The organism is Streptomyces sp. NPDC048392, assembly GCF_043200575.1.
In the GTDB taxonomy this organism is placed as follows: Bacteria; Actinomycetota; Actinomycetes; order Streptomycetales; family Streptomycetaceae; genus Streptomyces.
The window spans coordinates 274965-320237 of record NZ_JBICYB010000004.1; the positions used below are offsets into that span (position 1 = coordinate 274965).

Below are 45273 nucleotides of genomic sequence, written 5' to 3' on the forward strand. Positions count from 1 at the left end.
GCTCGGTGTCGTTGGTCATCAGACGTTCACCGCCACGGGGCGGTGGGGGAAGCGGGCGGTGATGTCGAGGAACTCGGCCGCCTCCTCGACGGACGAGCACGGGGCGGAGACGTGGCGGTAGCGCAGGGCACTGACCTGGTGGGCGCCGTCGGGGTCGGGCTCGGCGCCGGCCATCCACACGCGCTGGCCGGAGCTGTCGCGGTAGCCGGTGATGATCCCGTACAGGGTGGCCCGGTTGACGACCGAGCCCTGCAGGGTGACGAGGTACTCGTGCGGGTCGGCACCGGGGGCGGCGGGGCGGCCGGGCCACAGCCACACGCCGCCGCACTGGGTGGGGGCCTGGCCCCAACCCGTGTTCTGGGTGGTGGAGTAGACCTCGGTCAGGGCCTCGCCGCTGATGATGCGCACGGTGTCGCAGCCCCGGCACACCATCCGCACCTGCACCCGGCGGAACGTGTCGCCGTGCTCGCAGTTCGGGTGGCCGCACGTGTGGTGGTCGGAGCCGGTGGACTGGGGGCGGATGCCCTCGGTGCGGCGGACCTCGACGTCGTCCCAGGACGGGTCGGTGCAGTCGACGGTGTGGGTGAGGGGTTCCCACCCGAGGTAGGTGTCAGTGATCAGTTCCATGCGGTCCTCTTGCTGAGGGAGACGGTCGCGGCGGTGAGGAGGCAGACCTCGTCCGGGGCGGGCGGGCCTGCGTGCCGGGCAGTGGACGGCGGGTACGAGGGGCGCGGCGGGGCAGCCGACACCGGGACCAGTTCCGCCGGCATGCGGTCGGCGGGGCCCGGGTCGGTACGGTCGGCGGCGACCTTGACCAGGACCGCGAGCACGGCCCAGGCCCCGGCCGCCACCCCGCCGTAGCGCAGCCACTCAGCGGCGAAGGCAGCGGCGCCGTTCATGCCGGGCCCGGGCCGGTCTCGGCGAGCAGTCCCATCAGCCGGTCGGCGGGGCGGTCGGCCATGAGCGTGGGCACGCCCTCAGCGCAGACCGCGACGACTACGTCGCCGACCACTCCCGTGGCGAAGACCGAGTCGTCCTGGCGGGTGACCGTGTCGGGGTGGACACCGAGCTTGTCGAGCCACCACCGCCAGGCGTGCAGGGACTGCGGCCGTACGGTCAGCCCGAGGTATGTGGCGGAGGGGACGTCGGTGGCGACGACGTCCGGCTGCCGCCCGCGGAGCTCGGCGGCGAGTAACGCGGCCGGCGACTCGAGGTCCACCTCGGTACCGATGCGGGCGGTGCAACCGGCGTACGTCGTGGTCTGCACGCCGGCCCGTTCGTCCAGGTCGGGGCCGACGACGCCGTACTCCACCGGCACCGTCTCTGCGTGCGCCTCAGTGGCCTCGGCGATCAGTGCCGTGACTGCGGGGGTGAGCTCGACGGCCAGGCGCTCGAGGTGCTCGCCGGTCAGCGGCAGGTCCAGCATCTGGGTGGCGAGCTCGAGGTGGGAGTGCAGCTTGTGCTGCAGGCCCCGGCTCACTTGCCGGACTCCGGCGTGCCCGTCAGCGAGCCCGGGGTGGTCTTCACGGCGGTGAGCGGGCGTACAACGGTGACGGCCGGCGCGACGATGTCGGCGGGACCGGTCCCGACAGTGGGCATGGGCTGCGTCGCCTCGCCCGCGGTCTCGGCCGTGGCGTCGGCGGTCTCCTGCAGGAGCTCGTCGGCGTCCGCCGGGTTCGTCAGCGCCCAGGCGCTGAGCGGTACGCCGTCGACGACGGTGCGCAGGCCGATCCAGTAGCCGACGAGGGAGCCCTGGTCGTCGCGCTTCTCCTCGCGGGTGGGCTCGGTGTCGGTGAGGGCGGCGGTCTCGAGGACGCCGCGGCCCGCGATGAAGCCGGCGCCGAAGTGGAGACGTGCCTCGTAGCTGTCGAGGGCGAAGCTGCGGTGCGCCTCGGCGGCGGTGGGAAGGGTGGGCACCTGGTCGACGAGCCAGTCGGCGAGCGCACGGGCCCGGTGGTAGGAGGCGCGGCCGGCGATCTGCGTAGCGGTCGCGGCGGGTGCGGTGGTCGTGGTGGGCTGGGTAGCCTGTTCCACGTGAGCCTCATTTCAGAGTGAGTGATGTGAGGCGACGTCTCGAGCGGGGCCGGTCGGACCGTGCAGGGTCCGGGCGGTCCCGTTTGCGTGGGGTCAGGAGACGTTCGCGAGTGCCTTGCCGCGGCGCGGCAGGGGGCGCAGGTTGGCGAGCGGGTGAGGGGCCGCCGCCGGGCTGGGCTTGGGCGGTGCTGCCAGTGGGCCGGTCGTCGGCTCGTGGTGGTGCAGTTGGTCGATCCGCTCGAGGTCGGCGTCCGTGAAGTACACGGTCCGGCCGAGCTTCTTGTGCGGCAGCTGCTTGATGTGTCGGCGCAGCCAGGACTCCTCGATGCCGAGCTCCTCGGCGGCCTCGGGGTACTGGAGCCGGCGGGTCACGACCGGGCTCCTGCCAAGCTGCTTCGGCGGGACCGGACGCTGCGGGCCGCCTGGACCCACAGGACGCCGCAGTCGACGCCGAGGCGCTCGGCCGAGCGGAGCGCCGCCTCGTAGGGAAGCTGGGTGCTCTTCCCGGTGAGCAGGTTGCCGATCATGCTGCTCGATACGCCGGCGGCCTCAGCCAGCTGACGGACGGAGACCTTGCGGCCTTCACCGTCGCGCTCCATCAGCAGCCGGAGGAAGGTGCGGCCGTCGCAGTCCTCACGATCGACCAGTTGGTACATCGGCAGATCTTGGATCATGTCCACCTCGTGTGACAGTTCGTCTCTGTGGTGAGACATGAGGAGTGTGGCACGTCGTGGACGACTTGCCTATCTCCTGAGACAGCGTGGCGAATTCGCCAATGGCCCGATCGTGTACTAGCGGGAAACGTCCCTCGTCATGGACAATTTGTCCTGCACCTGCGACTGACTGACCCTCTGAACAGGTGCAACATCACAGACGTAACACCAGTCACGTGGACACCCCGCGCCCAGACCGCGATACGGAGTGGCAGGATGATCCCCATGGTGGAGCAGGCGGCGCGGACGGATCTCTCCGATCTGGTGCGCACACGACGAGCGGAGCTCGCGCTATCGCTGCGCGCCCTGGCCAGTCGGTGCATCAATCCCGACGACCCCGACGCGGGGCCAGTCGTCGATCACAACTGGATCGACCGCTTGGAGAAGGGGACGCTGCGCGAGATCCCCGACTACGGGCGACTGGCCGGACTGGCCGCCGGCCTTCAAGTGGCACTCGGCTCGGTAACGGAAGCGGCGGGCTCTCAGTTCTGGCGCGTCGACTCGGTCTGGAGCGATGACGGCCAGGTGCGCGCCCTGGTGCACGACTACCTGGAGATGTCCCAGGACGATCAGGAGCGAGTTCGTGCGCTCATGGATTCCTGGCGCCGACTCAAGCGCGACTGATTCCCTTCGGTCTCAACTCCCCCTTATGTGCGCCTTGTTGACGCTGCCCGACTACACACTGTGCGTCGCCTATTGGCTGAATGTGTCCGCCAGTGTCTAATGGTGATCCGCCTGGGGGTGGAGATACCGATGAGCCTCGTGCTGCCCATGTGACGGTGCGGCTCGGGGGGACAGGGGCGAACATGTCAGATCAGTGCACGTCAGCGGTGTACCACCTTGCACAGCCAGGCCTCATGCCCAGTGGCCGCCTTGTCCATGTGGAGGACCGCCCGGGCGCACTGGCCGACATCTACCTCCACACCCTGCACGTCCGCGAGCCCCTGGTGTGGGAGCTCAACTGGATAACGCGCCATCAGGTCGGTAACGGACTGTGGCAGCAGCGCTGGACGCATCCCGGTCGCATGCAGGAGCCGGCCAAAGGCCTCGGTGTCGCCGTCTCCCGTTGGGAGATCGTGCCCGGCGTGACCATGCCCCGCGGCCGCACGGTCATGCCCGTTGAGGAGGACGGCAGCTGCATCTGGCTCATCCGCGCCGGGTACTGCACCCGCTCCGTGCGCGACGAGATGAACGCGATGCTCGAGCGGATTGCAGGCGACGGTCTCTGGCTGCAGCGCTGGGACGATCGGTGCGTTCGCCCACCTGCACCCGACCCTGTGCCCGTACTCGCGCCGCCGGTTGTGCCGCTGTCCCTCTGACGGCTCAGGGGTGGCCAGGGCCTGACCAATTAGTACGACTTTCATTCACTGAGCGTTTCACCCTGGTCACACTGTGATCGGTGTGGCATCGTCGATGATCCGCCTGGGGGGCGACATTGGATCAGTTCGCCCGTGTGTTCGAACAAGTGAGCGAATGTGCGGGCCAAGCTACGGCGCAGGAGGCATCGCGCATGACGGACGACGTGCCATCCGAGGAGAATCGGACCGCCGACGACTCACGCCCAGCGAAAGACGAGTTCCCCCAGACGGAGATCGAGATGCACTACGTGGACTCACTGCCAGGAGGAAAGGTTGTGATGCCATTCGAGAGGGACGGTGCCCTCGCCTGGTTCGTGGTTCGCGGGGAGATATCCCTGCAGGCCGGACGAGAGCTGCTCGGCCACATGAACCACCTCGTCCACACCGGGCTGTGGGAGCAGAACTGGCGAGGGCCACAGCCCGGCGACTGACGGCCTACAGCGCGCGCAGACCCACGACCGGTGCGGGCCCCGACATGACGTCCTCAAGTGCAGCGATGATCTCCGTGTCGAGCTCCCGCACAAGGTGCCCGTACCGGTCCACCGTCGTCTGAATACTCTCGTGCCCCAGCCGTGCCTGAATGGCCGGCAGCGGGATCCGCTTCCCGATCAGCCACGCCACGTGCGTATGCCGCAGATCATGCAGACGCGGCCTCTTCGGCAACCCCTTCGCGACCGCAGCCGCCACCGCCGGCTTCCACTTCCGGTGAAAAAAGTTGCTGTGCCGCCAGTGCTTGCCGGTCGCAGTCCGGAACACGTACGCCTCCGGCGGCTGCCCCGTAACCAGCTCCCGCATCATCCGCACCTGGCTCGGGGTCAGCGCCACCATCCGCCGCGCCTTCTTCGTCTTCGGCGGACCCAGGTAGAAGGACTTCGGACTGCCCTTCGCCGCGCGCTTCCACGCCCGCTGGATGTTGGCCGTCGGCACCGCGGCGTTCAGCGCCAGGTCCTGCACCTGCAGGGCGCTGGCCTCACCCCACCTCATGCCCGTGCCGACGAGCCAGTCCGCGAGCTGGCGCGCGGACGGGTCCCTGAACTCGGCAGCGATCCGCGTGTACTCCTCGTGCTCGAGGAACGTCATCTCCTCCTGGATGTGGTCATCGGCGCGGGGCAGCTGCGTCTTCATGCAGCAGTTCTTCGTGCGCAGCTGGGGAGTGGCCTCGATCGCGGCCTGCACGACGCAGTACAGCAGCCCGTGCCGGTTACGGATGGACTTCGGGTCCCCCTTACGGCGGGCCCACTTCTCCGGATCGTCCGGGTCTCGCTCGCCCGCCGCCATGACCGCGACCCAGTCGTCGACGTCCTCCTGGACCAGGTTGCAGATGGTCGCCTGCTCCGCCACGCCCCGCACGTTGGTGTGCTGGATCAGGGACAGGTGCAGCCGGATGTCCCGGTGGTAGTCGTCCTTCGTCCGCTCGTCGACACCGTTGAGGCGGTTGACGTACCGCGTCGCGTAGTCGACGAGGGGGACGTCGCCGGGGATGGCCGGCGTCTCGACGAATCCCTCTCCGGGCACCCAGCCGTGCGGCCACTGATTGCCGTGCGCCTCGACCAGCTTCTTGAACTGCTCGGCCTGGGCGCGCCCCTCGTCGGAGGTCTCGGCGCCGAACTTCTCGTTCTGCCACTGGCCGTCCTGACGCCACTTCACCTGGAAGGTGATGGCGCCGCTCTTCTGCGGTCGTTCCACGATGCTCGCCATGCAGGGAAGATAGGCCGCAGGTTCCTTGATCGGTTCCCGCGATGTTCCCATAGTGATGAGAAACACCAAGGGCCGACCTGTTCTACCAGGTCAGCCCTTGATCATTCAGGGTGAGTGACGGGACTTGAACCCGCGGCCACCTGGACCACAACCAGGTGCTCTACCAACTGAGCTACACCCACCAAGGCCGGTGCTCGAACTCCCGCGTGGCGGGACTTCCCGACCGGCTGAGAAAAAGTGTACAGGGTCCGAAGGGGTGCTCGCGCCCGGCTTTCGCGGACGCCGCCCGGCGGACCGGCGCCCTTACCCGGCGGACACGACGTGCTTCGCGGCGATCGCCTTGGCCGTGTCGGAGTCGGGGCCGGGCTGCGGGACGAAGACCGCCTCCCGGTAGTAGCGCAGTTCGGCGATGGACTCGCGGATGTCGGCGAGCGCGCGGTGGTTGCCGTTCTTCTCGGGGCTGTTGAAGTACGCCCGCGGGTACCAGCGGCGGGCCAGCTCCTTGATGGAGGAGACGTCGACGATCCGGTAGTGGAGGTAGTCCTCCAGCGTGGGCATGTCCCGCAGCAGGAAGCCGCGGTCGGTGCCGACGGAGTTGCCGCACAAGGGGGCCTTGCCGGGCTCCTTCACGTGTTCCCGCACATAGGCGAGGACCTGGGCCTCGGCGTCCGCCAGGGTCGTGCCGCCGTCGAGCTCCGTGAGCAGTCCGGAGGCGGTGTGCATCTCACGCACCACCTCCGGCATCGTCTCCAGGGCGCGCTCCGGCGGGCGGACGACGATGTCGACACCCTCACCGAGGATGTTCAGCTCGGAGTCGGTGACGAGGGCGGCAACCTCGATGAGCGCGTCGTCGGACAGCGAGAGGCCGGTCATCTCGCAGTCGATCCACACCATGCGATCGTTCATGCGGACACCTTACGGCGGGCGTGCGTCCGCCGGACCCCCGGCGTGGGTGCGGGCGCCCTGCGGCGGGCGGGCGGGTGCCGCGCCCCGTGGCCGGGGCGGGCGACACGGGAGCTGCCGCACCCCGGGCCCCGCCCCGGCCTGTACGGCCTCGTCCCCCGAACGCCGGACGGGCTGGTCGCTCGTCCGGCGTCGCGAGTGTCACCTCACGTCACCTCACGGCGCGCCGCGCTGCCCCGGCACGCTTGCCGCGCCCGCCGGTATCGGTGACGCCGTGCGGCGGGTCTGGAACGGGACCGCGTTCTCCGGGGGGAGGGCGACCGGAGCGTCGGGCGGGGGCAGGGCGCGGGGGCCGCCCGCGGTGCCGGTGCCCGGGTCCGTCTGGCGGTCGCTCTGGGGGCGGCGCGCCCGGTAGGCCGCCCGGTAGGCGGCCGGGGACGAACCCAGTTGGCGGCGGAAGTGTCCGCGCAGCGCCACCGGTGAGCGGAAGCCGCAGCGGCCCGCGACCTCGTCCACCGAGTAGTCCGACGTCTCCAGCAGGCGCTGTGCCTGGAGGACCCGCTGGGTGATCAGCCACTGGAGCGGGGCGCTGCCCGTCAGCGAGCGGAACCTGCGGTCGAAGGTACGGCGGCTCATGTAGGCGCGCGCGGCCAGCGTCTCCACGTCGAACTGCTCGTGGAGGTGCTCCAGCGCCCAGGCGACGACCTCGGCGAGCGGGTCGGCGCCGATCTCCTCAGGTAAAGACCTGTCGAGGTAGCGCTCCTGGCCGCCGCTGCGGCGCGGCGGGACCACCAGGCGGCGGGCCAGCGCACCGGCCGCCTCGTTGCCGTGGTCCGTGCGCACGATGTGCAGGCACAGGTCGATCCCGGCCGCGGTGCCCGCGGACGTCAGGACGTCGCCGTCGTCCACGAACAGCTCACGCGGATCCACGTGCACCGACGGATAGCGCTTGGCCAGCGTCGGCGCGTACATCCAGTGGGTGGTCGCGGGCCGGCCGTCGAGCAGGCCCGCCGCCGCCAGGACGAAGGCGCCGGTGCACAGTCCGACGATGCGGGCACCCTCCTCGTGCGCCCGGCGCAGAGCGTCGAGCGCCTCCTCCGGTGGCGGTGAGGTGATCGACCGCCAGGCCGGCACGACGACGGTACCGGCGCGTGAGATCGCCTCCAGTCCCTGCGGTGCGGTGAGTTCCAGGCCCCCTGTGGTCCGCAGCGGGCCTTCCTCGCCGGCGCACACCAGCAGTCGGTAGCGCGGTACGCCGGCGTCCTGGCGGTCGATCCCGAACACCGACAGTGGTATGGAACTCTCGAAGATGGGGCCGCCGCTGAACAGCAGCACCGCGACGATCTCCTTGCGGCGTCGCCCGGAGAGCTTCCGGGCCGCGGCTTCCGGCGCGGCAGCGGAGTCGTGGCTCATACTGCTAAGCCCCCCTCGGTGGTCGCGGCACCCTCTACCCTTCGGGTCTGTCGCTCCAACACGTTTCCCCTCGGTCCTGCACGAGTCCCCCGCCGTAGACGGTCAAGATCGAATCTACTGTGTCCCGTCCTGCCGAAGTGGCTGGTTCGGCACTTGGGACATTGTCGACATGGCAACTTGGCGTGAAGCAGTCGATCACGAAGCGTTGCACTCCGGGGGGCCACTGGGAAGTGCGCCTTGTGTCAGTGGCCAATCCCCGTAGGGTGCGAAGGGTCCCGGAGACCCTTTCCGTGCAGGTGGAACGGGGGTTGAGGGGTGGTGAGGGGTGCTGATGCGCCATCGGCGGAAGTTGGCTGAAAAGAAGCGGAACTGTGCGCGGAAACCGGTCAGTCGACCGGTGTGTTTTCCCCGGCGTGCCGCCCGGCCCCGCGGACCGGCGGTTCGGCCCTGTGCCGGCTCCCGCCCCGCGACCGGGCCGCGACACGCTCCGAACGCCGCATCAGCAGCCGGCAGGCGCCGGTGACGGCGGCCAGGCCGAGGGCCGTACCCACGGTGCCCGCGAACGGGGCGCCGTACCAGAGGAGCGCGACCGGGACGAGGGCGCAGCCGAACGCCGCCCAGCGGACGAGGTCGGTGACGCCGTCCCGGGGCGGCGCGCCCGCTCCGGGGCGGTCGGGTGCGCCCGGACGGCCGCAGGTGCCCGGTCGGCCGGACGTGCCGGACCTAGGCTCGGCGGGGCGGTGCTGTCCGGACAAGGGGGTACTCCCTGGGGATGGCGGCGTGGAGATCAACGCCCGCGCGGCGCGTCGGTCACGACCGGTCACGGACGGTTGAATCCTGTGCGAACAGCCTGTACAGAGCAGCAACCATTGCGTTACGGGCGCCCTCTCGGGCATGCTCCGGTGAGCCCGCGGCGGACCACTCGCGGGATCTGGGTGAAGGAGGAGTGCCGCCGTACCCTTGGGGGTATGGGCTTGGGAAGACCAATCCCGGACACAGCTCCGACGCACCGTGTTGTCCCCCCTAGAGGATAAATCGCCGAGACAGCCATGGCCGGTCACGAATTCTTCGAACCCGCGGACCGCAAGCGGCCCGTCGCCGAACCTGCGGCGGCCGAGCCCCTGGCGGCCGAAGAGCCACGCCAGTCGTGCGACCCAGCCTTCAAGCACGGCGTCGTCGTCGGTTTCGACGGTTCCACCTCCAGTGAGCGCGCCCTCGCGTACGCCATCGGCATGGCCTGTCGGCTGGGCTCCGGCCTGGTCATCGTGCATGTGGCCAACCGGCTGCCCACCACGGTGTGGGCCGGCTGTGAGCCCCCGGTCTTCGTCGACGTGCCCGACCACCGCACCGAGGTGCTGGGCCTGGAGCTGGCGTGCGCGGACTACCTCGCCGAGGTGCCCTGGATCCTGGTCGAGCGCGGCGGCGACATCTGCCACGAACTCGAAGAGGTGGGGCGGGAGTACGAGGCGGACGCCATCGTCGTCGGCTCCAGCCACGGCCTGGTCGGCCGCCTCTTCGGCTCGGTCGCCGGGCGGCTCGCCAAGCGGGCGAGGCGGCCCGTGGTGGTCATCCCGTAACGGCCGTGGTGCCGGCCCGCCGCGGACCCGGCGGTCCCGCTCGTGCGCGGACCCGGCGGTCCCGCTCGTGCGGCGCAGCGTGAAGCTACCGACGCGTAGAGGTGTTCGTGTCCTTGTGAAGGGCATATACGTGTCACCGCACAACTGCACATTGCATGAAGGGAGCCCGCCGTGGACAACGACGTCTCCGCGGGAAACACCACCACGGCCGTGGGCCGACTCGCCCTCGGCATCACCCTGCTGGCCTTCGGCATCGGTCACACCGGCGTGATCGACCGGGTGACGGCGGCGGACGCCGTCACCGTCGCCCAGTACGTCGGCGGCGTCGCGCTCTTCGTCGCCGGGCTGCTGGCCCTGCGCGAGAGGGACACCGCCTCCGGCACGGCCTTCACCGTCCTCGGCGCGTTCTGGTTCACCTGGGCCGTCTCCGCCGGCCACCCCGTGTCCGCCAACGCGGCGGGACTCTTCCTGCTGCTGTTCGGCCTCGTCGCCCTCTCCCTCACGTTCGCGGGCGGCGACCCGCTCGGGCAGGGCGCCTACGGGCTGTTCTTCGTGTCCCTGCTGCTCCTCGCCCTCGGTGTCCTCGCGGACAGCGAGGGGCTGGGCAGGGCGGGCGGCTGGTTCGCCGTCGCGGCGGGGGCGGTCGCCTGGTACGCGGCGACCGCGGCCCTCGCCCACTGGCCGACGGACCTCTCGCGACGCGCTGCGGGCCGGCGGGTGACGGCCGCCGGGTAGCCGCGCGGGCCGGGGGCCGGGCAGCCCCCGGCGACACGACGGCCCCTCACGTGTGGGCGGCACACGTGAGGGGCCGTTTCCGTGGAAGTGGAAGACCTACTCCACCGTCACCGACTTCGCGAGGTTGCGCGGCTTGTCGATGTCCCGGCCCAGGGCCAGGGCCGTGTGGTAGGCGAGGAGCTGGAGCGGGATGCCCATGAGGATGGGGTCGAGCTCGTCCTCGTTCTTCGGGACGACGATCGTGTGGTCGGCCTTCTCCTGCTCCTGGTGGGCGACGGCGAGGATCTGCCCGCTGCGGGCCTTGATCTCCTCCATCGCCGCTCGGTTCTTCTCCAGCAGGTCGTCGTCCGGCACGATCGCGACCGTCGGCAGCGCGGGCTCGATCAGGGCGAGCGGGCCGTGCTTCAGCTCGGAGGCCGGGTAGGCCTCCGCGTGGATGTAGGAGACCTCCTTGAGCTTGAGGGAGGCCTCACGGGCGACCGGGTAGCCACGGACCCGGCCGACGAAGAGCATCGAGCGGGCGTCGGCGTACTGCGCGGCCAGCTTCTTGACGTCCTCCTCCTGCTCCAGCATCTCGGAGATCTGCGCGGGCAGCTTGCGCAGACCCTCGATGATCCGCTTGCCGTCGCGGACGGACAGGTCGCGGGTGCGGCCCAGGTGCAGGGCGAGCAGGGCGAAGGCGACGCAGGTGTTGGTGAAGCACTTGGTGGAGACGACGCAGACCTCGGGACCCGCGTGCACGTACATGCCGCCGTCGGCCTCGCGGGCGATCGCCGAGCCGACCACGTTGACGACGCCGAGGACGCGGGCGCCCTTGCGCTTCAGCTCCTGCACGGCGGCCAGCACGTCGTACGTCTCGCCGGACTGGGAGACGGCGATGTACAGGGTGTCCGGGTCGACGACCGCGTTGCGGTAGCGGAACTCGGAGGCCGGCTCGGCGTCGGCGGGGATACGGGCCAGCTCCTCGATCATCTGGGCGCCGATCTGGCCCGCGTGGTACGAGGTGCCGCAGCCGAGGATCTTCACGCGGCGCACGGCACGCGCGTCGCGTGCGTCCAGGTTGAGACCGCCGAGGTGCACGGTGGAGAAGCGGTCGTCGATCCGGCCGCGCAGCACGCGGTCCACGGCCTCGGCCTGCTCGTGGATCTCCTTGTGCATGTAGGTGTCGTGGCCGCCCATGTCGTAGGAGGCGGCCTCCCACTCCACGGTGGTGGGCTCCGACGTGGTGCGGGTGCCCTCGGTGGTGTAGGTGCGGAAGTCGTCGGCCTTGAGGGTGGCCATCTCGCCGTCGTCGAGGGTGACTATCTGCCGGGTGTGGGCGACCAGCGCGGCGATGTCGGAGGCGACGAACATCTCCTTCTCGCCGATGCCGAGGACGACCGGCGAACCGTTGCGCGCGACGACGATGCGCTCGGGGAAGTCGGCGTGCATCACGGCGATGCCGTAGGTGCCCTCGATCACCCGGAGGGTCTCGCGGACCTTGTCCTCCAGCTTCTGGGCCTCGGAGCGGGCGATGAGGTGGACGAGGACCTCGGTGTCGGTCTCGGAGAGGAACTCGACGCCGTCCGCCTCCAGTTTGCGGCGAAGGTCGGCGGCGTTGTCGATGATGCCGTTGTGGACGACGGCGACCTTGTCGTCGGCCGACATGTGCGGGTGGGCGTTCACGTCGGAGGGGGCGCCGTGGGTGGCCCAGCGGGTGTGGGCGATGCCGGTGGTCCCCTTGAAGCGCGCCGGGACCTTGGCCTCCAGGTCGCGGACCCGGCCCTTGGCCTTGACCATCCTGAGGCCGGCGGCCTTCGGGGAGGTGACGACGATGCCCGCCGAGTCGTAGCCGCGGTACTCCAGGCGCTGGAGGCCCTCCAGAAGCAGGGGCGCGACGTCACGCTTGCCGATGTATCCGACGATTCCGCACATGTATACGTATCCCTCGAGTCCTTCTCGGCCTGCTCAGCCGTAGACGATGCGGCGCAGCTGACGGAGCGACAGCTCCGGGGGCGCGACCGCCCGGTATTTCAGTTCCGCCTCGATCCGCTCGAAGATCGTCGCGTTCACCAGACCCTGGGCCTGGAGTTCACGGTGGCGGCGACGGACGTACTCCTCGGTCGTCTCGTCGAAGTAGGCGAGCACGTCCTGGACCACGCGCAGCGCCTCGCCCCGGTTCAGGGGAGTGGACCGCGTCAGATGATCAACGAGTTCGTCGTGCACCCGGTAGATCCTGGGGTAACGGTGAGGGATTCGCAAGAATCCTGCCCGGTTTCGGGCAGGACCCCGTGGGGGGAGTGGTGAAGCCGGGCTGCATCCGCTTCAGGACCGCCTGCTTGGCCAGGCTGAACCACTCGTCCCCCAGCACTTTGGAGCGGTGCGGTCCGCCCAGCTCCCGCAGCCGTCGCCGCAGTGCGTCGTGGTCGTCCTCGGCGGGGGATTTCCGCCAAGCGGGGGTTGTTTCACCGCTTCTGCGGACGGTGCCGGTGCGGGAGAGTGGTCTGCACCCGTCTCCGACCCTCTGACCGCACGCCTCGCGAAGGGAGCGCACGTGAGACCTCAACGACGGCACCACAGAACGACTCCCCGCATCACCCGGCTGCTGGGATCGCTGCTACTGGTGGTGGCGGTCGGCGCCATGACCACCGGTGCCGCCCCGGACCGCCGGGCGACCGCGACCCCCCTGGACCGGGTGATCCCGGCCCCCGCCTCGGTCGACCCGGGCGGCGCGCCGTACCGCGTCACCCGCGGCACCCGCATCCGCGTCGACGGTTCGCGCGAGGCCCGCGCCGTCGGCGACTACCTCGCGGACATCCTGCGGCCCGCCACCGGCTACCGACTGCCCGTCACCTCCCACGGCCGGGGCGGCATACGGCTGCGCCTGACGGGCGGCCCCTACGGCGACGAGGGCTACCGTCTCGACAGCGGCCGCTCCGGCGTCACCATCACCGCCCGCGAGGCCGCCGGCCTCTTCCACGGCGTCCAGACCCTGCGTCAGCTGCTGCCCGCCGCCGTCGAGAAGGACTCCGTGCAAAGCGGCCCCTGGCTGGTCGCGGGCGGCACCATCGAGGACACCCCCCGCTACGGCTGGCGCGGCGCCATGCTCGACGTCTCCCGGCACTTCTTCGCCGTCGACGAGGTCAAGCGCTACATCGACCGGGTCGCCCTCTACAAGTACAACAAGCTCCACCTGCACCTCAGCGACGACCAGGGCTGGCGCATCGCCGTCGACTCCTGGCCGCGCCTGGCGACGTACGGCGGCTCCACCGAGGTCGGCGGCGGTCTTGGCGGTCACTACACCAAGGACGACTACAGGGAGATCGTCCGGTACGCGGCCTCCCGCCACCTCGAGGTCGTGCCCGAGATCGACATGCCGGGCCACACCAACGCCGCCCTCGCCTCCTACGCCGAACTGAACTGCGACGGCGTGGCACCCCCGCTGTACACCGGTACCGGGGTGGGCTTCAGCTCGCTGTGCGTGGACAAGGACGTCACGTACGACTTCGTGGACGACGTCCTCGGCGAACTCGCCGCGCTCACCCCGGGCCGCTACCTGCACATCGGCGGCGACGAGGCGCACTCCACGCCGCACGCCGACTTCGCGGCGTTCATGGCGCGGGTGCAGCCGATCGTCGCCAGGTACGGCAAGACGGTCGTCGGCTGGCACCAGCTGGCCGGCGCCGGGCCGGCCGAGGGCGCGCTCGTCCAGTACTGGGGCCTGGACCGCACCAGTGACGCGGAGAAGGACCAGGTCGCCGAGGCCGCGAAGAACGGGACCGGGCTCGTCCTGTCCCCGGCCGACCGGACGTACCTGGACATGAAGTACACGAAGGACACCCCGCTCGGCCTGTCCTGGGCGGGCTACGTCGAGGTGCAGCGCTCCTACGACTGGGACCCGGCCACCTATCTGCCGGGCGTCCCGGCCTCCGCGGTCCGCGGCGTGGAGGCGCCGCTGTGGACGGAGACCCTGTCCGACCCCGGCCAACTGGACTTCATGGCCTTCCCGAGGCTGCCGGGCGTCGCCGAGCTGGGCTGGTCCCCGGCCGATACGCACGACTGGGACACCTACAAGGCGCGGCTCGCCGGGCAGGCGCCGCGCTGGGAGGCGATGGGGATCGACTACTACCGCTCGCCGCAGGTGCCCTGGAGTACGGACTGACCGGCGAGGCGCGACGGGCACCCCGGAGGACCGTCTCCGGGGTGCCCGCCCGTCCGCGGGGGGCCGTCAGCGGCCCGCGAGGGGGTTCTTCAGCTTCCCGATCAGCTGGAGCGCCCCGGACGGGTCCGCGAGGTCCACCATCTGCCGGTTGTCGCGCAGCTGGAGCCGGTTGAGGCAGGACAGCGCGAACTCGGGCGCGAACACGTCGTACCGGTCGAACTTGTCGGCCAGCTCAGGCACCGACTCCTGGTACTCCCGGGTCACGGCGGCGACCGTCCCCCAGAAGGTGTCCTCCTCCATGATCCCCTCGTCCGCGAGGTCGGCGGCGAGGAAGCGGAAGAAGCAGTCGAAGACGTCCGTGAAGACCGACAGGAGCTTCTTGTCGTCCGGTACGTCCACCGCGATGCGGGCCACCTCCGGCGGCAGCACCGCGTCCGGGTCCATCACCGCGATCTCCTCGGCGATGTCCTTGTAGACCGCGCGCCGCACCACGCCGTCCTCCAGCACGAGGATCACGTTCTCGCCGTGCGGCATGTAGACCAGGTCGTAGGCGTAGAAGCTGTGCAGCAGCGGGACGTAGTAGGCACGCAGGTAGTGCCGCAGCCACTCGGCGGGCGGGAGCCCCGAGCGCTCGACCAGCGCACCCGCGAAGGAGGAGCCCTCGTGGTCGACGTGGAGCAGGGAGGCCATGGTGGCGAGCGTCTCGCCCTCCCGCAGGGACGGCACCGGGCTCTCCCGCCACAGCGCCGCCAGCATCTTGCGGTACGGCGAGTACCGGTCGGTGGCCTGCTCGTACTCCAGGTGCCGGTAGCCGACGGCCGCCCGCTCCCGGATGATGCTCAGGCCCGTCGACTTCAGCACCGGGTCGCCCTCGATGAGCCGCGCCAGCCAGTCGTTGATGGCCGGGGTCGCCTCCATGTACGCCGCCGACAGACCGCGCATGAAGCCCATGTTGAGGACGGACAGGGCCGTCTTCACGTAGTGCTTGCCGGGGTGCGAGGCGTTGAAGAAGGTGCGGATGGACTGCTGGGCCAGGTAGTCGTCGTCGCCCTCGCCCAGGCACACCAGGTGCTGCCGGGCGACCTCGGCGGCGAAGGTGACGGTGAGCTTGTTCCACCACTGCCAGGGGTGCACCGGGATGAGGAGGTAGTCGGCCGGGTCCAGGCCGCGCTCGCGCAGCACGCCGTGGAAGCGGCCGACGGTCCGCTCACCCAGCTCGTCCCGTACGAAGGACTCGTACTCGATGCCCGCGCCCGCCGTGAACGCCGCCCGCGAGCGGTGCGCGGCCAGCCACACCAGGCGGACCGGGCTCGCGGTCTCGGGGGCGTACGACAGGTACTCGTGGACGCCGAAGCCGAGCCGCCCGTTGTTGGCGACGAAGCAGGGGTGGCCCTCGGTCATGCCGGTCTCGACGGCCTGGAAGTCGCCGCGCGCCAGTTCGGCGGCGGTGACCTGCGGCTTGGTGAGCTTGTAGCAGGTGCCGGAGAGGGTGGAGGAGATCTCCTCCAGGTAGACGGGCAGGATCTCGTCGCTCAGACCCAGCGTCTGTCTCAGCTCGACGAAGAAGTCGAGTGCGGCGAGCGGGAGTTCGCCGCCGTCCCGGTACCGGGTGATCGAGTCGGCGTCCACCTGCCAGTGGTCCAGGGCACGGACGGTGGCGGTGAAGCGGTACTCGGTCTTGCCGTCGTCGCTGCGGACGGCGTACGCCTCCGCGTCCCGCTCGGGGGTCAGCAGCCGCTCGTGCGTGAACTCGGCCAGCGCCTTGCGGACCAGGAGGCGGTTGGCCCGTTCCCAGCGCTCGGGTGTCAGATGGGCGACGGCGTCGGCGAGGCTCATGCGGACACCGCCCCCTCGAACTGCTCGCGGGTGCAGAAACTCAGCAACGCCTTCTTCTCCGGCTTCACGATCTCGCGCTCGGGCACGAACCCGACGGCCGCGTTCAGGGCGTGGACGGCGGTGTTGGACACGTCCGGTTCGACGACGACCCGCCTGGTGGCCGGGTCGGCGAACAGCTCGGTCATGACGGCGGTGATCACGGCCCGGGTGAAGCCGTGCACGGGCCGGTCGGTCGGCGCGACCAGGAAGTGCATGCCGACGTCGCCCGGCTCCGGCTCGTACAGCCCGACCAGCTCGCGGTGGGCGGGGTCGTAGCGCTCCATCAGGAAGGCGGGGACGCCGTCGTGCAGGCCGAGGTACGCGTCCTGGTGCTCGTCGGCGGCCAGCTCCGTGTAGGCCCGCTCGACGTCGACCGGTTCCGCGTCCCGCATCATCCAGAACGCGGACTTGGGGTGGGTGAGCCAGCCGTGCAGCAGCTCGGCGTCCCGCGGCGGGTCGAGGGGACGCAGGGTGAGGGTGCCCGGGCCGGCGGCCGTGGTGGGGGTGGTCATGCGCTGAACTCCTGGAACGCGATCGACTTCTCGACCGGGTAGTACTCGGTGCCGAGCAGCTCTCGGACGATGTAGCTGTTGCGGTAGGCGCCCATGCCCAGATCGGGACTGGTGACGCTGTGCGTGTGCACACCCGCGTTCTGCAGGAACACACCGCTGCCGGTGACGTCGACGGCGTAGTTGCGGGCCACGTCGAAGTTGCCCCGTGAGTCGTAGCGCAGCCGGTCCCGGACGGGTTTGAGGAACTCCGGCTCGGCGTACCGGTAGCCGGTGGCCAGGACCAGGCCCTCGGTCTCGATCTCGAAGTCCCTGCCCTGCTCCTCCTGACGGAAGCCGAGCGTGTAGGTGCCGTCCGCGTACCGGGCCTCGGTCAGCGCCGAGTTGGTGAGCAGGCGGGTGGGGACGGGGCCGCCGAGTCTCTTCCGGTAGAGCAGGTCGAAGATCTCGTTGATCAGGTCGCCGTCGATGCCCTTGAAGAGGCCCTTCTGCTCGGCCGTGAGGCGGTAGCGGGTGTCCTCGGGCAGCGCGTGGTAGTAGTCCACGTACTCCGGGGAGGTCATCTCCAGCGTGAGCTTGGTGTATTCGAGGGGGAAGAAGCGCGGGGAGCGGGTGACCCAGTCGAGCCGGTAGCCGTGGACGTCGATCTCGCTCAGCAGGTCCTGGTAGATCTCGGCGGCGGACTGGCCGCTGCCGACCAGCGTGATCGACTTCTTCTCGACCAGCTCCGCGCGGTGCTGGACGTACCGGGAGTTGTGGAGGAAGTCGCCGGCCAGGCCCCGGCAGGCGTCCGGGACGTGCGGCGGGGTGCCGGTGCCCAGGACGAGCCGGCGGGCGCGGTAGGTGTCGCCGGACGTGGTGGCGACGGCGTACAGCTCCTCCCGCTCGTCGTACGTCACCTCGGTGACCGTGGTGGCGAAGCGGACGCTGCTCAGCCTGTTCGCGGCCCAGCGGCAGTAGTCGTCGTACTCGACGCGCAGCGGGTAGAAGCTCTCGCGGATGTAGAACGAGTACAGCCGGCCCTTCTCCTTCAGATAGTTGAGGAAGGAGTACGGCGAGGTCGGGTCGGCGAGGGTGACCAGGTCCGACATGAACGGGGTCTGCAGGTGCGCGCCGTCCAGGAACATGCCGGCGTGCCACTCGAAGTCCGGCTTGGACTCCAGGAAGACGCCGTTCAGCTCGGCGATGGGCTCGGTGAGGCAGGCGAGGCCGAGGTTGAAGGGGCCGAGGCCGATCCCCACGAAGTCGTACGGTGCGCTGGCTTCAGGAAGCGCGGTCAAGGGAGTCTCCCAGGTACTGCTCGGCGTGGCCGGCGATCAGGTCGAGGACGGCGGCGAGGTCGGCCGTGGTCGTCTCGGGGTTGAGCAGGGTGAACTTCAGGTAGTGGCGGCCGCCCACCTTGGTGCCCGCGACCACGGCGGCGCCGGAGGCGAAGAGGGCCTTGCGGGCGTACAGGTTGGCGCGGTCGATCCCGGCGGGGTCGGTGACGGCCGCCGGGACGCAGCGGAAGACCAGGGTGGAGAGGCTGGGCGCGACGACCACGTCGAAGCGCGGGTCGGCGGCGAGCAGTCTCCAGCCCTCGGCCGCCAGGTCGCACACCTCGTCGAAGAGCTGCCCGATGCCGTCGGCGCCCATCACGCGCAGCGTCATCCACAGCTTGAGCGCGTCGAAGCGGCGGGTGGTCTGGAGGGACTTGTCCACCTGGTTGGGGATGCGCTCCCGCACCATGCGGCGGGGGTTGAGGTACTCCGCGTGGTAGGTGGCGTGGCGCAGGGTGGCCGCGTCGCGGACCAGTACGGCGGACGAACTCACCGGCTGGAAGAACGACTTGTGGTAGTCCACGGTGACCGAGTCGGCCCGCTCGATGCCGGTCAGCCGGTGCCGGTACTTCAGCGAGGCGAGCAGCCCGCAGCCGTAGGCCGCGTCCACGTGCATCCACACGCCGTACCGCTCGCACAGCTCGGCGATCCCGGGCAGCGGGTCGATGGAGCCGAAGTCGGTGGTGCCGGCCGTTGCGACGACGGCCATGGGGACGAGACCGTCGCTCGCGCAGCGTTCCAGCTCACGGGCGAGGGCGACGGTCTGCAGGCGCTTGTCGTGGTCGACGGGGACCGAGACGACGGCGTCGGGGCCGAGGCCGAGCAGTTTCGCCGACTTCTGCACGCTGAAGTGGCTGACCTCGGAGGCGAAGATCCGCAGGTCGGCGAAGTCCTCCGTCTTCGCCTCCTCGCGGGCCAGCAGCAGCGCCTGAAGGTTGGACTGGGTGCCGCCGGAGGTGAACACGCCGTCGGCCGCCGGGCCGAGGCCGATCCGGGCGCAGGTCCAGTCGATCAGTTTGCGCTCGATGAGCGTGCCGCCGGCCGACTGGTCCCAGGTGTCCAGGGAGGAGTTGACGGCGGAGAGGACCGCCTCACCGAGCAACGCCGGTATGGCGACCGGGCAGTTGAGGTGGGCGAGGTAGCGGGGGTGGTGGAAGTAGACGGCGTCGCGGAGGTAGACGTCCTCCAGCTCGTCGAGGACCGCGGCCGTGTCGTGCAGTGGCCGGTCGAGGTCGATCTCGTCGAGGCGGGGGGAGAGGGCGTCGACCGTGGCACCGGTGAACGGGCGGTCGGTGGTGGCGATTGTGGCGGCCACCCGCTCGACTCCTTCGGTCACGGAACGGCGGTACCGCTCCGCGGTGGCGTCGTTGAGCAGGTGCGAACGCATGGGGGGTCCTCCGGTTGGGGACGGGCCGAGAGGGAGAAGGGCTCCTGATCCACTTAGGTTAGCCTAACCTAAGTGGATCGGTCGAGCGTATGCCCGTGCGTGACCGCCGTCGCGGGCGGCTCGTGCGCGCGGTCGTCAGCCCCGCTCGCGGAGCTGTTCCTCCGTCAGGGCCCGGCGCCAGTGGCCGGCGAAGGTGACGCGCCGGTGGTCGATGCCGCGCTCGCCCACGCGGCGCCGGCGCAGCCGCCTGACGCGGCCGGACTCGCCCGCGATCCGGACGCGGGGGTGTCCGGCGGGCGGCGGCTGGGCGTCGCGGAGGGTGGCGAGGGCCGTCTCGGGGCCGTCGGCGAGGTCCCCGAGGAGAGGGCCGCGCGGGGGAAGGTCAGCCGACCTTCTTGGCGTTCTCGATCGCCTCGGCCAGGTTGTCCAGCAGCGGCGTGCACTTGTCGTAGGACAGGATCGGCTCGGGGGAGCGGGCGATGACCTGGCCGGCCCTGACCGCGGGCAGCTTCTTCCAGGTGCCCTCGGTGATGTCCGCGGGCTGGATGGTGGAGGCGCGGTCGTCCATGATGATGACGTCGGCCGGGTACTTGTCGACGTTCTCCCAGCTCAGGCTCTCGAACCAGCCGCCGGTCGCCTTCTTGGCCTCCTCGGAGGGCTCCACGAAGTTCACGCCGAGGGCCTTGAAGTACTCCAGGTCCACCGAGAGGTTGGTGCCGGAGACGTAGAACAGGTCGGGGCTCGCGGAGCCGGCCAGCACCCGGATCTCGGGCCTGGCCTTGGCGGCCGCGCGCAGCCGGGCGGCGGCCTTGTCGAAGGCGGCCTTGGCGTCGGTGGCCTTCTTGGCCTTCATGTCCGCGCCGAGCGACTCGGCCAGCTCCCACATGCGCTGGAGCGGCTGGGTGAGCCGGCGGTCGAAGACGGAGATCGCCACGCTCGGGGCGAGCTCGGCGATCTTGTCCTTGGACTCCTCCGGGACGGACCAGAGGGTGCCCGCGGTGTCGAACGTCGTGGTGATGAGCACCTCGGGGGCGAGGGACGCGTACTTCTCGACGTTGAACTTGCCCCACTCGTTGCCGAGGACGGTGACCTCGTCCACGTCGAGGTCGCCGGCCTGTACGTCGGGCTTGCCGTCCTCGGTGGTGGTGGGCCCGAAGACGCCCTTGACCCGGACGCCGTAGTCGAAGAGGGCGGCGGCGACACCGGTGAAGGCGACGATGTTCGTCGGCACCTCGTCCAGCTTCACGGTCGTGCCGCGGTCGTCCTCGAAGGACCAGGGGCCGGACTTGGCGGCGCCGCCGCCCGACCCGTCGCCCGAGCCGCCGCTCCTCGCGTCGTCGTCCCCGCAGGCCGCGAGCACGGCACCGAGGCCGAGGGCGCCGCCGGCGGCGAGGATTCCGCGGCGGGTCGGGTGGGTGGCGCTGGCGTTGGACATGGTGGTGGCTGCCTTCGAACGGTGCGGGCGTCGCGTCCGCGGGACAATTCGAAGGTAGGTTAGCCTAACCTCAGATCATGCGCAGGGGCGGGGTCCGGTCCCGGCCCCGCCCCGCGTCGTCCGGGCCTCAGCCCGCCAGCCCCAACTCCCTTGCGATCAGCATCCGCTGGACCTCGCTGGTGCCCTCGCCGATCTCCAGGATCTTCGCGTCCCGCCACATGCGGGCCACCGGGTACTCGTTCATGAACCCGTAGCCGCCGTGGATCTGGGTGGCGTCCCGGGCGTTGTCCACCGCGACCGTCGACGAGTACAGCTTCGCCAGCGCCGCCTCCTTCTTGAACGGCTCGCCCGCCACCAGCCGCGACGCCGCGTCCCGCCAGGCGAGGCGGGCCGTGTGGGCCTTCATCTCCATGTCGGCGATCTTGAACTGGATGGCCTGGTTGGCGCCGATGGGCCTGCCGAAGGCGTGACGTTCCTTCGCGTAGGAGACGGACTCGTCCACACAGCCCTGTGCGAGCCCCGTGCCCAGCGCGGCGATGGCGACCCGGCCCTCGTCCAGGATGCGCAGGAACTGCGCGTAGCCGCGCCCCAGCTCGCCCAGCAGGTTCGCCGCCGGGACCCGGACGTCGGCGAAGGACAGCTCACGGGTGTCCGACGCGTTCCAGCCGACCTTCGAGTACGGGGCGGCCACCGTGAAGCCCGGGGTGCCCGACGGGACGATGATCGACGAGATCAGCGGACGCCCGTCCGGCTTGCGGCCGGTGACCGCCGTGACCGTCACCAGGCCCGTGATGTCCGTGCCCGAGTTGGTGATGAAGCACTTGGTGCCGTTGATGACCCACTCGTTCGTGGCCTCGTCCAGGCGGGCCGTCGTGCGCGTCGCGCCCGCGTCACTGCCGCCGTCCGGTTCGGTCAGGCCGAACGCGCCCAGGATCTCGCCCGAGCACAGCCGGGGCAGCCACTCGCGCTTCTGCTCCTCGGTGCCGAACAGGTGGAGGGGCATCGCGCCCAGCGAGACCCCGGCCTCCAGCGTGATCGCCACCGACGAGTCGACCCGGGCCAGCTCCTCCAGGGCCACGCCCAGCGCGAAGTAGTCGCCGCCCATGCCGCCGTACTCCTCCGGGAACGGCAGCCCGAACAGACCCATGCGGCCCATCTCGCGGACGATCTCGTACGGGAACTCGTGCCGCTCGTAGAAGTCGCCGATCTTCGGCGCCACCACGTCGTGCGCGAACTGTTCGACGGTGCGGCGCAGTTCTTCCAGTTCGGGGGAGAGCTTGTGGTCCATGTCGTTCACTGCTCCTGGTGGGAGAGGGCTCGTACGGTGCGGGACGGGCTCGGTCGGCCCAGGTGCGCGGCCATCCAGACGCTTGTGGCGACGAGACGGCCGAGGTCGACTCCGGTGTCGATGCCGAGACCCCGCAGCATCCACACGAGGTCTTCGGTGGCGAGATTGCCGGTGGCGGACTTCGCGTACGGGCAGCCGCCGAGCCCGCCGGCGGAGGCGTCCACCGTGGTGACGCCCTGCTGGAGCGCGGCCAGCGTGTTGGACAGGGCCTGGCCGTAGGTGTCGTGGAAGTGCACGCCCAGCGCCGGCACGGGCACGTCCGCGTCGGTCAACGCGGTGAGCAGGGCCGTCACGTGCCCCGGGGTCGCCACGCCGATGGTGTCGCCCAGGCTCAGCTCGTCGCAGCCCATGTCCAGCAGGGCTCTGCAGACCCGAACCACCTGGGGGACGGGTACCGGGCCCTCCCAGGGATCGCCGAAGCACATCGAGAGATAACCGCGGACATGGACGTCGCGCGCCTTGGCCCGGGTCACCACCGGCTCGAACATGGCCAGCGCCTCGTCCACCGTGCGGTTCAGATTGGCCTTGGCGAAGGACTCCGTGGCGCTGGCGAAGACCGCGACGCGGCGGGCGCCGAGCGCGAGGGCCCGGTCCAGGCCGCGTTCGTTCGGCACCAGTACCGGAAGCGACACCGGCAGGCCGGAGACCTGCGGGTACAGGTCCTCGGCGTCGGCCAGCCGGGGGACCCACCCGGGGTGGACGAAGCTCGTCGCCTCGATGGTGGTCAGGCCCGTGCCGGCCAGCCTGCGGATGAACTCCGCCTTGACGGCCGTCGGGACGGTGGCCTTCTCGTTCTGCAGTCCGTCGCGCGCACCGACCTCGTGGACACGGACGCGGGCGGGCAGTCCGTTCGCCGGTACGGGCATCGGGAGGCCCAGCTCCGGGGTGTTCATGTCGTCTCCTCCCTCTCGTCGGTGGGTGCGATGACCGCCAGCACCTGGTCCATGGCGACGGTCGTGCCCGGTGCCACGTCCAGCTCGGCGACGGTGCCGGCGTGCGGGGCGGAGATGACGTGCTCCATCTTCATCGCCTCCACCACCAGCAGGCTCTGGCCCGCGCTCACCTCGTCGCCGACGGCGACCTTCACCACCGTCACCGTGCCCGGCATCGGCGCGGTCAGCGAGTCGGCGCCCGCGTGGGCGGCCCGGTCGAGGGAGGCGGCGACCGGGTCGTGGTCGCGCACCTGCCAGGCGTCGCCGTCGCGGCCCAGCCAGTCGGCGGCGCGGTGGAAGGTGTGCCGGACGCCGTCCAGGGTGACGGCGACGCGGTCCTCGGTGACGGTGTGGGTGCCTCGCGGGGTGTGCGTGACGGGTTCGAGTCCCGGCGCACGCAGCGCGAACGCGACCGGCTTCGGCTCGCCCCCGGTGCGCCAGCCGCTGGGCACCGAGAACGGGTCCGTCCAGCCGTCGCCGCGCGGGCGCAGCGCGTCCAGCCGTACGGCCGCCGCCGCCTCGTACACCTCCTCCGGTACGTCCGTGGCGACCAGGCCGTCGACCTCGCGCTCCACCAGCCCCGTGTCCAGCTCGCCCGCCACCACCGCCGGGTGCGCGAGCAGCCGCCGCAGGAACCCGGCGTTGGTCGGCACGCCCAGGGTGACCGTCCCGGCGAGGGCCGCCCGGAGCTTGCGCAGCGCGGTCTCCCGGTCGGGGCCGTACGCGATCACCTTGGACAGCATCGGGTCGTACAGGCTGCCGACCTCGGTGCCCTCGCTGAGCCCCGAGTCGGTGCGCACCCCGTCGCCCTCGGGCTCGCGCAGCCGCAGTACCGTGCCGCCGGAGGGGAGGAAGCCGCGCGCGCCCTCCTTGACGGACACGGTCTCGGCGCACAGTCGGGCCTCGATGGCGTGCCCCGTCAGCCGGACGTCCTCCTGCCCGAACCCGAGCGGTTCGCCCGCCGCCACCCGCAGCTGCCACTCCACCAGGTCCAGGCCGGTCACCAGCTCGGTCACCGGATGCTCCACCTGGAGGCGGGTGTTCATCTCCATGAAGTAGTACTGGGAGGGGTCGCCGCCCGGCACGATGAACTCCACCGTGCCGGCGCCCCGGTAGCCGCAGGAGCGGGCCGCCTGCACGGCCGCCGCGCCCATCGCCGCCCGCGTCGCCTCGTCCAGGAGGACGCTCGGCGCCTCCTCGATCACCTTCTGGTGCCGGCGCTGCAGCGAGCACTCGCGCTCGCCCAGGTGCACGACGTTGCCGTGGCCGTCGGCCAGGACCTGGATCTCGATGTGCCGGGGACGGTCGACCCACCGCTCCACGAGCAGCGTGTCGTCGCCGAAGGAGGCGCGGGCCTCGCGGCGGGCGGCGGCGATCTCGTCGGCCAGCACGGCCGCGTCGCGCACCAGCCGCATGCCCTTGCCGCCACCGCCGGCGGAGGGCTTCAGCAGCACCGGCATCCCGATCTCGCGCGCCGCCCCGGCCAGCTGCTCGTCCGTGAGCCCGCTGCCGCTGCTGCCGGGGACGACCGGCACCCCGGCCGCCTTCACCGTCTCCTTGGCGCGGATCTTGTCGCCCATCAGGGCGATGGCGTCGGCGCCCGGCCCGATGAAGACCAGCCCCGCCTCCTCGCAGGCCCGCGCGAAGCCGGCGTTCTCGGCGAGGAAGCCGTACCCGGGGTGGACGGCCCGCGCCCCCGTCCGGGCCGCGGCCTCCAGCAGCCGCTCGACGGAGAGGTAGCTCTCCGCCGCCGGTGCCGGACCGATCCGTACCGCCTCGTCGGCCTCCCGCACGTGCCGCGCGTCCGCGTCGGCGTCGGAGAAGACCGCCACCGAGCGCACGCCCATCGAGCGCAGCGTCCGCATGACGCGCACCGCGATCTCACCGCGGTTGGCCACCAGTACCGTGTCGAACATCGAGCTCCCCATCGCGCTTCCCATCGAAGTCCCCTCCTCACATCCGGAAGACGCCGAACCGGGGCTCGCCCAGCGGCGCGTTGGCACACGCGGTCAGGGCCAGGCCCAGCACCTGCCGGGTGTCGGCGGGCTCGATCACGCCGTCGTCCCACAGGCGGGCGGTCGCGTAGTAGGCGTTGCCCTGGCGCTCGTACTGGGTGCGCACCGGCGCCTTGAAGGACTCCTCCTCCTCGGCCGGCCACTCCTCGCCCCGGGCCTCCAGCTGGTCCCGCTTGACCGTGGCCAGTACGGACGCGGCCTGCTCGCCGCCCATCACGGAGATCTTGGCGTTGGGCCACATCCACAGGAAGCGCGGCGAGTACGCCCGCCCGCACATCGAGTAGTTCCCCGCGCCGTACGAGCCGCCGACGACCACCGTCAGCTTCGGCACGCGCGTGCACGCCACCGCCGTCACCATCTTGGCGCCGTGCTTGGCGATGCCACCCGCCTCGTAGTCCCGGCCCACCATGAACCCGGAGATGTTCTGCAGGAACACCAGCGGGATGCCGCGCTGGTCGCACAGCTCGATGAAGTGGGCGCCCTTCTGGGCCGACTCGGCGAACAGGATGCCGTTGTTGGCGACGATCCCCACCGGGTGGCCGTGGATCCGGGCGAAGCCGGTGACCAGGGTCTGCCCGTACTCGGACTTGAACTCGGCGAACCGGGAGCCGTCCACCACGCGCGCGATGACCTCGCGCACGTCGTAGGGGGTGCGGGAGTCGACCGGCACCACGCCGTACAGCCCCCGCGGGTCGGCCTTCGGCTCGACGACCGGCTCCACGCCCCAGGGGAGCGGGCCGCGTTCCGGCAGGGTGGAGACGATCTGCCGCACGATGCGCAGGGCGTGCGGGTCGTCCTCGGCCAGGTGGTCGGTCACGCCCGAGACCCGGGAGTGGACCTCGCCGCCGCCCAGCTCCTCCGCGGTGACCACCTCACCGGTGGCCGCCTTCACCAGCGGCGGACCGCCCAGGAAGATCGTGCCCTGGTTGCGGACGATCACCGCCTCGTCGCTCATCGCCGGAACGTACGCCCCGCCCGCCGTGCAGGAGCCGAGGACGGCGGCGATCTGCGGGATGCCGGCGCCGGACATCCGGGCCTGGTTGTAGAAGATCCGCCCGAAGTGCTCGCGGTCCGGGAAGACCTCGTCCTGCATCGGCAGGAAGGCACCCCCCGAGTCGACCAGGTACAGGCACGGCAGCCGGTTCTCCAGCGCCACCTCCTGCGCCCTGAGGTGCTTCTTCACGGTCATCGGGTAGTACGTGCCGCCCTTGACGGTGGCGTCGTTGGCGACGATCACGCACTCCCGGCCGCCGACCCGCCCGATCCCGGCGATGACGCCGGCGGCCGGGGCCTGTCCGTCGTAGAGCCCGTCGGCCGCGAGCGGCGCCAGTTCCAGGAACGGCGAGCCCGGATCGAGCAGCGTGTCCACGCGGTCGCGCGGCAGCAGCTTGCCGCGCGCGGTGTGCCGGGCCCGCGCCCGCTCCCCGCCGCCGAGCCGGGCCGCGGCCAGCTTGGCGCGCAGCTCCCGAACGAGGACGCCGTGCGCTTCCTCGTTGGCCCGAAAGGCCTCGGACGCGGGATCTGCCGCCGTCGTCAGCTCCGGTGCCTCGTGCATCCTGCGGTCCCCTCACCCAGTGGTCGACCAGTTAATGAGCGTTAACGCGTTTCCTTCAGGTTAACGACCGCTAACCTCCCTGTCTAGAATCGACTCCATGGCCACCAGAACCGACGCCCCCACCCGCCGCGAGCAGATCCTCAAGGAGGCCGCCCGGCTCTTCGCCGAGCGCGGCTTCCACGGGGTCGGCGTCGACGAGATAGGCGCCGCGGTCGGCATCAGCGGCCCCGGTCTCTACCGGCACTTCCCCGGCAAGGACGCGATGCTCGCCGAGCTGCTGGTCGGGATCAGCGACTCGCTGCTCACCGGGGCGAAGCGGCGGCTGGCGGAGGCCGGGGGGACGGCCGGCTCCGGGGCGCGCGCGGGTGCCGGGGCGGTGGGCCCCGGGGCGGTCCTCGACTCGCTCATCGAGGGGCACATCGACTTCGCGCTCGACGACCGTCCGCTCATCACCCTGCACGACCGCGAGCTGGACCGCCTCCGGGACGCCGACCGCAAGATGGTGCGGCAGCTCCAGCGGCAGTACGTCGAACTGTGGGTCGGGGTGCTGCGCGAGGTCTACCCGGCGGTCGCCGAGCCCGCAGCCCGCTCCGCGGTCCACTCGGTCTTCGGCCTCCTGAACTCCACCCCGCACCTGGGCCGCCCCGGCTCCCTGCCCGGCCGCGCGGTCACCGCGGCGCTGCTGCACCGGATGGCGCGGGGGGCGTTCGCGGCGGTGGGGGAGGCGTAGCGAGGGGCGCGGGCGGCGCACCGGGGCGGAGGAGTGACGAGGGTTACCCGCCTCGCGGTCTGGACGCCCCTGACTACCCGCCGGTACGGTTGAGTCTGAGCAAGCGCTTAGATACATATCCTGGAGGTGGCGCGGTGCGCCGTACGGTGTTCAACGAGGACCACGAGGCGTTCCGGGAGACCCTGCGCGCCTTCATCGAGGCCGAGGTCGTCCCCGTCTACGACGAGTGGTTCGCCGCGGGCCAGGCGCCGCGCGACTTCTACTACAAGCTCGGCGAGCTGGGCATCTTCGGCATCAACGTGCCCGAGGAGTTCGGCGGCGCGGGCATGGACAGCCACAAGTTCGAGGCCGTCCTCTACGAGGAGACCGCCCGCGCCGGCGTCCAGTTCGGCGGCTCCGGCGTCCACGTGCTGCTCGCCCTGCCCTACATCAACATGCTGGCCACCGACGAGCAGAAGAAGCGCTTCCTGCCGAAGTTCGTCAGCGGCGAGGAGATGTGGGCCATCGCGATGACGGAGCCCGGCACCGGCTCCGACCTCGCCGGCATGAAGTCCACCGCCAAGCTCTCCGAGGACGGCACCCACTACGTCCTCAACGGCGCCAAGACCTTCATCACCGGCGGTGTGCACGCCGACCGGGTCATCGTCTGCGCCCGCACCGCCGCGCCCACCCCCGACGACCGCCGCCACGGCATATCCCTGTTCGCCGTGGACACCAAGTCCGAGGGCTACTCCGTCGGCCGCAAGCTGGACAAGCTCGGCCTGCGCACCTCCGACACCGCCGAGCTGGCCTTCGTCGACGTCAAGGTCCCCGTCGAGGACCTGCTCGGCGAGGAGAACAAGGGCTTCTCCTACCTGGGCCACAACCTGGCCTCCGAGCGCTGGGGCATCGCCTTCGGCGCCTACGCGCAGGCCAAGGCCGCCGTCGCCTTCGCCAAGAGCTACGTCCAGGACCGCACCGTCTTCGGCAAGCCGGTCGCGCACTTCCAGAACACCAAGTTCGAGCTGGCCGCCTGCCAGGCCGAGGTGGACGCCGCCGAGGCCGTCGCCGACCGCGCCACCGAGGCCCTGGACGCCGGTGAACTCACCCCCGCCGAGGCCGCCAGCGCCAAGCTGTTCTGCACCGAGGTCGCCCACCGCGTCATCGACCGCTGCCTCCAGCTGCACGGCGGCTACGGCTACATGAACGAGTACCCGATCGCCCGCCTGTACGCGGACAACCGCGTCAACCGCATCTACGGCGGCACCAGCGAGGTCATGAAGATGATCATCGCGAAGAACATGGGCCTGTAGACCGCGAAGTCTCCAGGACATGAGCGAAGCACTCCAGTCCCTCCTCGACCTGCTCGACCTCGAGCGGATCGAGGAGGACATCTACCGCGGCCGCTCCCGGTCCGCCGTCGTCCCCCGCGTCTTCGGCGGGCAGGTCGCGGCCCAGGCCATGGTCGCCGCCGGCCGCACGGTCCCCGCGGACCGGCACGCGCACTCCCTGCACGCGTACTTCCTGCGTCCCGGCGACCCGGGCGCCCCCATCGTCTACAACGTCGACCGCCTGCGCGACGGCCGCTCCTTCACCACCCGCCGCGTCGTCGCCGTCCAGCACGGCAAGCCGGTCTTCACCCTGTCCGCGTCCTTCCAGACGTACGAGGAGGGCCTCGACCACCAGGCCCCGATGCCGTCCGCGCCGGACCCGGCGGCCCTCCCCACCGGCGAGGAGCGGCTGCGGAGCTATCCGCACCTGCCCGCCGAGACCGTGGAGCGGTTCCTGCAGGCGCGGGCCGCGGTCGACCTGCGCTACGTCGACGACCCGCCCTTCGGCGACTTCGGCACCCCGCGCGAGCCGCACTCCCAGGTGTGGTTCCGCACCAACGGCAAACTCGCGGACGACCCCCTGCTGCACGTCGTCCTCGCCACCTACGTCTCCGACATGACCCTCCTCGACTCGGTCCTGCTCGCGCACGGCCGCGGCGGCTGGGCCGTCGGGGACGTCGTCGGCGCCTCGCTGGACCACGCCATGTGGTTCCACCGGCCCTTCCGCGCCGACGAATGGCTGCTGTACGACCAGCAGTCGCCGTCCGCGTCCGGCGGCCGGGGCCTCGGCCAGGCCCGCATCCACACCCAGGACGGGCGGCTCGCCGTCTCGGTCGTCCAGGAAGGCGTGGTGCGCGTCCCCCGGGAACACTGAAGGGACATGACGGAACCCGCGAACGAGAAGTCCGGCGGCGGCGACAGCACCTTCACGGTGCTCGTCGCCGCCTTCGCCAATCTGGGCATCGCCGTCGCCAAGGCGGTCGCCGGCGTGACCAGCGGCTCCAGCGCGATGCTGTCCGAGGCCGCGCACTCGGTCGCCGACACCGTCACCGAGGTGCTGCTGCTGACCTCGCTCACCCGCAGCGTCCGCCCCGCCGACGAGGACCACCCCCTCGGCCACGGCCCCGAGCGCTATGTCTGGGCGCTGCTCGCCGCCGTCGCCACCTTCGTCGGCGGCGCCGTCTTCTCGCTCTACGACGGCATCCACACCCTCACCCACGGCGAGGACCTCGGCGACCCGCTGGTGTCGTACATCGTCCTGGCCGTCGCCTTCGCGCTGGAGGGCTACTCGCTGCGCACCGGCCTGCGACAGGTCCGCGGCGAGGCCGCCCACCACCGGGTGTCCTTCGGCCGCTACCTGCGCCGTACCCCCGACACGGCCGTGAAGGTCGTCGTCATGGAGGACTCCGCCGCACTGGCCGGCCTGCTGCTGGCCGCGGGCGGACTGCTCGGCGGGCAGCTCACCGGCTCCGCCGTCTGGGACGCCGTCGCCTCGCTGTGCATCGGCGCCCTGCTGCTGTACGTCGCCTGGGTGCTGGGCCGCTCCAACGCCGAATTCCTCGTCGGCCGCCCACTGCCGCGCACCGTGCGCGAGCGCATCCGGGCGGAAATGGTCGCCGTCGAGCACATCGAGGCCGTGCTGGAGCTGACCACGCTCGTGCAGGGGCCGCGGGAGGCGCTGGTCGCCGCCAAGGTCGACTTCCGGGACGTGTCGACGGCCGCGCAGATCGAGTGGGCCTGCGAGCGGGCCGAGCAGCGGCTGCGCGAGGAGTTCCCCGTCGTGCGGCGCGTCTACCTGGACCCGACGCCCGGGTTCGCGCAGCGCCGCTCGGAGGGACTGAACCCCTGGCCGTGAGTGACGGTGCCGAGTCGCCGGGCCCGACGGGCTACTTCAGCCCCGCCTCCGTCAGCAGGTACGCCGTCATCGGGTCGTAGTGGCGCGGGCTGACCACGTGGTCGTCCAGCGGCACCGCCACCTGCAGGGTGCCCTCGGACTCGGCGAGGAAGAGGGCCGGGTCGTTGCAGTCCGCGTAGCCGACGGAGTCCACGCCGTGCTGGGCGGCGCGGCCGGCCCAGCCGTGATCGGCGACCACCAGGTCGGGCAGCGGGCGGCCCGCACGTTCCAGACCGGTCAGGACCGCCTTCATCGGCTCACCGGAATGGGTGTGCCACAGCGAGGCGCCGTGCTCCAGCACCGAGACGTCCGCGAACTGCTGGACGTACCCCTCCTCCGTCGTCAGCCCCTCCGGGATCACGACGATCTCGCAGCCGGCGGCGCGCAGCGCGGCGGCCGTGGCACGGTGCACATCCAGCAGCCCGCCCGGGTGGCCGGTCGCGAACAGCACCCGCTGCCCGCCGTCGGCGGCCTTGCGCAGCCGCCCCGCCATCCGCTCCAGCGCGGACACGGTCAGCTCCGGGTCGATGGTGTCCTGGCCGTACCGGTACTCCGGGTCGTCGTTGACGCCGACCCGCTCGGCCATCACCGCGAGCACGTCCTGCTCGTCGCTCCAGCGGTCGCCCAGCTCCAGGCCGAGCCAGAAACCCCGGTCGCCGTTGGCCAGTTTCCGGTAGTGGGAGAGGTTGTTCTCGCGGGGCGTGGCGACATCGCCCGCGATACGCGTTCTGACGAGGTGTTCGGCGAGTTCGGCGCGGCTGGGTGTCCCGGGTATCGGCATGGCTCCATTGTGAGGCAGCCGCCGGTGCCCGTCTCCGCCATGTCGCCCGCTGGGACGTGGGTCACGCGCCCGGCTCACGTCCGCCGCAGAGCGAACCACAGCTCCATCCGGACGTCCGGGTCGTCGAGGTCCGCCTCCAGCAGTGCCGCGCAGCGGGCGATGCGCTGCCGGACCGTGTTGCGGTGCACGGACAGCGCCACGGCGGTGCGGTCCCAGCTGCCGTGCAGGGAGAGCCAGGCACGCAGCGTCCCGGTGAGCGCGGGGACGTCGGCGAGGGGCGCCAGCAGCGTCCGCGCGTGCGCCTCGGCCTCCGCGTCCGGCACGAGGTCGGCGAACGCGGACCGGTCACCGTGCCGGACCAGTGCCACCCGGGTCGCCCTGGCCCGTGCCAGCGCCCGCGCCGCCTGCACATCGGCGGCCGGCCACTCGGCGGGGGCGACGCGGGCACTGACACCGAGGGTCCAGCCCGGCTGGGCCGCGGGGCCGCTCGCCGGTTCCCGGGACCCGCCCGGCGATTCCGGCCCGGCCGCCACGAGCACCCGTACGACGTCCCCGGCCGAGTCGACCAGCGGGGAGCCGAGGGCCGTGCCCAGCGCCGAGGCGGCCACCGGGTCCGGGGTGCCCGCGGCCGGCCGGGCGTGGACGACGTGCCAGCGGACGGCGCCCTCCGCCGCCCCTGTCCCGAGCAGGGGCACGACCTCCTCGGGGCGGGCGCCCAGCAGCAGCCGTACGAGGGCCGAGGAGCGGGCCGCGCCCGTGCCGCTCCGGTGCTCGCCGGTGAGCAGGGAGAGCAGCACGGCGGCCACCGACGCGATGGTGTGGTCCCCGGGCTCCCGGTGCGGGGCGGCGACGGCGAGGACGAAACCCTGCCCGCTGCCGAGGGCGTACGCGGCGAGACGGGTGCCGGCGACGGTGTCCGTGGCGGTGCTGGGGGCGTGGCCGGTGACGAACCGGGCCAGCTCCGCCAGCGCCCGCCGCACCTCCTCCCCGGGCTCCGGCCCCGCCGCCGCGAGCTGCGCGCCGTCCGGCCCGTACAGCGCCGCCCGTCCGGCCAGCCGGGTGGCCAGCCGGCGCAGTACCGACGGCACCGGGTCCGGACGCGCGGCCGCCGCGGCCAGCCCCCGCTGCGCCTCGGAGACCCGGCGCAGCTCGGCCAGCCTCGCCCGCGCCATCAGCTGCCACACCGCGCGGGCCACGCCCGAGAACGTCGTCCTCGTCGGCACCTCCACCAGCGGCAGCCCGTACGCCTCGCAGGCCGCGACGAGTGCCTGCGGCACGGTGTCGTGCACGGGCGCCAGCCCGAAGCCGAGCGCGGCACCGCCCGCCGCCACGATCCGCGCGACATAGCCGTCGAAGTACGCCGCGCCCGCCCCGCGCGGCACGTGCACCCCCGCCGTCAGCAGCAGCTCGCCGCCCAGCAGGTACGGAAAGGGGTCGGACATCTCCGAGGTGTGCGCCCAGTGGACCGTCACCTCCGCGGCCGGGGGCCCGGCGATCAGGCGCAGGCCCAGGTCGCCGCGCGAGAGCAGGGCCGCGAGGGACACCGGCGGAGTGGGAGGTGCGGACGGGACGGCCGGCTCCTGCATCGTGGACGTTTCCTCTGTTCATGGGGCCCCGTATGGATGAAACGTACACTTCGCAGTCGGTTTCCGGCCACCTATCGTCGAGCTGGCCCCGGGGACGGAACTGCCGTTCCCGGGCCCCCAGTACAGTCGGACACCAGTAGTACATACGCGACGAAGCGTAAGAAGGAAGGCAGTGCATGAGCAGCAACGAGACGCCCCGCGGTCCCGTCGACTCCTCCCGGATCCCGCGCTACGCCGGACCCGCGACCTTCGCCCGGCTCCCGCGCCTGGACGAGGTCGGCGCCGCCGACGTGGCCGTCGTGGGCGTGCCGTTCGACTCGGGCGTCTCCTACCGCCCCGGCGCACGCTTCGGCGGCAACGCCATCCGCGAGGCCTCCCGCCTGCTGCGCCCGTACAACCCGGCGCAGGACGCCTCCCCCTTCGCCCTCGCCCAGGTAGCGGACGGCGGCGACATCGCCGTGAACCCCTTCCACATCAACGAGGCCGTCGAGACGGTCGAGGCCGCCGCCGACGACCTCCTCGGCACCGGCGCCCGCCTGATGACCCTGGGCGGCGACCACACCATCGCCCTCCCGCTGCTCCGCTCGGTCGCCAAGAGACACGGCCCGGTCGCCCTGCTCCACTTCGACGCGCACCTGGACACCTGGGACACCTACTTCGGCGCCGAGTACACGCACGGCACCCCCTTCCGGCGCGCGGTCGAGGAGGGCGTCCTCGACACCTCCGCGCTCTCCCACGTCGGTACCCGCGGCCCGCTGTACGGCAAGAAGGACCTCACCGACGACGAGAAGATGGGCTTCGGCATCGTCACCTCCGCCGACGTCTACCGCCGCGGCGCCGACGAGGTCGCCGACCAGCTCAGGCAGCGCATCGGCGACCGCCCCCTGTACATCTCCATCGACATCGACTGCCTCGACCCCGCCCACGCCCCCGGCACCGGCACCCCCGAGGCCGGTGGCATGACCTCCCGCGAACTGCTGGAGATCCTGCGCGGTCTGGCCTCCTGCAACCTGGTGTCGGCCGATGTCGTCGAGGTCGCCCCCGCCTACGACCACGCGGAGATCACGTCGGTCGCCGCGTCCCACACCGCGTACGAACTGACCACCATCATGAGCCGCCAGATCGCCCGGGCGCGTGCCACGGACCAGGAGACCGAGACCAAGTGACCCACGACCACGACCTGGTGCTCCGTCCGACCGCCGCCCAGACGGAGGCCGCGCTGAACCCTCCCCCCGGCCGCACCGGCGGAGACCTGGTCGTGGAGACCCTGGCCGGGCTCGGCGCGACCACCGTCTTCGGCCTGCCCGGCCAGCACGCCCTCGGCCTGTTCGACGCACTGCGCCGCTCCGACCTGCGCTACATCGGCCTGCGGGTGGAGAACAACGCCGGTTTCGCCGCGGACGCCTACGGCCGCATCACCGGCGAGGCGGCCCCGCTGCTGCTGTCGACCGGCCCCGGCGCGCTCACCTCCCTGGCCGCCCTCCAGGAGGCGCGGGCGGCGTCCGCTCCCGTCCTGGCGATCTGCAGCCAGGTCCCCACCGCGGGCCTCGGCGGCGGCCGCCACGGCTACCTGCACGAACTCCCCGACCAGGCCGCTTCTTTCCGGGGCGTGGTGAAGTCCGTCCACACCGTCCGCACCCAGTCCCAGATCCCGTCCGCGATCGCGGAGGCGTGGACGTCGGCGCTGACCGTCCCGCACGGCCCGGTGTGGGTGGAGATCCCGCAGGACGTGCTCCTGTCCGAAACGGCGGTCCCGGTGGTGACGGGCGGCGACACCTTCCCCGAGGAACTGCCCCCGCGCCCCGAACTGACTGCGGTGGCCGCCCACCTGCTGTCGGATGCGCGACGCCCCGCGGTCGTCGCGGGCGGAGGAGTCGTCCGCGCGGACGCGTCGAAGAAGCTGCGGCAGCTGGCGGAGCGGCTGCAGGCCCCCGTCGTCACCACCTTCGGCGGCAAGGGCGCGTTTCCCTGGACGCACCCCCTCTCCCTCCAGTCCTGGCTGGAGGACCGCCACACGACGGACTTCCTGGAGGACGCCGACGTACTCCTCGTGGTCGGCTCCGGCCTCGGTGAACTCTCCTCGAACTACCACACGTTCAAGCCCCGCGGCCGGGTGATCCAGATCGAGGCCGACCTCGGCAAACTGGAATCCAACCACCCGGCCCTCGGTATCCACGCCGATGCCCGCCTCGCCCTCCAGGCCCTGCTGGAGACGGTGGCGGAGCGCACCGACCCCACCGCCCCTGAGCGGGTACGGGCGCTGCTGGACCAGGTCCGCGACCGCATCGCCGCCCAGGAACTCACCCTGGAGCAAGACGTACTGGCGGCAGTCCGCAAGGCCCTCCCGGCCGGCGCCCCCTCCTTCTGGGACATGACGATCCTCGCCTACTGGGCGTGGTCGGCCTTCGACGCGAAGGCTCCCAACACCATGCACTCGGCCCAGGGCGCGGGCGGCCTCGGCTACGGCTTCCCGGCGGCCCTGGGCGCCGCTGCCGCCGACCCCACCCACCCGGTACTGGCGGTGTCCGGCGACGGCGGTGCCCTGTACTCGATCGCCGAACTGGCCACCGCCCGCCAGTACGACCTGAACGTCACCTGGCTCATCGTCGACGACGGCGGCTACGGCATCCTGCGCGCGTACATGACGGACGCCTTCGGGCAGCCGACGGCGACGGAACTGACCCGTCCCGACTACGCCGCCCTGGCCGAGTCCTTCGGCGTCCCCGGCGTGCGCACCTCCCCCGGGGCCCTGGAGACGGACCTCGCGAAGGCGCTCTCCTCACCGGGCCCCTCGGTGGTCGTGCTCCCCGCCGTACTGCGGATGTTCGCGCCGACGCACCTGGGGTGACCGCCTACCAGATCGACTCGACCCATTCCGGGTGGTCGACGAAGGGGTTGCGGTTGTGCTGGTAGGCGTCGTAGATGACCTGGTTGCGGCGCTCCTCGAAGGCGTCCGGCGGATCCTCGTCGCTCCACGCCTTCAGGACGGAGAGTCTGCCGATGTACGGGCTGCTGCCGTTGCCGACGCTGCCGTTGACCTCCAGGTCGGCCCAGCCGTCGCCGCCCTCGTAACGGACGGCCATGTAGAAGATCATGCGGGCCACGTCGCCCTTGACCGCGTCGCGGGGCTCGAAGGAGTCGGAGTCCGTGAGGCTGCCGCCGCCGTTGCTGACGGCGCTGCCGCCGTTGTCGAAGTCCTTGTTGCCGCGGACGCCGTTGACCCGTACGTCCTCGGGACGCAGGTGGTGCAGGTCGGTGCCGGGCCCGGTCGAGGTGCCGAAGCCGCCGTGGGACTTGGCCCACACGTGCTCGCGGTTCCAGTCGCCGGTGTCGCCGCCGTTCAGTGACTTGCTGCGGGAGACGCCCGAGTAGACCAGGATCACGTTGCCGGTGTCGGCGGGGTCCTCGTCGGTGTCCTTCAGCGCGTCCCAGAGCGCCGAGTACGACAGCTTCGTCTGGTCGCTGATGATCGTGTGGAGCGAGGACTTGAGGCTCGTGCCGGTCTTGCCGATCGCGTCCTCGTAGTACGTCGAGTCGTAGTCCGTGGTCGTGGCCGTTGGTGTGGCCGTATGCGCGGCCGTCGTCGCCGTGGCCGGGGCCGCCGTCAGGGAGGGGGTGGCGAGGCCGGCGAGGACGACGGCCGTTGCGAGGGCCGCCGCTTTCCGGCGCCGCGTGCGTATCGCGCGCATGTGGGGTGTCCGATCTACGCGTGTGGAGTGGAGCGGTGGAACGAGCGTGACATGGACATGTAGGAGGTGGGGTGTACGGAGGGTGTCGATTGCGTGAGGGCGGCCCCCGGCCGTGATGGTCGGAGGCCGCCGTGGTGGTTGGTGTGCCGGGGGTCAGTTCGCGTCTGCGGGACCCAGCCGGTAGACGGCCGACGTGCTCCGGGCCTGCGAGCCGGAATCGTCGGCGGAGGCGGAGGCGGAGGCGGAGGCGGAGGCGTCGGACGAGGCGGTGGTGCCGTACTCGCTCTCCTCGACGGCCGTGCCGTGTTCCTGGACCCACTGGGTCACCTCGGAGCTGACCCCGGAGCCGCCGTCCATGCCCCCGTCGCCCACCTGGATGTAGTGCGACTCGCCCTTCCTCACCAGCTCCTTGAGCCTGTCCAGGGTCATCGCCCGGTCGCTGCCGGACCAGCCCCACATGGAGACGACCGGTTCGCCGCTGCTGAGGATGACCGCGCGGCGCTCTGCGAGCTCGACACGGCCAGGAGCCACGTGGCCCCGTCCTGGTGTTCCTTCAGATGGGCGACCAGCTCGGTGCGTGCGCCGCCCGCGCCGCCCATGCCGCCTCCGCCGCCTCCGCCGCCTCCGCCGCCGAAGTTGTCGGCACCGCCCGGCCTTTCGCCCGCGCCGGTGTCGCCGCTCGCCCCGCTGGTCTCGTCGTCGGGCAGCCCGCCGCCGTCGGACGAGTCACGCCGCCCGGCAGTTCGCTCCCGCCGGGGAAGGCGCCACCGCCGGGAACGCCCTGGCCGCCCTGCGGCCGGTGTCGGGCAGCCTGTCGCCGTCGGACGAGTCACGCCGCCCGGCAGTTCGCTCCCGCCGGGGAAGGCGCCACCGCCGGGAACGCCCTGGCCGCCCTGCGGCCGGCCACCCGGCCCCTCGCCGCCTCCGCCGCCAGGGAAGCCGCCCCGGGCACCACCGCCCCCGCCGCCCATGCCGCCGCCGTCGTGGGACCGGCGGTCGGGTCGGTCCCGCCCATACCGCCACCCGAGCCGGACGGTACCGACCAGGCCCACGCCGCCGGGCCCGCGATCCCGGCGACGACGGCCGCGGCCACGGACACCGCCGGCAGCCGCACCCGGCGCCCCGAACGGAAGACGAGCAGCCCGGTGATCGCCAGTGCCATGACCACGGCGACGGCCGGCCACAGCCAGGTGTTCCAGCCGGATGCGCGGCGCAGCGGCACGACCGCCCAGACCCCGGTGACACCGAGGGCGAGCGGCAGCACCCGCACCCACCGCCGGTCGGTGCGGAAGGCCCGCAGCAGCATGACGCCGCCTCCGCCTCCGCCTCCGCCTCCGCCTCCGCACAGCGCCGCGATGCCCGGTGCGAGCGCGGTCGTGTAGTCGGGATGTGTGGTGCCCTCGCCCATGGCGAAGGTCAGGTAGCGCAGGGCCCTCCAGCCGCCCCACGGGACCAGCGCCGCACGCGTCGGGTCGGTGCGGGGCGTCCTGCCGCACAGCACCAGGCCACCGACGAGGGCGATGCCCGCGAAGGGGAGCAGACAGACGAGGAAGACCGCCGGCAGCGCGATGCAGGGCGAGGGTCGCCGGCAGGGCCGGGCGGCGACCGGCGTGGCGCGCCGGGCGCGGGAGACGGCGGTACGGGCGGCTCGGCGGCCGCGTGCAGGGGAGCGGTGGCAGATGTCACCACGTCACCGTGTCGACGGCCGCGATGGGCAGGGGCTGTGCTCCGACTGGGGCGAGTCCCGCGCCTGGTCATTCGGGGGTCACTCGGAGACGGCCGCCCACGGAGCGAGCAGATCGCGCAGCAGGTGGGTGAAACCCGCGTCCAGGGCGTCCTCCCAGTCCCGGTCGCCGACGGCCTCGGGGCACAGGGCCGCGGGACGGGCGATCCACAGGATCTTCCATGGCCGGGAGTGCAGCACCGGATCGCCGTGGATCCCGCCGCGCGGCGCGAGCGGGTGCAGCAGGTCGCCGACGCGCTCCGTCACGACGCGCAGGAGGGGGCCCTCGGTCCTGGTGTGCGCCTTCGCCATCGCGGTGCCCGAGGTGCGGGCGACGGCGGTCGTGGTCGGATGGCGTCGGACGAGGCGTACGACCTGCGTCAGGTGCTCGGTGACGCCCTGGACCGTGCCGTCGCTCGGGTGCGTGCGGGCCGCGGCGTCGAAGGTCTGCGCGAGTTCGACCGTCAGTGCGCGCAGATGCAGCGTGGAGACGGACTTCCAGTTCGAGTAGAGGAAATTGCGCGAGGTCCTGCACGCGCGGGCGATGGCGGCCACGGACACATCCAGGCCATCGGTACGCATGAGAGCGCGGACTGTGCTGATCACGTGCCTTGTGCTGAGGGGGTCGCGGTCGTGCCAGGGGGGCGGGCTCATGGACCCTATGGTCGAGAAAGCGTGAGCACTTGGGGCGTTTTTGTCATGGGGCCACTCGGATGAGCGAGGGGAGGACAGAAAGGGGGGTGGTGTTCACGCTTTTGAGGGGAGGGGCCACCCCCGGCGGCCGTGCTGAACGACGTCCACCCGGGACCTGGGAGCCCCGCACGGGTGTCCCAGCGGTGGACCCGTCCACCACCTCCCCACAACCACCGGCTCGTCGTCGCGGCCGCGGCCGTCGCACCGGTCGGGGGACACGGCCACCGGACACTACGGAGGCGAGGACCGGCGCCACCGTACCGCCCACCTCGCGGGCTGCCCCGCTTCTCCTGCTCGCACTCCCGCTGCCCGCCTCGAAACGACGGAGCCGACGGCGACCGGCTACACCACACACGGCACCCGCATGCGTCGCGGGCGCCACAACCAGCCGAGCCGGTGCGCCCGCCCCGCGCGTACGAGGACGACGCCCTCGTACGCCCCGCCTCCTGGCCCACGAGCGACGCGACGAGACCCGGCGGCAGCGGGCCCGCCGCCGTGGCCCGTGGTGTGCCGTGCACGGCGTCGCCCTCGGGCCGCGGGTGATCCACGGTGTCGAAGTGGCGCGGCGAACGACGACACGCGCGCCGCCCGGCTGCTGCCCCGGGAGGGCTCGGAGGGCGAGCCCTGCCCTCGCTGACCGACGGCGACGGGCCGCTGCCCCGGATGGGGCCGACGTCGTGGAGAGCGCCCCACCGGACATGGCCCGGGACCCGCTGGACCACGCCGCCGGCCTGCCCGCCGACGCGCGGCCTCCCCGCGGGCGCCGCCGGGCGACTCCGCTTCCCGCTGACCCGGATGCGCGAGGCGCTGACGGACCGGCACCGCGTCGCGGAGAGCCGGGGCATGCGGTCGAGCCGGACGCGGAGGTCATCCGAGCACTTTGGGCAGCACCTCCCTGAGGGTCGCCAGCTGAGCCCGGTATCCGGCGTTGAACTCGACCAGTTCGGGTTTGCCGAGGTTGTCCTTGAGGGCGCCCTGCTTCAACGGCACCACCGCGGGCATCGCGCGGAACACCTCGGCCATCGCCTTCGCGTGCCGGCCCTTCTGCACAGCGGTCACCAGGTCCTCGAAGAGGTCGAGCTGCAGAGCCTGGATCCGTTGCCGCGGACTGTCCTTGTCCTTGAACTCGTCCTGCACGGTCGGCTTGGGGCTGCCGGGATCCGCGATGAACTTCAGCACCCGCAGCGTCGCGTACAACCGCCCGGCCGACCTCTGACCGCTTTCCCTCTGCTCTGGCATGGAGCATTCCTTGCCATCCGGACGCCCCCGCATCCCACCTTTCGCGCAGCGGCCGGCTTTCCGTCCATCTCCCCGCCCCAGGGCGACGGACACGCGCCAGAGAACCCTCCGTACCGTCCTCGCCGCCCTCACCGCGGGCCTGGCGGCGGCCGGCTGTCTGACCGCCACCGGACCGGCCGCCGCGCAGGAGAGTCACCGGGAGAACGACTGCTCACCCTCCGTCTCCCGCACCGGCTTCCTCCGACGCCCTCGACAGGGCGACGTACCACGGCACCCACGTCGGCAACCCGACCGTGACCGGCCGTTCCGGGGGCCGCCTGGACGTGCCCGTCGTCAGTGACGACAACCGCAACGACGTACAGACCACCCCCTCCCCAGGCTCCGCGTGCGCGCCCGGAACGCTGCTGCGGGATGAAATCCCCGCTCGCCCGTGTTGGTGCCTTCCGGTAGATCAGGTGAGCAGGACGACCGACCGGAGGGCACGGCGTGGACGCGCAACGGGGATGGGTGCGACGACTGGCGGGGTACGCCTGGCGGTACCCCAAGGACGTCGTCCTCGCCCTCGGGGCCTCACTGGGCGGCATGGCCGTCATGGCCTTCGTCCCGCTGATCACCAAGGTGATCATCGATGACGTGATCGGCGACAAGACCCGGGACATGGCCGTCTGGGCCGGTCTCCTCGTCGGCGCCGCGCTCGTCGTCTACGTCCTGACCTACATCCGCCGCTACTACGGCGGCCGGCTCGCCCTCGACGTCCAGCACGACCTGCGTACCGACATGTACGGCACGATCACCCGGCTCGACGGGCGGCGGCAGGACGAGCTGTCCACGGGGCAGGTGGTCGGGCGGGCGACCAGCGACCTCCAGCTGATCCAGGGCCTGCTCTTCATGCTCCCGATGACCATCGGGAACGTCCTGCTCTTCCTGATCTCCCTGGTGATCATGGCGTGGCTGTCCCCGCCGCTCACCCTGGTGGCGCTGGCCGTCGCCCCCGCGTTGTGGTTCATCGCCCGACGCAGCCGCACCCGGCTGCACCCCGCCACCTGGTACGCGCAGGCGCAGGCCGCAGCCGTCGCCGGAGTGGTCGACGGCTCGGTGAGCGGCGTACGCGTGGTGAAGGGCTTCGGGCAGGAGGACCAGGAGACCGGCAAGCTCAGGGAGGTCGGGCGCAGGCTCTTCGCTGGGCGGCTGCGGACGATCAGGCTGAACGCCACCTACACCCCGGCCCTCCAGTCCGTCCCCGCGCTCGGCCAGGTCGCCATGCTGGCCCTCGGCGGCTGGCTGGCGGTGCGCGGGCACATCACGCTCGGCACCTTCGTCGCCTTCTCCACCTACCTCGCCCAGCTGGTGGGCCCGGTCCGCATGCTCGCGATGGTCCTCACCGTCGCCCAGCAGGCCCGCGCCGGCACCGAGCGCGTCCTGGAGCTGGTCGACACGGAACCGGCCATCGAGGACGGTACGAAGACCCTGCCGGCCGACGCGCCCGCGACCGTCGAGTTCGACGACGTCGCCTTCGGCTACGACTCGGCCGACGGGGAGCCGAGGCCCGTCCTCGACGGGCTCTCCTTCGAGATCCGCGCCGGGGAGACCCTCGCCGTCGTCGGGTCCTCCGGTTCCGGCAAGTCCACGGTGTCGCTGCTCCTGCCGCGCTTCTACGACGTGACGCGCGGCGCCGTCCTCGTCGGCGGCCACGACGTGCGCGAACTGACCCTCGACTCGCTGCGGGCCGCGGTCGGGCTGGTGCCCGAGGACTCCTTCCTCTTCTCCGACACCGTCCGCGCCAACATCGCGTACGGCCGCCCGGCCGCCACCGACGAGGAGATCGAGGCCGCCGCGCGGGCGGCGCAGGCGCACGGGTTCGTCACCGGGCTGCCCGACGGCTACGACACGACCGTCGGCGAGCACGGCCTGACCCTCTCCGGCGGCCAGCGCCAGCGCGTCGCGCTCGCCCGGGCGATCCTCACCGATCCCCGGCTGCTGGTCCTCGACGACGCCACGTCCGCCGTGGACGCCCGCGTGGAGCACGAGATCCACGAGGCGCTGAGGCAGGTCATGCGGGGCCGCACCACGCTCCTCATCGCCCACCGCCGCTCCACCCTGGGCCTCGCGGACCGCATCGCCGTCCTCGACCGCGGCCGGCTCGCCGACCTCGGCACCCACGAGGAACTCCAGGAGCGTTCCGCCCTCTACCGGCGCCTGCTCACCGACCCCGACGAGCTGGGCGGCGTCTCGTCCGGTCACGCGCGCCGAGCGGAACCCGCGGAGGACACCTCGGTACGCGACGAGCTGGACGCCGAGTTCGACGCCGAGCGCGGGGTCACGCCCCGGCTGTGGACCGGCGACCGCGCGCCCAGGGACACCGCGCTCGCCGGCACCCCGGCCACCCCGGAACTGCTCGCCCAGGTCGACGCGCTCCCCCCGGCGGACGGCACCCCGGACATCGACGAGGCTCGGGCGGTCCTGCCCGAGTCGTCGTACGGGCTGCGGCGTCTGCTGCGTGGCTTCCGCGCGCCGCTGCTGATCTCTCTCGCCCTGGTGGCCGTGGACGCGGGCATGGGCCTGCTGCTGCCGGTGCTGATCCGGCACGGCATCGACGAGGGCGTCACCCAGGTCGCCCTCGGCGCGGTCTGGGCGTCCTCGGTGCTCGGACTGCTCGCCGTGCTCGCCCAGTGGACGGCGCAGACCGGCGAGATCCGCATGACCGGCCGGACCGGGGAGCGGATCCTGTACTCGCTCCGTCTGAAGATCTTCGCCCAGCTCCAGCGGCTGGGCCTCGACTACTACGAGCGCGAGCTGACCGGCCGGATCATGACCCGGATGACGACGGACGTGGACGCGCTGTCGACGTTCCTGCAGACGGGACTCGTCACCGCCTTCGTCTCGGTCGTCACCTTCTTCGGCATCATGGTCGCCCTGCTGGTGATCGACGTGCAGCTCGCACTGATCGTCTTCGCCACCCTGCCGCCGCTGATCATCGCCACCTTCTTCTTCCGCAGAGCCAGCGTGAAGGCCTACGAACTGGCCCGGGAGCGGGTGTCCACGGTCAACGCCGACCTCCAGGAGTCGGTCGCGGGGCTGCGGATCGTGCAGGCCTTCCGGCGCGAGCGGGACGGCGGGCGGCGGTTCGCCGAGCGCAGCGACAGCTACCGGCAGGCCCGCATCCGCGGGCAGTGGCTGATCTCGGTCTACTTCCCGTTCGTACAGCTGCTGTCGTCGGCCGCCGCCGCGTCCGTACTGGTCGTGGGCGGCGGGCGGATCGACGACGCGACGCTGACGACCGGCGCGCTGGTGGCGTACCTGCTCTACATCGACCTGTTCTTCGCCCCCGTCCAGCAGCTCTCCCAGGTCTTCGACGGCTACCAGCAGGCGTCCGTCTCGCTCGGCCGCATCCAGGAACTGCTGCGGGAGCCGACCTCGACCCGGGCCGCCGAGAAGCCGTCCGAGGTCACGTCGCTGCGCGGCGAGATCGCCTTCGAGGGCGTGCACTTCGGGTACGGCGGCGGCGACGCGGCGGAGGCCGCCCTGACCGGCATCGACCTGCGCATCCCCGCCGGGCAGACCGTCGCCTTCGTCGGCGAGACCGGTGCGGGCAAGTCGACCCTGGTGAAGCTGGTGGCCCGGTTCTACGACCCGACCGACGGCCGGGTCACGGTCGACGGGCAGGACCTGCGCGCCCTCGACCTCACCTCCTACCGGCACCGTCTTGGTGTCGTCCCGCAGGAGGCGTACCTCTTCCCCGGCACCGTCCGGGACGCCATCGCCTACGGCCGGCCGGGCGCCACGGACGCCGAGGTGGAGGCGGCGGCGCGGGCGGTCGGCGCGCACGAGATGATCGCCACGCTCACGGGCGGTTATCTCCACGAGGTCGCCGAGCGGGGCCGCAACCTCTCCGCCGGGCAGCGGCAGCTCATCGCGCTGGCCCGCGCCGAGCTGGTCGACCCGGACGTGCTGCTCCTCGACGAGGCGACGGCGGCCCTGGATCTGGCCACGGAGGCACAGGTCAACCAGGCCACCGACCGCATCGCGGGACGCCGTACGACGCTCGTCGTCGCACACCGGCTGACCACGGCCGCCCGCGCGGACCGCGTCGTCGTCATGGACGACGGGCGGGTCGCCGAGGACGGCACGCACGACGAACTGCTGGCGCTCGACGGACGGTACGCGCGGCTGTGGCGGACGTTCGTCGGGGCGGCCGAGCCGGAGGAACCGGTCGGCGCGCTGCACTGACGTGCTTGCCCGGTCACTCGCCCGGTCACTCGCGCAACCATTCGACACCTGCCGTATGTCCGTACGTCCGTACGTCCGTACGTCCGTACGTCCGTGATCGTCCTACGGAGGTGGCCGCAGTGGGCCGGGCCCGTGCCGCAACACGCCGTCGGCTGACGCTCGGCGCGGCCGTGCTGAGCGCGGCCGCGCTGCTCGCCGTCGCCATCCCGCAGGAGGCACAGGCCGCCACGGGCTGCCCGGGCCGCAAGGTGCGCACGCTCCACTTCTCCACCGGGTCCGTCCTGGTCTACGAACGCGGCGGTTACGTCTGTGCCGTCACCGTCCCCAAGAAGGCCGGTACGAAGCGGCGGATGTCCGTCGGGACCTGTCCCCGAGTGGTGGACACCTCTGAGCCCGGCCCCGGCAGGGGCCGGGTAGGAGGGATCTCTTATGGTGATGAAGGTCTACTCGCCCG

The 45273-nt window shown here is 71.8% G+C and carries 42 protein-coding genes, 1 tRNA gene and 2 pseudogenes (1 of these 45 cut by a window edge); 14 read left to right on the forward strand and 31 right to left on the reverse strand.

The features are described from left to right. The 7 genes from ACGFYH_RS09615 to ACGFYH_RS09645 form a co-directional block, all read right to left on the reverse strand. Positions 1-19 carry the 5' portion of a hypothetical protein gene (locus ACGFYH_RS09615; protein ID WP_393802563.1) on the reverse strand. Its footprint begins 368 nt before the window's first position, so only the first 19 of its 387 coding nucleotides appear in the window; it begins with the start codon at positions 17-19; its stop codon lies off the left edge, out of view. Then, the gene (locus ACGFYH_RS09620) at positions 19-627 is read right to left on the reverse strand and encodes a hypothetical protein (RefSeq protein ID WP_393802564.1); all 609 of its coding nucleotides are present in this window, start codon (positions 625-627) and stop codon (positions 19-21) included. The genes ACGFYH_RS09615 and ACGFYH_RS09620 overlap by 1 nt, the downstream gene beginning before the upstream one ends. Continuing rightward, complete coding sequence (locus ACGFYH_RS09625; protein ID WP_393802565.1) at positions 618-899, reverse strand: hypothetical protein; 282 nt, start codon at positions 897-899, stop codon at positions 618-620. The genes ACGFYH_RS09620 and ACGFYH_RS09625 overlap by 10 nt, the downstream gene beginning before the upstream one ends. Further along, positions 896-1480, reverse strand: a complete 585-nt coding sequence (locus ACGFYH_RS09630; protein ID WP_393802566.1) for a hypothetical protein — start codon at positions 1478-1480, stop codon at positions 896-898. Before ACGFYH_RS09630 ends, ACGFYH_RS09625 begins: the two co-directional genes overlap by 4 nt. Next, entirely contained in the window at positions 1477-2034 is a 558-nt protein-coding gene (locus tag ACGFYH_RS09635) for a hypothetical protein (RefSeq protein ID WP_393802567.1), read from the reverse strand. Before ACGFYH_RS09635 ends, ACGFYH_RS09630 begins: the two co-directional genes overlap by 4 nt. 93 nt (positions 2035-2127) lie before the next feature. Further along, positions 2128-2406: a DNA-binding protein gene (locus tag ACGFYH_RS09640; protein ID WP_393802568.1), complete on the reverse strand. Its 279-nt coding sequence runs from the start codon at positions 2404-2406 to the stop codon at positions 2128-2130. Then, positions 2403-2708, reverse strand: a complete 306-nt coding sequence (locus tag ACGFYH_RS09645; RefSeq protein WP_393802569.1) for a helix-turn-helix domain-containing protein — start codon at positions 2706-2708, stop codon at positions 2403-2405. Before ACGFYH_RS09645 ends, ACGFYH_RS09640 begins: the two co-directional genes overlap by 4 nt. Positions 2709-2963: 255 nt before the next feature. Here ACGFYH_RS09645 and ACGFYH_RS09650 point away from each other — a divergent pair, with 255 nt between their 5' ends. From ACGFYH_RS09650 to ACGFYH_RS09660, 3 genes are all read left to right on the forward strand, one after another. Beyond that, a complete protein-coding gene (locus ACGFYH_RS09650) occupies positions 2964-3371 on the forward strand; it encodes an XRE family transcriptional regulator (RefSeq protein WP_393802570.1) in 408 nt (135 codons plus the stop codon). 233 nt (positions 3372-3604) lie between these two features. Continuing rightward, a complete protein-coding gene (locus tag ACGFYH_RS09655; RefSeq protein ID WP_393802571.1) occupies positions 3605-4066 on the forward strand; it encodes a hypothetical protein in 462 nt (153 codons plus the stop codon). 191 nt (positions 4067-4257) lie between these two features. Then, the gene (locus ACGFYH_RS09660; RefSeq protein ID WP_393802572.1) at positions 4258-4536 is read left to right on the forward strand and encodes a hypothetical protein; all 279 of its coding nucleotides are present in this window, start codon (positions 4258-4260) and stop codon (positions 4534-4536) included. A 4-nt stretch (positions 4537-4540) separates the two neighbouring features. On the opposite strand, the gene ACGFYH_RS09665 is transcribed toward ACGFYH_RS09660, so the two are convergent. The 4 genes from ACGFYH_RS09665 to ACGFYH_RS09680 all read right to left on the reverse strand — a co-directional run bounded on the left by ACGFYH_RS09665 (position 4541) and on the right by ACGFYH_RS09680 (position 8119). Further along, on the reverse strand, positions 4541-5803 hold the full coding sequence (locus tag ACGFYH_RS09665) for a tyrosine-type recombinase/integrase (protein WP_393802573.1): 1263 nt from the start codon (positions 5801-5803) through the stop codon (positions 4541-4543). Between the two features lie 109 nt (positions 5804-5912). Next, a tRNA-His gene (locus ACGFYH_RS09670) sits at positions 5913-5985 on the reverse strand. A gap of 121 nt (positions 5986-6106) precedes the next feature. Beyond that, positions 6107-6709 (reverse strand): oligoribonuclease, encoded by a 603-nt coding sequence (orn, locus tag ACGFYH_RS09675; RefSeq protein WP_393802574.1) that lies wholly within the window; start codon positions 6707-6709, stop codon positions 6107-6109. Between the two features lie 213 nt (positions 6710-6922). Beyond that, positions 6923-8119 (reverse strand): helix-turn-helix domain-containing protein, encoded by a 1197-nt coding sequence (locus ACGFYH_RS09680; RefSeq protein ID WP_393802575.1) that lies wholly within the window; start codon positions 8117-8119, stop codon positions 6923-6925. A gap of 1049 nt (positions 8120-9168) precedes the next feature. On the opposite strand from ACGFYH_RS09680, the gene ACGFYH_RS09685 reads away from it, so the two are divergent. Next, entirely contained in the window at positions 9169-9696 is a 528-nt protein-coding gene (locus tag ACGFYH_RS09685) for a universal stress protein (RefSeq protein ID WP_393802576.1), read from the forward strand. Positions 9697-9867: 171 nt separating this feature from the next. Beyond that, positions 9868-10431 (forward strand): GPR1/FUN34/YaaH family transporter, encoded by a 564-nt coding sequence (locus ACGFYH_RS09690; protein WP_393802577.1) that lies wholly within the window; start codon positions 9868-9870, stop codon positions 10429-10431. Positions 10432-10527: 96 nt separating this feature from the next. Here ACGFYH_RS09690 and glmS read toward each other — a convergent pair whose 3' ends face one another. The 3 genes and pseudogenes from glmS to ACGFYH_RS09705 all read right to left on the reverse strand — a co-directional run. Continuing rightward, positions 10528-12345 carry a glutamine--fructose-6-phosphate transaminase (isomerizing) gene (glmS, locus tag ACGFYH_RS09695; protein WP_393802578.1) on the reverse strand — a complete coding sequence of 606 codons (1818 nt, stop codon included), beginning with the start codon at positions 12343-12345 and terminating at the stop codon, positions 10528-10530. Positions 12346-12378: 33 nt separating this feature from the next. Further along, the gene (locus ACGFYH_RS09700) at positions 12379-12636 is read right to left on the reverse strand and encodes a hypothetical protein (RefSeq protein WP_030179884.1); all 258 of its coding nucleotides are present in this window, start codon (positions 12634-12636) and stop codon (positions 12379-12381) included. Positions 12637-12727: 91 nt separating this feature from the next. Next, a pseudogene (locus ACGFYH_RS09705) lies at positions 12728-12850 on the reverse strand (Tat pathway signal sequence domain protein); the annotation flags it as partial. Positions 12851-12964: 114 nt separating this feature from the next. Here ACGFYH_RS09705 and ACGFYH_RS09710 point away from each other — a divergent pair. After that, entirely contained in the window at positions 12965-14572 is a 1608-nt protein-coding gene (locus tag ACGFYH_RS09710) for a beta-N-acetylhexosaminidase (protein ID WP_393802579.1), read from the forward strand. A gap of 66 nt (positions 14573-14638) precedes the next feature. Here the strand turns inward: ACGFYH_RS09710 and ACGFYH_RS09715 are convergent, their stop codons facing one another. From ACGFYH_RS09715 to ACGFYH_RS09760, 10 genes and pseudogenes are all read right to left on the reverse strand, one after another. After that, positions 14639-16408 carry an IucA/IucC family protein gene (locus ACGFYH_RS09715; protein ID WP_393802580.1) on the reverse strand — a complete coding sequence of 590 codons (1770 nt, stop codon included), beginning with the start codon at positions 16406-16408 and terminating at the stop codon, positions 14639-14641. Beyond that, the gene (locus tag ACGFYH_RS09720; protein WP_393802581.1) at positions 16405-16959 is read right to left on the reverse strand and encodes a GNAT family N-acetyltransferase; all 555 of its coding nucleotides are present in this window, start codon (positions 16957-16959) and stop codon (positions 16405-16407) included. Before ACGFYH_RS09720 ends, ACGFYH_RS09715 begins: the two co-directional genes overlap by 4 nt. After that, positions 16956-18236 (reverse strand): lysine N(6)-hydroxylase/L-ornithine N(5)-oxygenase family protein, encoded by a 1281-nt coding sequence (locus ACGFYH_RS09725; RefSeq protein WP_393802582.1) that lies wholly within the window; start codon positions 18234-18236, stop codon positions 16956-16958. Before ACGFYH_RS09725 ends, ACGFYH_RS09720 begins: the two co-directional genes overlap by 4 nt. Next, on the reverse strand, positions 18220-19662 hold the full coding sequence (desA, locus tag ACGFYH_RS09730; protein WP_393802583.1) for a lysine decarboxylase DesA: 1443 nt from the start codon (positions 19660-19662) through the stop codon (positions 18220-18222). Before desA ends, ACGFYH_RS09725 begins: the two co-directional genes overlap by 17 nt. 135 nt (positions 19663-19797) lie before the next feature. Beyond that, positions 19798-20025, reverse strand: a pseudogene (locus ACGFYH_RS09735) (SIP domain-containing protein); the annotation flags it as partial. A gap of 19 nt (positions 20026-20044) precedes the next feature. Further along, positions 20045-21097, reverse strand: coding sequence for an ABC transporter substrate-binding protein (locus ACGFYH_RS09740; protein WP_393802584.1), 1053 nt, complete (start codon positions 21095-21097; stop codon positions 20045-20047). 127 nt (positions 21098-21224) lie between these two features. After that, positions 21225-22385 carry an acyl-CoA dehydrogenase family protein gene (locus ACGFYH_RS09745; RefSeq protein WP_393802585.1) on the reverse strand — a complete coding sequence of 387 codons (1161 nt, stop codon included), beginning with the start codon at positions 22383-22385 and terminating at the stop codon, positions 21225-21227. Positions 22386-22390: 5 nt separating this feature from the next. Further along, on the reverse strand, positions 22391-23338 hold the full coding sequence (locus tag ACGFYH_RS09750) for a hydroxymethylglutaryl-CoA lyase (protein ID WP_393802586.1): 948 nt from the start codon (positions 23336-23338) through the stop codon (positions 22391-22393). Next, complete coding sequence (locus ACGFYH_RS09755) at positions 23335-25293, reverse strand: biotin carboxylase N-terminal domain-containing protein (RefSeq protein ID WP_393802616.1); 1959 nt, start codon at positions 25291-25293, stop codon at positions 23335-23337. Before ACGFYH_RS09755 ends, ACGFYH_RS09750 begins: the two co-directional genes overlap by 4 nt. A gap of 37 nt (positions 25294-25330) precedes the next feature. Continuing rightward, on the reverse strand, positions 25331-26947 hold the full coding sequence (locus tag ACGFYH_RS09760) for a carboxyl transferase domain-containing protein (RefSeq protein WP_393802587.1): 1617 nt from the start codon (positions 26945-26947) through the stop codon (positions 25331-25333). Positions 26948-27044: 97 nt separating this feature from the next. Between ACGFYH_RS09760 and ACGFYH_RS09765 the strand changes: the two genes are divergently transcribed. The 4 genes from ACGFYH_RS09765 to ACGFYH_RS09780 all read left to right on the forward strand — a co-directional run bounded on the left by ACGFYH_RS09765 (position 27045) and on the right by ACGFYH_RS09780 (position 30842). Then, entirely contained in the window at positions 27045-27677 is a 633-nt protein-coding gene (locus tag ACGFYH_RS09765) for a TetR/AcrR family transcriptional regulator (protein ID WP_393802588.1), read from the forward strand. A 134-nt stretch (positions 27678-27811) separates the two neighbouring features. After that, complete coding sequence (locus tag ACGFYH_RS09770; protein ID WP_393802589.1) at positions 27812-28969, forward strand: acyl-CoA dehydrogenase family protein; 1158 nt, start codon at positions 27812-27814, stop codon at positions 28967-28969. 19 nt (positions 28970-28988) lie between these two features. After that, positions 28989-29861, forward strand: a complete 873-nt coding sequence (locus ACGFYH_RS09775; RefSeq protein ID WP_393802590.1) for an acyl-CoA thioesterase — start codon at positions 28989-28991, stop codon at positions 29859-29861. A gap of 6 nt (positions 29862-29867) precedes the next feature. Beyond that, on the forward strand, positions 29868-30842 hold the full coding sequence (locus ACGFYH_RS09780; protein WP_393802591.1) for a cation diffusion facilitator family transporter: 975 nt from the start codon (positions 29868-29870) through the stop codon (positions 30840-30842). A gap of 31 nt (positions 30843-30873) precedes the next feature. Here ACGFYH_RS09780 and ACGFYH_RS09785 read toward each other — a convergent pair whose 3' ends face one another. Both ACGFYH_RS09785 and ACGFYH_RS09790 read right to left on the reverse strand, forming a co-directional pair. Beyond that, the gene (locus ACGFYH_RS09785; protein ID WP_393802592.1) at positions 30874-31662 is read right to left on the reverse strand and encodes a phosphatase; all 789 of its coding nucleotides are present in this window, start codon (positions 31660-31662) and stop codon (positions 30874-30876) included. Between the two features lie 74 nt (positions 31663-31736). Beyond that, positions 31737-33248 (reverse strand): PucR family transcriptional regulator ligand-binding domain-containing protein, encoded by a 1512-nt coding sequence (locus ACGFYH_RS09790; RefSeq protein WP_393802593.1) that lies wholly within the window; start codon positions 33246-33248, stop codon positions 31737-31739. A 176-nt stretch (positions 33249-33424) separates the two neighbouring features. Between ACGFYH_RS09790 and speB the strand changes: the two genes are divergently transcribed. Both speB and ACGFYH_RS09800 read left to right on the forward strand, forming a co-directional pair. After that, positions 33425-34414 carry an agmatinase gene (gene speB / locus ACGFYH_RS09795; protein ID WP_393802594.1) on the forward strand — a complete coding sequence of 330 codons (990 nt, stop codon included), beginning with the start codon at positions 33425-33427 and terminating at the stop codon, positions 34412-34414. Further along, the gene (locus ACGFYH_RS09800) at positions 34411-36096 is read left to right on the forward strand and encodes a thiamine pyrophosphate-binding protein (protein ID WP_393802595.1); all 1686 of its coding nucleotides are present in this window, start codon (positions 34411-34413) and stop codon (positions 36094-36096) included. The genes speB and ACGFYH_RS09800 overlap by 4 nt, the downstream gene beginning before the upstream one ends. Positions 36097-36100: 4 nt before the next feature. Here the strand turns inward: ACGFYH_RS09800 and ACGFYH_RS09805 are convergent, their stop codons facing one another. The 5 genes from ACGFYH_RS09805 to ACGFYH_RS09825 form a co-directional block, all read right to left on the reverse strand. Continuing rightward, complete coding sequence (locus ACGFYH_RS09805) at positions 36101-36937, reverse strand: endonuclease I family protein (protein WP_393802596.1); 837 nt, start codon at positions 36935-36937, stop codon at positions 36101-36103. A gap of 153 nt (positions 36938-37090) precedes the next feature. Further along, positions 37091-37468 (reverse strand): hypothetical protein, encoded by a 378-nt coding sequence (locus ACGFYH_RS09810; RefSeq protein WP_393802597.1) that lies wholly within the window; start codon positions 37466-37468, stop codon positions 37091-37093. A gap of 298 nt (positions 37469-37766) precedes the next feature. Further along, on the reverse strand, positions 37767-38438 hold the full coding sequence (locus ACGFYH_RS09815) for a hypothetical protein (RefSeq protein WP_393802598.1): 672 nt from the start codon (positions 38436-38438) through the stop codon (positions 37767-37769). 264 nt (positions 38439-38702) lie between these two features. Then, positions 38703-39242, reverse strand: coding sequence for a hypothetical protein (locus ACGFYH_RS09820; RefSeq protein ID WP_393802599.1), 540 nt, complete (start codon positions 39240-39242; stop codon positions 38703-38705). Positions 39243-40220: 978 nt separating this feature from the next. Then, entirely contained in the window at positions 40221-40592 is a 372-nt protein-coding gene (locus tag ACGFYH_RS09825) for a hypothetical protein (RefSeq protein WP_393802600.1), read from the reverse strand. A gap of 486 nt (positions 40593-41078) precedes the next feature. Between ACGFYH_RS09825 and ACGFYH_RS09830 the strand changes: the two genes are divergently transcribed. Together ACGFYH_RS09830 and ACGFYH_RS09835 are read left to right on the forward strand one after the other, a co-directional pair. After that, a complete protein-coding gene (locus ACGFYH_RS09830; protein WP_393802601.1) occupies positions 41079-44819 on the forward strand; it encodes an ABC transporter ATP-binding protein in 3741 nt (1246 codons plus the stop codon). A gap of 119 nt (positions 44820-44938) precedes the next feature. After that, on the forward strand, positions 44939-45273 hold a 335-nt coding region (locus ACGFYH_RS09835; RefSeq protein ID WP_393802602.1), incomplete at its 3' end, for a hypothetical protein.

Coding starts and splice junctions, on each gene's coding strand:
- ACGFYH_RS09740 (WP_393802584.1), bottom strand. CDS start 21,097: ATGTCCAACGCCAGCGCCACCCACCCGACCCGCCGCGGAATCCTCGCC.
- ACGFYH_RS09755 (WP_393802616.1), bottom strand. CDS start 25,293: ATGTTCGACACGGTACTGGTGGCCAACCGCGGTGAGATCGCGGTGCGC.
- ACGFYH_RS09720 (WP_393802581.1), bottom strand. CDS start 16,959: ATGACCACCCCCACCACGGCCGCCGGCCCGGGCACCCTCACCCTGCGT.
- ACGFYH_RS09655 (WP_393802571.1), top strand. CDS start 3,605: ATGCCCAGTGGCCGCCTTGTCCATGTGGAGGACCGCCCGGGCGCACTG.
- orn (WP_393802574.1), bottom strand. CDS start 6,709: ATGAACGATCGCATGGTGTGGATCGACTGCGAGATGACCGGCCTCTCG.
- ACGFYH_RS09750 (WP_393802586.1), bottom strand. CDS start 23,338: ATGAACACCCCGGAGCTGGGCCTCCCGATGCCCGTACCGGCGAACGGA.
- ACGFYH_RS09645 (WP_393802569.1), bottom strand. CDS start 2,708: ATGATCCAAGATCTGCCGATGTACCAACTGGTCGATCGTGAGGACTGC.
- ACGFYH_RS09660 (WP_393802572.1), top strand. CDS start 4,258: ATGACGGACGACGTGCCATCCGAGGAGAATCGGACCGCCGACGACTCA.
- ACGFYH_RS09775 (WP_393802590.1), top strand. CDS start 28,989: ATGAGCGAAGCACTCCAGTCCCTCCTCGACCTGCTCGACCTCGAGCGG.
- ACGFYH_RS09625 (WP_393802565.1), bottom strand. CDS start 899: ATGAACGGCGCCGCTGCCTTCGCCGCTGAGTGGCTGCGCTACGGCGGG.
- ACGFYH_RS09820 (WP_393802599.1), bottom strand. CDS start 39,242: ATGCGTACCGATGGCCTGGATGTGTCCGTGGCCGCCATCGCCCGCGCG.
- ACGFYH_RS09785 (WP_393802592.1), bottom strand. CDS start 31,662: ATGCCGATACCCGGGACACCCAGCCGCGCCGAACTCGCCGAACACCTC.
- ACGFYH_RS09745 (WP_393802585.1), bottom strand. CDS start 22,385: ATGGACCACAAGCTCTCCCCCGAACTGGAAGAACTGCGCCGCACCGTC.
- ACGFYH_RS09790 (WP_393802593.1), bottom strand. CDS start 33,248: ATGCAGGAGCCGGCCGTCCCGTCCGCACCTCCCACTCCGCCGGTGTCC.
- speB (WP_393802594.1), top strand. CDS start 33,425: ATGAGCAGCAACGAGACGCCCCGCGGTCCCGTCGACTCCTCCCGGATC.
- ACGFYH_RS09765 (WP_393802588.1), top strand. CDS start 27,045: ATGGCCACCAGAACCGACGCCCCCACCCGCCGCGAGCAGATCCTCAAG.
- ACGFYH_RS09780 (WP_393802591.1), top strand. CDS start 29,868: ATGACGGAACCCGCGAACGAGAAGTCCGGCGGCGGCGACAGCACCTTC.
- desA (WP_393802583.1), bottom strand. CDS start 19,662: ATGCGTTCGCACCTGCTCAACGACGCCACCGCGGAGCGGTACCGCCGT.
- ACGFYH_RS09760 (WP_393802587.1), bottom strand. CDS start 26,947: ATGCACGAGGCACCGGAGCTGACGACGGCGGCAGATCCCGCGTCCGAG.
- ACGFYH_RS09665 (WP_393802573.1), bottom strand. CDS start 5,803: ATGGCGAGCATCGTGGAACGACCGCAGAAGAGCGGCGCCATCACCTTC.
- ACGFYH_RS09620 (WP_393802564.1), bottom strand. CDS start 627: ATGGAACTGATCACTGACACCTACCTCGGGTGGGAACCCCTCACCCAC.
- ACGFYH_RS09680 (WP_393802575.1), bottom strand. CDS start 8,119: ATGAGCCACGACTCCGCTGCCGCGCCGGAAGCCGCGGCCCGGAAGCTC.
- glmS (WP_393802578.1), bottom strand. CDS start 12,345: ATGTGCGGAATCGTCGGATACATCGGCAAGCGTGACGTCGCGCCCCTG.
- ACGFYH_RS09685 (WP_393802576.1), top strand. CDS start 9,169: ATGGCCGGTCACGAATTCTTCGAACCCGCGGACCGCAAGCGGCCCGTC.
- ACGFYH_RS09805 (WP_393802596.1), bottom strand. CDS start 36,937: ATGCGCGCGATACGCACGCGGCGCCGGAAAGCGGCGGCCCTCGCAACG.
- ACGFYH_RS09825 (WP_393802600.1), bottom strand. CDS start 40,592: ATGCCAGAGCAGAGGGAAAGCGGTCAGAGGTCGGCCGGGCGGTTGTAC.
- ACGFYH_RS09715 (WP_393802580.1), bottom strand. CDS start 16,408: ATGAGCCTCGCCGACGCCGTCGCCCATCTGACACCCGAGCGCTGGGAA.
- ACGFYH_RS09650 (WP_393802570.1), top strand. CDS start 2,964: ATGATCCCCATGGTGGAGCAGGCGGCGCGGACGGATCTCTCCGATCTG.